51 protein-coding genes are annotated in these 57671 nt (G+C 62.5%); 37 read left to right on the forward strand and 14 right to left on the reverse strand.

All coding sequences use genetic code 11. The features are described 5' to 3' along the window. Positions 1–322: 322 nt before the first annotated feature. Positions 323–562: a CrpP-related protein gene (locus AF337_RS04765; protein WP_049731343.1), complete on the forward strand. Its 240-nt coding sequence runs from the start codon at positions 323–325 to the stop codon at positions 560–562. On the opposite strand, the gene pncB is transcribed toward AF337_RS04765, so the two are convergent. The 7 genes from pncB to AF337_RS04800 form a co-directional block, all read right to left on the reverse strand. Continuing rightward, entirely contained in the window at positions 544–1848 is a 1305-nt protein-coding gene (gene pncB, locus AF337_RS04770; protein ID WP_049731206.1) for a nicotinate phosphoribosyltransferase, read from the reverse strand. The two genes, AF337_RS04765 and pncB, sit on opposite strands and share 19 nt — an antisense overlap. Positions 1849–2036: 188 nt before the next feature. Beyond that, positions 2037–2402, reverse strand: coding sequence for a hypothetical protein (locus AF337_RS04775; protein ID WP_193393572.1), 366 nt, complete (start codon positions 2400–2402; stop codon positions 2037–2039). Between the two features lie 130 nt (positions 2403–2532). Further along, positions 2533–3492 (reverse strand): 2-hydroxyacid dehydrogenase, encoded by a 960-nt coding sequence (locus tag AF337_RS04780; RefSeq protein ID WP_049731207.1) that lies wholly within the window; start codon positions 3490–3492, stop codon positions 2533–2535. Positions 3493–3500: 8 nt separating this feature from the next. Then, positions 3501–5138, reverse strand: coding sequence for an ABC transporter ATP-binding protein (locus AF337_RS04785; RefSeq protein WP_049731208.1), 1638 nt, complete (start codon positions 5136–5138; stop codon positions 3501–3503). Further along, positions 5135–6283: an ABC transporter permease gene (locus AF337_RS04790; RefSeq protein WP_049731209.1), complete on the reverse strand. Its 1149-nt coding sequence runs from the start codon at positions 6281–6283 to the stop codon at positions 5135–5137. Before AF337_RS04790 ends, AF337_RS04785 begins: the two co-directional genes overlap by 4 nt. Further along, positions 6283–7365 (reverse strand): microcin C ABC transporter permease YejB, encoded by a 1083-nt coding sequence (locus AF337_RS04795; RefSeq protein ID WP_049731210.1) that lies wholly within the window; start codon positions 7363–7365, stop codon positions 6283–6285. Before AF337_RS04795 ends, AF337_RS04790 begins: the two co-directional genes overlap by 1 nt. A 150-nt stretch (positions 7366–7515) precedes the next feature. Then, positions 7516–9348: an extracellular solute-binding protein gene (locus AF337_RS04800; protein ID WP_049731211.1), complete on the reverse strand. Its 1833-nt coding sequence runs from the start codon at positions 9346–9348 to the stop codon at positions 7516–7518. A 212-nt stretch (positions 9349–9560) separates the two neighbouring features. Between AF337_RS04800 and mepA the strand changes: the two genes are divergently transcribed. From mepA to AF337_RS04830, 6 genes are all read left to right on the forward strand, one after another. Beyond that, complete coding sequence (gene mepA, locus AF337_RS04805; protein WP_049731212.1) at positions 9561–10637, forward strand: penicillin-insensitive murein endopeptidase; 1077 nt, start codon at positions 9561–9563, stop codon at positions 10635–10637. A gap of 88 nt (positions 10638–10725) precedes the next feature. Then, positions 10726–11106 (forward strand): methylglyoxal synthase, encoded by a 381-nt coding sequence (locus tag AF337_RS04810; RefSeq protein WP_049731213.1) that lies wholly within the window; start codon positions 10726–10728, stop codon positions 11104–11106. A gap of 17 nt (positions 11107–11123) precedes the next feature. After that, the gene (locus tag AF337_RS04815) at positions 11124–12149 is read left to right on the forward strand and encodes a glucokinase (protein WP_049731214.1); all 1026 of its coding nucleotides are present in this window, start codon (positions 11124–11126) and stop codon (positions 12147–12149) included. 122 nt (positions 12150–12271) lie between these two features. After that, positions 12272–14059, forward strand: coding sequence for an ABC transporter ATP-binding protein (locus AF337_RS04820; RefSeq protein WP_049731215.1), 1788 nt, complete (start codon positions 12272–12274; stop codon positions 14057–14059). A gap of 15 nt (positions 14060–14074) precedes the next feature. Next, a complete protein-coding gene (dapB, locus tag AF337_RS04825; RefSeq protein ID WP_049731216.1) occupies positions 14075–14899 on the forward strand; it encodes a 4-hydroxy-tetrahydrodipicolinate reductase in 825 nt (274 codons plus the stop codon). A 21-nt stretch (positions 14900–14920) separates the two neighbouring features. Continuing rightward, a complete protein-coding gene (locus AF337_RS04830; RefSeq protein ID WP_049731217.1) occupies positions 14921–15556 on the forward strand; it encodes a 2,3-bisphosphoglycerate-dependent phosphoglycerate mutase in 636 nt (211 codons plus the stop codon). A gap of 44 nt (positions 15557–15600) precedes the next feature. Here the strand turns inward: AF337_RS04830 and phnF are convergent, their stop codons facing one another. After that, positions 15601–16338, reverse strand: a complete 738-nt coding sequence (phnF, locus tag AF337_RS04835) for a phosphonate metabolism transcriptional regulator PhnF (RefSeq protein WP_049731218.1) — start codon at positions 16336–16338, stop codon at positions 15601–15603. A 110-nt stretch (positions 16339–16448) separates the two neighbouring features. Between phnF and phnG the strand changes: the two genes are divergently transcribed. The 15 genes from phnG to AF337_RS04910 all read left to right on the forward strand — a co-directional run bounded on the left by phnG (position 16449) and on the right by AF337_RS04910 (position 29137). Then, entirely contained in the window at positions 16449–16925 is a 477-nt protein-coding gene (gene phnG, locus AF337_RS04840; RefSeq protein ID WP_049731219.1) for a phosphonate C-P lyase system protein PhnG, read from the forward strand. Continuing rightward, positions 16925–17533, forward strand: coding sequence for a phosphonate C-P lyase system protein PhnH (gene phnH / locus AF337_RS04845; RefSeq protein ID WP_049731220.1), 609 nt, complete (start codon positions 16925–16927; stop codon positions 17531–17533). Before phnG ends, phnH begins: the two co-directional genes overlap by 1 nt. A 4-nt stretch (positions 17534–17537) precedes the next feature. Beyond that, positions 17538–18644 (forward strand): carbon-phosphorus lyase complex subunit, encoded by a 1107-nt coding sequence (locus AF337_RS04850; RefSeq protein WP_049731221.1) that lies wholly within the window; start codon positions 17538–17540, stop codon positions 18642–18644. Next, positions 18641–19516 carry an alpha-D-ribose 1-methylphosphonate 5-phosphate C-P-lyase PhnJ gene (locus tag AF337_RS04855; protein WP_049731222.1) on the forward strand — a complete coding sequence of 292 codons (876 nt, stop codon included), beginning with the start codon at positions 18641–18643 and terminating at the stop codon, positions 19514–19516. The genes AF337_RS04850 and AF337_RS04855 overlap by 4 nt, the downstream gene beginning before the upstream one ends. Beyond that, the gene (gene phnK, locus AF337_RS04860; protein WP_049731223.1) at positions 19513–20289 is read left to right on the forward strand and encodes a phosphonate C-P lyase system protein PhnK; all 777 of its coding nucleotides are present in this window, start codon (positions 19513–19515) and stop codon (positions 20287–20289) included. Before AF337_RS04855 ends, phnK begins: the two co-directional genes overlap by 4 nt. A gap of 36 nt (positions 20290–20325) precedes the next feature. Continuing rightward, positions 20326–21033, forward strand: coding sequence for a phosphonate C-P lyase system protein PhnL (gene phnL / locus AF337_RS04865; RefSeq protein WP_049731224.1), 708 nt, complete (start codon positions 20326–20328; stop codon positions 21031–21033). Further along, a complete protein-coding gene (locus tag AF337_RS04870; protein WP_049731225.1) occupies positions 21030–21647 on the forward strand; it encodes a DapH/DapD/GlmU-related protein in 618 nt (205 codons plus the stop codon). The genes phnL and AF337_RS04870 overlap by 4 nt, the downstream gene beginning before the upstream one ends. Before the next feature lie 117 nt (positions 21648–21764). Then, positions 21765–22610, forward strand: coding sequence for a phosphonate ABC transporter ATP-binding protein (gene phnC / locus AF337_RS04875; RefSeq protein ID WP_049731226.1), 846 nt, complete (start codon positions 21765–21767; stop codon positions 22608–22610). A gap of 86 nt (positions 22611–22696) precedes the next feature. After that, positions 22697–23602, forward strand: a complete 906-nt coding sequence (gene phnD, locus AF337_RS04880) for a phosphonate ABC transporter substrate-binding protein (RefSeq protein ID WP_049731227.1) — start codon at positions 22697–22699, stop codon at positions 23600–23602. Between the two features lie 64 nt (positions 23603–23666). Beyond that, complete coding sequence (gene phnE / locus AF337_RS04885; RefSeq protein WP_049731228.1) at positions 23667–24626, forward strand: phosphonate ABC transporter, permease protein PhnE; 960 nt, start codon at positions 23667–23669, stop codon at positions 24624–24626. Positions 24627–24633: 7 nt separating this feature from the next. Next, on the forward strand, positions 24634–25977 hold the full coding sequence (gene phnE / locus AF337_RS04890; RefSeq protein WP_049731229.1) for a phosphonate ABC transporter, permease protein PhnE: 1344 nt from the start codon (positions 24634–24636) through the stop codon (positions 25975–25977). A 143-nt stretch (positions 25978–26120) separates the two neighbouring features. Continuing rightward, positions 26121–26816, forward strand: a complete 696-nt coding sequence (locus AF337_RS04895) for a DUF1045 domain-containing protein (protein ID WP_049731230.1) — start codon at positions 26121–26123, stop codon at positions 26814–26816. Positions 26817–26829: 13 nt separating this feature from the next. Then, positions 26830–27969: an alpha-D-ribose 1-methylphosphonate 5-triphosphate diphosphatase gene (locus tag AF337_RS04900; protein ID WP_049731231.1), complete on the forward strand. Its 1140-nt coding sequence runs from the start codon at positions 26830–26832 to the stop codon at positions 27967–27969. Then, positions 27966–28562, forward strand: a complete 597-nt coding sequence (phnN, locus tag AF337_RS04905; protein ID WP_049731232.1) for a phosphonate metabolism protein/1,5-bisphosphokinase (PRPP-forming) PhnN — start codon at positions 27966–27968, stop codon at positions 28560–28562. The genes AF337_RS04900 and phnN overlap by 4 nt, the downstream gene beginning before the upstream one ends. Before the next feature lie 20 nt (positions 28563–28582). Beyond that, positions 28583–29137 carry a GrpB family protein gene (locus tag AF337_RS04910; protein WP_049731233.1) on the forward strand — a complete coding sequence of 185 codons (555 nt, stop codon included), beginning with the start codon at positions 28583–28585 and terminating at the stop codon, positions 29135–29137. Here AF337_RS04910 and AF337_RS04915 read toward each other — a convergent pair. Beyond that, positions 29082–30053, reverse strand: coding sequence for a LysR substrate-binding domain-containing protein (locus tag AF337_RS04915; protein WP_244471185.1), 972 nt, complete (start codon positions 30051–30053; stop codon positions 29082–29084). The two genes, AF337_RS04910 and AF337_RS04915, sit on opposite strands and share 56 nt — an antisense overlap. Positions 30054–30511: 458 nt before the next feature. Between AF337_RS04915 and AF337_RS04920 the strand changes: the two genes are divergently transcribed. The 4 genes from AF337_RS04920 (at position 30512) to AF337_RS04935 (ending at position 34703) form a co-directional block, all read left to right on the forward strand. Further along, positions 30512–31561 carry an ABC transporter substrate-binding protein gene (locus AF337_RS04920; protein ID WP_049731235.1) on the forward strand — a complete coding sequence of 350 codons (1050 nt, stop codon included), beginning with the start codon at positions 30512–30514 and terminating at the stop codon, positions 31559–31561. Between the two features lie 112 nt (positions 31562–31673). Next, positions 31674–32747 (forward strand): ABC transporter ATP-binding protein, encoded by a 1074-nt coding sequence (locus AF337_RS04925; RefSeq protein ID WP_049731236.1) that lies wholly within the window; start codon positions 31674–31676, stop codon positions 32745–32747. Beyond that, a complete protein-coding gene (locus tag AF337_RS04930) occupies positions 32744–33913 on the forward strand; it encodes an ABC transporter permease (RefSeq protein ID WP_049731237.1) in 1170 nt (389 codons plus the stop codon). The genes AF337_RS04925 and AF337_RS04930 overlap by 4 nt, the downstream gene beginning before the upstream one ends. Before the next feature lies 1 nt (position 33914). Further along, positions 33915–34703, forward strand: coding sequence for an ABC transporter permease (locus AF337_RS04935; protein ID WP_049731238.1), 789 nt, complete (start codon positions 33915–33917; stop codon positions 34701–34703). Positions 34704–34743: 40 nt separating this feature from the next. Here the strand turns inward: AF337_RS04935 and AF337_RS04940 are convergent, their stop codons facing one another. Then, the gene (locus AF337_RS04940) at positions 34744–37107 is read right to left on the reverse strand and encodes a DNA translocase FtsK (RefSeq protein ID WP_049731239.1); all 2364 of its coding nucleotides are present in this window, start codon (positions 37105–37107) and stop codon (positions 34744–34746) included. A 173-nt stretch (positions 37108–37280) separates the two neighbouring features. Then, entirely contained in the window at positions 37281–40280 is a 3000-nt protein-coding gene (gene polA, locus AF337_RS04945; protein ID WP_049731240.1) for a DNA polymerase I, read from the reverse strand. Between the two features lie 406 nt (positions 40281–40686). Between polA and AF337_RS04950 the strand changes: the two genes are divergently transcribed. Continuing rightward, entirely contained in the window at positions 40687–41103 is a 417-nt protein-coding gene (locus tag AF337_RS04950; protein WP_003583451.1) for a MarR family winged helix-turn-helix transcriptional regulator, read from the forward strand. Between the two features lie 20 nt (positions 41104–41123). Here AF337_RS04950 and AF337_RS04955 read toward each other — a convergent pair whose 3' ends face one another. Beyond that, positions 41124–43508: a bifunctional diguanylate cyclase/phosphodiesterase gene (locus tag AF337_RS04955; RefSeq protein ID WP_049731241.1), complete on the reverse strand. Its 2385-nt coding sequence runs from the start codon at positions 43506–43508 to the stop codon at positions 41124–41126. Between the two features lie 224 nt (positions 43509–43732). Here AF337_RS04955 and AF337_RS04960 point away from each other — a divergent pair, with 224 nt between their 5' ends. From AF337_RS04960 to AF337_RS04990, 7 genes are all read left to right on the forward strand, one after another. Beyond that, on the forward strand, positions 43733–45121 hold the full coding sequence (locus tag AF337_RS04960) for a dipeptidase (protein WP_049731345.1): 1389 nt from the start codon (positions 43733–43735) through the stop codon (positions 45119–45121). A 382-nt stretch (positions 45122–45503) separates the two neighbouring features. Next, a complete protein-coding gene (locus tag AF337_RS04965; RefSeq protein WP_049731242.1) occupies positions 45504–46202 on the forward strand; it encodes an SH3 domain-containing protein in 699 nt (232 codons plus the stop codon). 410 nt (positions 46203–46612) lie between these two features. Beyond that, the gene (locus AF337_RS39735) at positions 46613–46834 is read left to right on the forward strand and encodes a hypothetical protein (protein ID WP_082336749.1); all 222 of its coding nucleotides are present in this window, start codon (positions 46613–46615) and stop codon (positions 46832–46834) included. Positions 46835–47080: 246 nt separating this feature from the next. Beyond that, entirely contained in the window at positions 47081–49414 is a 2334-nt protein-coding gene (locus tag AF337_RS04975) for a transglycosylase domain-containing protein (protein ID WP_049731244.1), read from the forward strand. A 281-nt stretch (positions 49415–49695) separates the two neighbouring features. Beyond that, the gene (gene dnaK / locus AF337_RS04980) at positions 49696–51612 is read left to right on the forward strand and encodes a molecular chaperone DnaK (protein WP_049731245.1); all 1917 of its coding nucleotides are present in this window, start codon (positions 49696–49698) and stop codon (positions 51610–51612) included. Positions 51613–51697: 85 nt separating this feature from the next. Next, complete coding sequence (gene dnaJ / locus AF337_RS04985; RefSeq protein WP_012559503.1) at positions 51698–52828, forward strand: molecular chaperone DnaJ; 1131 nt, start codon at positions 51698–51700, stop codon at positions 52826–52828. A gap of 317 nt (positions 52829–53145) precedes the next feature. Then, positions 53146–53346 carry a hypothetical protein gene (locus tag AF337_RS04990; RefSeq protein WP_049731246.1) on the forward strand — a complete coding sequence of 67 codons (201 nt, stop codon included), beginning with the start codon at positions 53146–53148 and terminating at the stop codon, positions 53344–53346. 44 nt (positions 53347–53390) lie between these two features. Here AF337_RS04990 and AF337_RS04995 read toward each other — a convergent pair whose 3' ends face one another. Then, positions 53391–53756: a helix-turn-helix domain-containing protein gene (locus AF337_RS04995; protein ID WP_049731247.1), complete on the reverse strand. Its 366-nt coding sequence runs from the start codon at positions 53754–53756 to the stop codon at positions 53391–53393. A gap of 376 nt (positions 53757–54132) precedes the next feature. Here AF337_RS04995 and recF point away from each other — a divergent pair, with 376 nt between their 5' ends. From recF to AF337_RS05010, 3 genes are read left to right on the forward strand one after another with little or no spacing between them, the layout of a single operon-like run. Continuing rightward, the gene (gene recF / locus AF337_RS05000; RefSeq protein ID WP_049731248.1) at positions 54133–55257 is read left to right on the forward strand and encodes a DNA replication/repair protein RecF; all 1125 of its coding nucleotides are present in this window, start codon (positions 54133–54135) and stop codon (positions 55255–55257) included. Next, positions 55254–56078, forward strand: coding sequence for a molybdopterin-synthase adenylyltransferase MoeB (locus AF337_RS05005; protein WP_049731249.1), 825 nt, complete (start codon positions 55254–55256; stop codon positions 56076–56078). The genes recF and AF337_RS05005 overlap by 4 nt, the downstream gene beginning before the upstream one ends. Next, positions 56075–56563, forward strand: a complete 489-nt coding sequence (locus AF337_RS05010) for a GNAT family N-acetyltransferase (protein ID WP_049731250.1) — start codon at positions 56075–56077, stop codon at positions 56561–56563. Before AF337_RS05005 ends, AF337_RS05010 begins: the two co-directional genes overlap by 4 nt. Positions 56564–56576: 13 nt before the next feature. On the opposite strand, the gene AF337_RS05015 is transcribed toward AF337_RS05010, so the two are convergent. After that, positions 56577–57578 carry a 2-hydroxyacid dehydrogenase gene (locus AF337_RS05015; protein ID WP_049731251.1) on the reverse strand — a complete coding sequence of 334 codons (1002 nt, stop codon included), beginning with the start codon at positions 57576–57578 and terminating at the stop codon, positions 56577–56579. Between the last annotated feature and the right edge of the window lie 93 nt (positions 57579–57671).

Here is a 57671-nt window from a genome sequence, read left to right on the forward strand (position 1 = left end):
GTTACAATTGGCATCGGCCGCATGGCAGCCTACAATCCAAACCGCCTATCAGCAGGCTCGGCCTGATCGAGGACAACCTGTTGAGGCTCCACAGCTAGCCGGGAGGCTCGGCGGCGGACCCCAGCCAGGAAGCCGGGTCTCCCCGTTACGCTATTTCCGTGAAGGAGATCGCATCATCGCGATGCCTCTCCGGTCTTCACTTTGCCCTGAACTAGCGATTTGGGGCTAATCCTGTGAAAAACCCCAATTATCGAATTCGGACTCGACAATGCTTTATTAGGATGATTGCATAAACCTATCGGATAAAAACCGGGGGATGACGATGTTCGAGACTCTGCTTGAGATGCAGGAGCGTGGCGTACGGGACCGTGCGCGTGGCCGCAGCCTCGCCGACAATCCGATGTCGAAGCCGGATATCCTGCCGATCACCGATTTCCAAGAATGGTACTCGATGTTCGACGCCTGGCGCTTCGGCTGGTCGATCGAGGATGCGATGGCCGGGCATGGCAATATGCCGCGGGATGGCGGCACTATGCCCCTCGCCTACACCAGGACGGTCTGATCGATCCTGTCCTCGGCGCCGAAGAATTTCAGGTAGCGCTCCACCTCTGCCGGGTCGCCCGTCGCCTTCTGCGGATTGTCGGAGAGTTTTACCGCCGGACGGCCGTTGGCATCGCTGACCTTGCAGACGACCGAGATCGGGTTGAGGCCGGATATTTCGGTCGGCGCGCAGCCGGAAAAATCATTCGTCAGGTTGGTGCCCCAGCCAAAGCTCATGCGCACACGGCCTTCGAAATGCCGGTAGGTATCGATGATGGCGTCGACATCGAGACCGTCGGAGAAGATCAGCAGCTTCTGGCGCGGATCGCGGCCCATCTTCTTCCACCAGTCGATGATCTTTTCACCGCCTTCGATCGGCGGGGCGCTGTCCGGGCGGAAGCCGGTCCAATCGGCGACCCATTCCGGCGCGTCGCGCAGGAAGGCTGCAGTCCCGAAAGCATCCGGCAGGACGATCAGGAGGTTGCCGCCATAGAGCTTGTTCCAGTCGCGCAGGATCTTATAGGGCGCGTTGCGCAACTGCTCATCGGTTTGCGCCAGGGCGGCAGCCACCATCGGCAGTTCGTGGGCATTGGTGCCGACGGCTTCGAGATCGGAATCCATCGCCAGCAAGACGTTGCTGGTGCCGGTAAAGGCCGGGCCGATGCCTTCCTTCAGCGCCTCGACGCACCAGCGCTGCCAGAGGAAACTGTGACGGCGGCGGGTGCCGAAATCGGAGATACGCAAGCCCGGCAATTCCTTCAGCCGTTCGACCTTCGACCACATCTTCGCCTTGGCGCGGGCATAGAGCACATCGAGGGTGAAGGGGCCGAGCGCCTTCATCGCCGAGCGCGACCGCAGCTCGTTGACGATGGCCAGCGCCGGGATCTCCCACATCGTGGTTTCCTTCCATGCCCCATGAAAATCCAGCACATATTGCCCGTCCTTCTTCGACAGCTCGTATTCGGGGAGCTGGAAGTTGGAAAGCCAGGCGAGGAATTCCGGCTCGAAGATCTGGGCGCGGCCATAGAAGCTGTTACCCGCCAGCCAGATCATCTCCTTCTTGGAGAGTTTCAGCGTGCGGGCATGGTCGAGCTGCTCGCGCAATTCGCCTTCGTCGATCTCATCGGCGAGCCGCACACGCTTGGTGCGGTTGATGAGCGTGAAGGACGCGTTCACGTCTGGGTAAAGCTTCCAGATCATCTGCAGCATCAGGAGCTTATAGAAGTCGGTATCGATCAGGCTGCGGACAATCGGATCGAGTTTCCAAGCGTGATTGTAGACGCGTCTTGCAATATCGGTCCTGGCCATAAAATTCCTGCCCCTGTCCACTCCGGTCAGGTGCTGCCAAAATCCCCAGTGCTGCCAAGTGCGGGGCCGGCGCACGAAACCGGCTCGTGCGCCTTCTTATCGAAAAATCGGCAGAGAAAGTCCAGAAAAATCAATAAACATCTTGCCGCGGTACGGCGGCGGGATGCGGAAGATCATCTGCCGGAGGCTTATTGCGCTGGCGCGGCAGGCTGGGCCGGCGTTGCGGGCGTGACGCCAGGGGCGGCCGGTGTCGCGTTTTGCGTCTCTGTGGGAATCGCAGTGCCGTTTTGCAGCGTTGGCGCAGGTGCCGTGTCAGGCTGCTGCGACTGCAACTGCTGGCCGGGCTGCTGCGGTGCCACCTCGTTTGCTTCGCGCTTACCCCAGATCTCCACCGGGATCCAGACCACGAAGGCCAGCACCAGCGCGGCGAGCAGCACGAGCAGAATGCGATAACCCATGCGCCCCTGCCTTGCCTTCACTGGCGGGATCTGCTCTTCCCTATGAAGCTTGCCGTCAGACTTTTCCCAGCGTGTTTCCGTCTGATGCGCCATCATCGTTTCCTTCCGCTGTCTTGACGGGCCGATCCGGCCCGAGAATTCCACAGGGAAACGGGTGGCTGTCTGGAAGGTTCCGGGGGCTTAGATCCGGATGATATTAGGCGCTGACAGGTTTCGGCATGATGCTCTAATAGCCGACGGCGCGGTCAACGACGAATTGCAGCGGCTCGCCGCGCTCGAACCGGGCGATCTGCGTCTCGACGTGACGGAACAACGCGTTTTCTTCCGAAACCGCCGCGTCGTGCGGCGTGATGAAGACGTTTTCCAGCTCCCATAGCGGGTTGTCCGAGCCAAGCGGCTCCACCGCGAAGACATCGAGGGAAGCGCCGCCGAGGGTGCCGCCGCGGATTGAAGAAACGATATCGGCTTCGACCTGGCTCCTGCCGCGGCCGGCATTGATGAAGACCGGGCGTCCGAGCGCGCCGTTGCGGCGCAGCTTTTTAAATAGCCCGCTATCATAGAACCCTGTCGTCTCAGGGGTCAGCGGCAACAGGCCGACGAGGATGTCGGTCTTTCCGAGGAAGCTGTCCAAGGCGCCGGCATCGAAGGTTTCGACGCCGTCGATCTCCTTGCGGCTACGCGACCAGCCGATGACGTTAAAACCCATTGTCTTCAGCTTGGCGACCGCATCCAGCCCGAGAATGCCAAGACCCATGACGCCGACGGTGACCTCCGCCGCTTCGGGCGCGATCAGCTTGGCCCATTGGCGCTGCCGCTGATGGCTATCATGAGCGTATTGGGCACGCAGATGCATCAAACATTGCATGACCACCCATTCGCTCATGCGGGTCGTCAGGCTGCGATCGACGAAACGCACGATCGGGATCTCGGGAAGGCCGTCCATGCCGATGATATGGTCGACGCCGGCGCCGCCAGAAAAGATCACCTTGAGCTTCGGCGCCCGAGCGAAAAGGTCGGCATCCGGCTTCCAGAGCAGCGCATATTCGGCTTCGCGGAGATCACGCACCCGATCAGCGGGGTCGGCGAGATTGATGCTGCCGCGATCGGAAAAGGCCGTCTGCAGCACGCGGGCGACGCCTTCGGGATTGAACTTGATATCGACGAGAACGGGAGGAGGTGTCGGCATGATGATCTTTACTGCTGGACGGCTGATGTCGGCACCGCCTCGATGTTGAAGGCGGCGGCCATCAGCGCCCTGGTGTAATCGTCCTTCGGAGCGCGGAAGATTTCCGATGACGGGCCCTGCTCGACCACCTTGCCGAAACGCATGACGATGACGTCGTTGGCGAGCGCCTTCACCACCTTAAGGTCGTGGCTTATGAAGAGATAGGCGAGATCGTGCTTCTTCTGCAGATCGCGCAGGAGATCGACCACCTGGGCCTGCACGCTCATGTCGAGTGCAGAGGTCGGCTCGTCGAGCATGACGAAGCGCGGCTTCAGCACCATGGCGCGGGCAATGGCGATGCGCTGGCGCTGGCCGCCGGAGAATTCGTGCGGGTAACGCCAGCGGGTCAGGGGATCGAGACCGACTTCCTCCAGCGCCCAGCAGACGCGCTGGTCGCGCTCTTCCGATGTCAACGAGCGCTCATGCACCTTCAGCCCTTCGGCGACGATATCGCCGACCGACATGCGGGGGCTGAGCGACCCGTAGGGATCCTGGAAGACCACCTGCAGCTGGTTGCGCAACGGCCGCATCTCGCTGAACGAATAGCCGGCTATATCCTTGCCGACGAAAGCGATCCGCCCTTGCGAGGAAATCAGCCGGGTGAGCGCCAGCCCGAGAGTGGTCTTGCCGGAGCCGGACTCGCCGACGACGCCGAGCGTCTGCCCGGCACGCAGCGAAAGATCGATGCCGTCGACCGCCTTCACGTGATCGACGACGCGGCGCATCAGCCCCGCCTTGATCGGGAACCAGACGCGAATATCGGAACCTTCCATCACCATCGGTTTTGCGGGGTCGGCAAGCGGCGGCTCGCCGCGCGGCTCGGAGGCGAGGAGGTGGCGGGTATATTCGTGTTTGGGATTGGCAAAGACCTCTTCGACCGTTCCGGTTTCGACGATCCTGCCCTTGGTCATGACGCAGACGCGGTCGGCGAATTTGCGCACGATGCCGAGGTCGTGGGTGATGAACAGCATCGACATGCCGTGCACGGCCTTGAGCTGCCGCAACAGCTCGAGGATCTGCGCCTGCACGGTGACGTCGAGCGCGGTGGTCGGCTCGTCGGCGATCAGCAGCTCCGGGCGGTTGGCGAGCGCCATGGCGATCATGACGCGCTGGCGCTGGCCGCCGGACAGTTCGTGCGGATAGGCCTTCAATCGCTTTTCCGGCTCGCGGATACCGACCTGGTTCAACAATTCCAGTATGCGCTGGCGCGCCGGCTGACCGGTGAGACCCTGGTGCAGCGCCAGGATCTCGGCAATCTGCTTCTCGATCGTATGAAGCGGATTGAGCGAGGTCATCGGCTCCTGGAAGATCATGGTGATGTCGTTGCCACGCACCTCGCGCAACGCTCTTTCGGACGCCTTCAAGAGATCCTTGCCCTTGAACAGGATTTCGCCGGAGGGATGGCTTGCCGAGGGATAAGGCAGAAGCCGCAGGATCGAGTTGGCCGAGACCGACTTGCCGGAGCCGGATTCGCCGACGAGCGCCACGACCTCGCCCTTGGCGATATCGAAGGAGATGTGGTCGACGGCAAGCGAGGTCTGGCCGCCCTGGTGAAAGGCAACCGAGAGATCGCGGACGGAAAGGAGCGGTTCTGTCATCTCACTCATTGAAACGTCTTCCTCGGATCGAAGGCATCGCGCACGGCTTCGCCGATGAAGATCAGCAGCGACAGCATGATCGACATGGCGAAGAAGGCCGTCAGCCCGAGCCACGGCGCCTGCAGGTTGCTCTTGCCCTGGGCGATCATCTCGCCGAGCGAAGGGGAACCAGGCGGCATGCCGAAGCCGAGGAAATCGAGCGAGGTAAGCGTTGTGATCGAGCCGGAGAGGATGAAGGGCAGGAAGGTCAGCGTCGCCACCATGGCGTTCGGCAGCAGGTGACGCCACATGATGGTGCGGTTGTTGACGCCGAGCGCTCGGGCGGCGCGGACATATTCGAAATTGCGGGCGCGCAGGAATTCAGCGCGCACGATGCCGACGAAGCCGACCCAGGAAAAGAGCAGCATGATGCCGAGAAGCACGAAGAAGCCGGGCGGCAGAATGGCGGCGATGATGAGCAGGATGTAAAGCACCGGCATCGATGACCAGATCTCGATGAAGCGCTGCAGCAGGAGATCGGTCCAGCCGCCGAAATAGCCCTGCACCGCGCCTGCTGTCACGCCTATAACAGCCGAGCAGATGGTCAGGGCCAGGCCGAAGAGCACGGATATGCGGAAACCGTAAATGACGCGCGCCAGCACGTCGCGGGCCTGGTCGTCGGTGCCGAGCCAGTTGAGATTGCCGAGCGTGCAGGCAGGATCGTTCGCCCCTTGCGGATAGCCGGCGCAACGCTCCTCCTTGGTCATCAGCCAGAAGGGGGCGGTCGGGGCCGAATGCGGAATGTTCGAATTGACCGAACGGTAGGAATAGCGGATTGGCGGCCAGATCATCCAGCCATTGGCATTGATCTCGTCCGATATCACAGAGGAACGGTAGTCGGTCTCGGCGAGGAAGCCGCCGAACTTGTCCTCGGGATAGTCGACGAGAACCGGAAACAGGATCTCGCCCTTGTAGGAGGCGATGATCGGCCGGTCGTTGGCGAGGAATTCGGCAAACAGGCTGAGGATGAACAGCAGCAGGAACAGCCACAGTGACCAATAACCGCGGCCGTTCGCCCGGAAATTCTGCCAGCGGCGAATGTTGGTCGGTGACAGCAGGCCCTTGCGCGGCGGCTTGACGGGTGTGGCGACAGCAGGATTTGCGGCGGCGTCCATCAGACATCCCTCCGCTCGAAATCGATGCGTGGATCGATCCAGGTGTAGATCAGGTCGGAAACCAGGCTGACGACGAGGCCGAGCAGCGAGAAGATGTAGAGCGTGGCGAAGACGATCGGATAGTCCCGATTGACCACCGAGAGATAACCGAGGCGGCCGAGACCATCCAGCGAGAAGATGTTTTCGATCAGCAGCGAGCCGGTAAAAAAGGCGGAGATGAAAGCGCCGGGAAAACCGGCGATGATGATCAACATGGCGTTGCGGAACACGTGGCCATAAAGCACCTGCCGCTCATTCAGGCCTTTGGCGCGGGCGGTGACCACATACTGCTTCTTGATCTCCTCGATGAAGGAGTTCTTGGTCAAGAGCGTCGTCGTGGCGAAGGCGGCCAGCGACAGCGAGATCAGCGGCAGGGTGAGGTGCCAGAAATAGTCGAGCGGCTTCTGCCACCAGGCAAGCTGGTCGAAATTGTCGGAGACCAGGCCGCGCAGCGGGAACCAGTCGTAGAAGGAGCCGCCGGCGAAAAGCACGATCAGGAGAATGCCGAAGAGGAAGCTCGGCACGGCGTAACCGACGACGATGACGCCCGACGTCCAGACGTCGAAGGTCGATCCATCCCTGATCGCCTTGCGGATGCCGAGCGGGATGGAGATGGCATAGGAGAAGATCAGGATCCAGATGCCGAGCGAGATCGACACCGGCAGCTTCTCCTTGATGAGATCGAGCACGGAGGTGTTGCGGAAGAAGCTCTCGCCGAAATCGAAGCGGATGTAATTCCACATCATCTCGCCGAATCGCGTCAGCGGCGGCTTGTCGAATCCGAACTGTTTTTCCAGCTTGGCGATCAACTCCGGATCGAGGCCCTGAGCGCCGCGATATTTGGAGCCTTCGTCGCCGCCGCCGGGAAGATCGCCGCCTCCAGACAGGCGCTGGTCGGCACTATCGGCCTGACCGGTCAATTGGGCGATCACCTGCTCAACCGGGCCGCCGGGAGCGAACTGAATGACAATGAAGGAAATCGCCATGATGCCGACAATGGTCGGGATCATCAAAAGCAGGCGGCGAATGACATAGGCGCCCATCAGCCTTCAGCCTCCGGGAATGTTTTTCTTGTCTGCCCGCCGTCCAGTCCAATGCCGCTCAATCCGCCAGCCTTCCTTTGCCGGCCCTGCCGGCGTGTGGTGATTCGTTCGTGCCATTTGGAGCCGAGGCCCCCTGCATTGCAAGCCCGCTCATTTTGCCGAGGTGGACCACCAGGCATCGGGGAAGCCAAGGCTGTAGGCCGGAAACTCGGCCGGGTGCGTGACAGTGTTCCAATAGGCGACGTTATAGGTATCGCGGTAAAACAGCGGAATGACGTAGTGATTTGCCAGCAATACTCGGTCCATCGCCTTGATCGCCGCAACCTGCTCATCGCGGTTGGGGGCGAAGATAATCATACGTATGAGTTCATCCACCGCCGGGTTGGCAATGCCGGCATAATTGTGAGAGCCCTGCTGGTTGACCGAGCCGGATCCCCAATAGTCTGCTTGCTCGTTGCCCGGGTTCATCGTCTCTGCCCAGACATTCCAGATCATATCGTAATCAAAGCTGCGTTCGCGGTTGACGGCTTGCGAGGCGTCGACCGTGCGCACCCGCGCATCGATGCCGATTTTCTTGAGATTGTTGGCATAGGGCACCGCCCAGCGTTCCAATATGGGGCTCGACAACAGGATCTCGAAACTCATCGGCTGGCCGGTCTTGCTATTGACCATGCGATTGTTCTTGATCTCCCATCCAGCTTCTTTCAGCAGTCCAATCGCCTTGCGGAGGTTGTCGCGGCTTTTCTGCGGATCGCCGCCGACCGGATTGGTGTAGGGCGTCGTGAAGACCTCAGGCGGAACCTTGTCCTTCATGGCCTGCAGTATTTCCAGTTCACGCCCCTGCGGCAGGCCGGAGGAGGCGAGTTCGGTGTTCCAGAAATAGCTGTCGATGCGCTTGTAACTATTAAAGGCAACGGTCCGGTTCAGCTCCTCGAAATCGAGGCCGTAATTCAGCGCCTCGCGGACCCGCTGATCCTTGAAAAGGTCACGCCGCATATTGGGCACGAGCGCCTGCAGGATGCCGGTGGAGCGCAGCGGATTTGCAACCTCTTCCTTCTTGATGCGTCCTTCCTTCACTGCGGGAAAATCATATCCCGTCGCCCAGCGGGAAGCCGTCGTCTCCTGCCAGTAGTCGCTATTACCGGCGCGAAAGGCTTCGAACTCGACATCCCGGTCACCGAAATAGGTGTAGATGACATTGCGGAAATTGTTCTGGCCGACATTTACGTTGAGGTCCTTGCCCCAATAGTCGTCGCGCAGCTCATAACGGATTGTTGCGCCGGGCGAGAAGGAAGCGATCTTATAAGGACCGGAACCCATCACCGGCTCCAACGTCGTCTTGGTAATGTCGCGCGGCTTGCCATCCGGCCCGGGCGCTTCCCACCAATGTTTCGGCACGATCATCAGCTGGCCGAGAATGTTGGGCAGTTCGCGATTGTTCTTCTCGTCGAAAGTGAAGGTAACGTCCCGCTCGCCGGTCTTTTCCGCCTTGATAACATGATGGTAATAGTTCCCGGCAAGGGGATTCAGTTCCTTGGTCTTATCAAGGCTGAAGATGACGTCTTCGGGGGTTACAGGCTGACCATCTGCCCATTTCGCCTCTTTGCGCAGGCGAAAGGTCGCGCTCGAGACGTCCGCGGGATAGGATAATCCCTCGGCAAGCAGACCGTAGGAGACGAGGAGTTCATCATCCGCCGGCTTCATCAACGTGTCGTAGGCAAGCGACAGGCCTATCGCTATCTGGCCCTTTGCCAGCAGCGGGTTGAAGGTGTCGAAGGCGCCGCTGGCGGAAAGACGCAAGTCTCCGCCCTTCGGGGCATCGCGATTGACGTAATCGAAATGCGCAAAGCCCGGCTTGTACTTCATCTCGCTGATGACGGAGCTGCCGATCTGAAAGGGCTGGTCCTGACCCGTTGCCGTCATGGGCGCCAAGACACCCGTCAGCGATACAAACAAACCGATCTTCGACCACAAAGCCGCCATTCACGCTTTCCCCTCATTATTGGTGGGTTCGACAATACGAAAAATACGGGCGAAAAACAGGTGAGAGTTTGGTTTTTGCCGGACTCGCGAAAATTTGAGCCGTTGGCGTCACCACCCTCGCGCTCCTTCTATCCCCGCCCGCCAAAACATCGATTCACCAAAATCACTTTTCACGATAGATTCGAACGCAAATCACTTCTCAAGGAAACAGCATGGCTTTCGGCTTCGCTCAGGCTTTCAGGACATTCGGCAAACTGGCGCTTGCCGGCGCAATCGGCGCAAGCCTTGCCGCCGGCGATGTCGGGGCTGAGCAGAAGGCGCCAAGCCCGGGCAGTGCTAAGGGCCAGTTCGGCGCCGCCAGCCTGCCGACGCAGGGCCCGGCGCAGCCGATCGGCTTTTACGCCAAGGGCTGCATGACGGGTGCGGTGGCGCTTCCCACAGACGGGCCGACCTGGCAGGCGATGCGGCTTTCGCGCAACCGCCGCTGGGGCAACCCGGCGATGATCGCGCTTCTGGAACGGTTTTCGCAGGACGCGGTTGGATATGCCGGCTGGTCGGGCATCCTCGTCGGCGACATTGCGCAGCCGCGCGGCGGGCCAATGCTCAACGGCCATTCCTCGCACCAGATCGGCCTCGATGCCGATATCTGGTTTACGCCGATGCCGGCACGCCACATGACGGCCAAGGAGCGTGAGGACCTGCCGTTCACGACGATGCTGCAGAAGGACAAGTTCCTCACCGTCGACCCCAAGGTCTGGACGCAATCGCGGGCGCGGCTCTTGATGCTGGCGGCAAGCTATCCCGAGGTGGAGCGCATCTTCGTCAACCCGGCGATCAAGAAGAAGATGTGCGACACCTGGACGGGCGACCGCACCAACCTCGGCAAGCTTCGGCCGATATACGGCCACGACTCGCATTTCCACATCCGCATCAAGTGCCCGCCGGGTGCTGCGGGATGCACGCCGCAGGCACCTGTTGCCGCCGGCGACGGCTGCGACAAGTCGCTCGCCTATTGGTTCACGCCGGCCCCCTGGGCGCCGCCGAAACCGCCGAAGCCCGGCGCCAAGCCGCCGAAGCCACCGCGCGAAATGATGGTTTCCGACCTGCCGAAGGCCTGTGCCGCCGTGCTCGATGCCGCCTCCGTCGCCTCGATGCAGGCCGCCACCTACGGCGGATCTTCCGCTGCGAGCGCGCTCACCGCCGCTCCGGCAGCAGAGCCGGCCGCCGATGACGAGGGAGACTTGCCCGATGTCGGCCCGGTTCCGAACGACAAGCCGGCAATCCAATGAGGAGCGCCGGCGCCTTGTCTTTCAAATCGCAAATTCTTGGTATAGAAGCGGTCAAATCGATTGAATTGCTTGGGCGGAGATTGGGTTCATGGCCGGCGGCAAATGCCTTGCATTGATTGCGCATGACCAGAAGAAAGACGATATGGCGGCGTTCGCCCGCGCCAACAGGGATATTCTCTCCGGCTGGAAGATCGTCGCCACCGGCACGACCGGCGGGCGGGTGCTCGACGCCGCCCCGGATCTCGACGTCACCAGATTGAAAAGCGGACCGCTCGGCGGCGACCAGCAGATCGGCGCGCTGATTTCGACCGGCGAGGTCGACGCCCTGATCTTCTTCGTCGACCCCTTGACGCCGATGCCGCACGATGTCGACGTCAAGGCGCTGATGCGGCTCGCCATCGTTTACGATATTCCGATGGCGCTCAACCACGCGACCGCTATAAAACTTCTTCCCACACTCGAAGCCTGATCAGCACGGAACCGGCCATGCCCAAACCGAACCACAGCACCGCTCCGCTGCCTTTCCCGATCCTGATCGGCGATATCGGCGGAACCAATGCCCGCTTCTCCATCCTGACCGACGCCTATGCCGAGCCAAAGCAGTTTCCGAACGTGCGCACGGCGGATTTCGCCACGATCGACGAAGCGATCCAGAAGGGCGTGCTCGACAAGACCGCCGTGCAGCCGCGTTCGGCGATCCTTGCCGTCGCCGGCCCGATCAACGACGACGAGATCCCGCTGACCAATTGCGACTGGGTGGTGCGGCCAAAGACGATGATCGAGGGCCTCGGCATCGAGGACGTGCTCGTCGTCAACGATTTCGAGGCGCAGGCTCTGGCCGTCGCCGCCCTTTCGGATGAGAACCGCGAACGCATCGGCGACGCCACCGGCGACATGATCGCCTCGCGCGTCGTGCTCGGACCCGGCACCGGGCTCGGCGTCGGCGGGCTGGTGCATGCGCAGCACAGCTGGATCCCGGTCCCCGGCGAAGGCGGCCACATCGATCTCGGGCCGCGCAGCAAGCGCGACTATCAACTCTTCCCGCATATCGAGACGATCGAAGGCCGTGTTTCGGCCGAGCAGATCCTCTGCGGACGCGGCCTCGTCAATCTCTACCATGCCATCTGCGTGGTCGACGGCATCCAGCCGACGATGAGGGATCCGGCCGACATCACCTCGCACGCGCTTGCCGGCAGTGACAAGGCGGCGATCGAGACCGTCTCGCTGTTTGCCACCTATCTCGGCCGCGTGGCGGGCGACATGGCGATGGTGTTCATGGCGCGCGGCGGCGTCTATCTGTCCGGTGGCATCTCGCAGAAGATCCTCCCGGCGCTGAAGAGACCGGAATTCCGATTGGCCTTCGAGGACAAGGCGCCGCATTCGGCGCTGCTTCGCACCATCCCGACCTATGTGGTGACGCATCCGCTGGCAGCGCTTGCCGGGCTTTCCTCCTATGCGCGCATGCCGGCGAATTTCGGCGTCTCGACGGAAGGCCGTCGCTGGCGGCGCTGACCCTGGCGCGCGCCACCCCGGACGCGACGCTCTAGCCAAACCAATCCCAACTCTTTATAGAGCCGGCAAAAGTACGCGTCGCGCCCTGCGCCGCGTTCGGTACGAGACAGGAAACCCGATTTTTGGAAGCGGCGGAAACGAGAACGCAGAGCGTCAGCAGCGATACCGTAACCGGCATCCTGAAGCGCATCATCGCTGAAAACGGCCGCGACCATCTCTGGGGCTACGTCTTTGCGATTGCCTGCCTGATCGTGGTGGCGCTTTCGACGGCGTTTACCGCCTGGATCATGCGGGCGATCATCGACGAAGCCTTCGCCAATCGGCGCGCCGACGTCGTCTGGATCATCTGTCTTTCGATCTTCATCGCCTTCGTGCTGCGCGGCTTTGCGAGCTACGGCCAGGCGGTGGCGCTGTCCAAGGTCGGCAACGATATCGTCGCCCGTTACCAGCGCCGGCTCTATTCGCATCTGATGACGCTTTCGGTCGGCTTCTTCAGCGAAGCCCGCTCCGCCCATATCGCCGCGCAGGTGAGCCAGAACGTCAGCGGCATCCGCGACGTGCTCAACCTGACGATCACTTCGACGGTGCGCGACCTGCTGACCTTCGTTTCGCTGCTCGCGGTGATGATCCTCCAGGATCCATTGCTCAGCCTGGCCGTATTCATCATGGCGCCGCCGCTGCTTTATGCGCTGCGCTATGTTTCCAAGCGGCTGCGCTCGGCGACGCGCGAGGCCGTGCATTTGAACAGCCACGTTCTCGGCGCCATGCAGGAGACGATCCAGGGCATCGCCATCGTGAAAGCCTTCACGATGGAAGACGAGCTGGAACGCAAGGTCACCAAGCTCATCAAGGGCGCCGAAAACAGGGCGAACCGGATTGCCCGGCTTTCCGAGCGCACGTCTCCGCTGACCGAGAGTTTCGCGGGCTTTGCCGTCGCCAGCGTGCTGGCCTATGCCGCCTACCGCTCGATTTACTACAATGTGCCGCCGGGTGCCTTCTTCTCCTTCGTCACGGCGCTGCTGCTTGCCTATGACCCGGCCCGCCGGCTTGCCCGCCTGCAGGTGCAGATGGAGCGTGCCGTCGTCAATGCGCGGATGATCTACGAACTGCTCGACATGGAGCCGCGCCAGCGCGACCTGCCGGACGCCCAGCCGCTGACCGTGACGCAAGCCAGGATCGAATTCCGCAACGTTTCCTTCGGCTACGGCAATGAGAGCGTGTTGAGCGGCGTGAGCTTCGTCGCCGAGGGCGGCGCGACCACTGCGCTGGTCGGGCCTTCGGGGGCCGGCAAATCCACGGTCATCAACCTCATTCCACGCTTTTACGATCCGCGCGAGGGCGAGATCCTGATCGACGGACAGGACATCGCCCACATCACCAAGAAGTCGCTGCGCCATCAGCTCGCCTATGTCTCGCAGCAGCCTTACCTGTTCGAGGGGACGATCCGCGACAATATCCGCTATGGCCGGCCGGAAGCGACCGATGCCGAGGTGGAAGAGGCAGCCCGGCTTGCCTATGCGCATGACTTCATCACGGCGCAGCCGCAAGGATACGACACGCCGGTCGGCGAAAACGGCGTGACGCTTTCGGGCGGCCAGCGCCAGCGGCTGTCGATCGCGCGTGCGCTGGTGCGCAATGCGCCGATCCTGCTGCTCGACGAGGCGACCTCTGCCCTCGACACGGAGTCCGAAGCCGCCGTGCAGAAGGCGCTCGACGAGGCGATGACCGGACGCACTGTCGTCGTCATCGCTCACCGGCTTTCGACCGTGGTGCGCGCCGACAAGATCGTCGTCATGCAGCAAGGCCGGGTCGTCGAGGAAGGCAATCACCAGACGCTTGCGAAGGTCAGCGACGGTCTTTACGCTCGCCTCAACAATCTGCAGAGGCCTTCGGCCTCCGATTCAAACTGACCTGGTGAGACTGACATGAGCGATGCTGCGATGAAACTGGTGGTGGTTGGCGCGGCAGGGCGCATGGGGCAGACGCTGATCCGGCTCATTCATACCATCGAGGGCGCCACGCTGCATGCGGCGGTGGAACGCAGCGGTTCGCCCTTTATCGGCAAGGATGCCGGCGAGATCGCCGGTCTCGGCCCGACCGGCATCATCATCGGCGACGATCCGCTCCAGGCCTTCCTCAACGCCGAGGGCGTGCTCGACTTCACCTCGCCGGCCGCGACAGTGGAATTTTCGGGGCTCGCCGCGCAGGCCCGCATCGTCCATGTCGTCGGCACCACAGGCTGCTCGGACGACGACAATGCCAGGATCGCTGCTGCGGCCCGCCATGCCCGCATCGTCAAATCAGGCAATATGAGCCTCGGGGTCAATCTGCTCAGCGTGCTCGCCGAACAGGCTGCGCGGGCGCTCGAGCCTGATGACTGGGATATCGAAATCCTGGAAATGCACCACAAGCACAAGGTGGATGCGCCGTCCGGCACCGCCCTTTTGCTCGGCGAGGCCGCGGCCAAGGGGCGCAATATCGATCTCGCCTCGAAATCAGTCCGCGTACGCGACGGTCATACGGGCGCCCGGCAAGCCGGCACGATCGGCTTTGCGACGCTGCGCGGCGGCTCCGTCATCGGCGAGCATTCGGTGCTTTTCGCCGGCGAAGGCGAGATCGTCACCCTGTCGCACAGCGCTGCCGACCGCTCGATCTTTGCGCGCGGCGCTATCAAGGCGGCGCTGTGGGCGCGCGACAAGAAGCCGGGTCTCTATTCCATGCTCGACGTGCTCGGGCTTTCTTCCCAATAACGACATATCGGAGGCATATTCATGAGCGGAACCCTCGTCCTCGTTCGCCACGGCCAGAGTGACTGGAACCTGAAGAATCTCTTCACCGGCTGGAAGGATCCCGATCTGACGGCGCTCGGCATCGAGGAAGCCAATGCCGGCGGCAAGGCGCTAGCCGAATACGGCATCAAATTCGACGTCGCCTATACCTCGGTGCTGGTGCGCGCGCAGCACACGCTGAAGCTCATCCTCGACAATGTCGGTCAGCCCGATCTCCCGACGATCCGCGACCAGGCGCTGAACGAGCGCGATTACGGCGACCTTTCCGGGCTCAACAAGGACGATGCGCGTGCCAAATGGGGTGAGGAACAGGTGCACATCTGGCGCCGTTCTTATGACGTACCGCCGCCCGGCGGCGAGAGCCTGCGCGATACCGGCGCCCGCGTCTGGCCCTATTACCTCACCGAAATCCTGCCCCGCGTGCTAAACGGCGAGAAGGTACTGGTTGCCGCACACGGCAATTCACTGCGCTCGTTGGTCATGGTGCTCGACAAGCTGACCAAGGAAGGCGTGCTTGCCCTCAACCTCGCGACCGGCGTTCCCATGGTCTACAAGCTGAAGGCGGATTCCACCGTCGCGTCGAAGGAAGTGCTCGGCGACATGTCCGGCGCGCACTGAATTCTGTCGTCCGTGCCAGCCGGAATCGGCTGGCACCTCATGTCTCAATTCTCGATGGTGAACTGTACCCGGTCGGCCGCAAACCGGCTGATCGAATATTGCACCGGCACCCCCTCGAGATCGGTGTTCATCGCCTTGGCGATCAGCAGGATCGCGCCGGGCGTCAGCTCCAGCTCGGCCAGATCGGCCGTGTTCGCATGGGCGGCCGTCACTTCGGTGGTCGCGCGGACATAATCCGGCAGGCCAAGTTCGGCGAAAGCCTTGGTGATCGATTCGTGCTTGCGGTAGGCCTCGCCGATCCCGGCGAAACGTTCGGCGGGAAACCAGCTCGTCGCCTTTGACACCGGCCGCCTGTCGGCATGGCGCAATGTTTCCAGGCGGATCACCCGTTCTCCCTGCTTCAGGCCCAGCCAGCGAGCGACTTCGGCGCTCGCCTCCTCCTGCGCCTCATCGAGCAGAAGGCTGCGCATCTCGCGCGCCTGGTCGCCGATGCCTGACGTGAAGCGGGTGCGCCGGGTGATCGGGAAATTCAGCCGTTCCTTGCGCTCGATCAGCGTGCCGCGACCTTGCACCGCGCGAACGATGCCTTCCTGCGCCAAGGCCGCCAAGGCGCTGCGCACCGTGTGGCGGTTGACGCCGAATTGCAGCGCCAGCACCGTTTCGGGCGGCACCATTCCGGTTTCGTCATAGGCTCCGTTGCCGATCGCCTCACGGATCCGGTCGGCGATCTGGCGCCAGAGCGCCACGCCGGTCTGTCTTTGCACCTGCTTCAATCCCGCCATTCCGGCCCCATTTCCCGCGCCCGATGTCACACGCTTGTCACGACATCGATTTAAGCGTAGGTATATCTTGTATAGTTGTCTATATCAATAGACATTTTAAGGAAGCGGCGATGATATCAGCGGACAGGACAGACGCTGCGTCACAGACGGCATCCGGGCGCAAACGCGCCGCCGATCTGCTGGCGCGAGCGGAACGAAGCGAACTCTGGGCGGTTTGGGATGCCTTGCCGGAAAAACCCGCGGCGCATCCGGTGCGCGGGCCAGAGACCGGGCTGGTGATGGTGCGCGGCCGCATTGGCGGGGGCGGCGCGCCCTTCAACCTCGGCGAAGTGACGGTGACGCGGGCAACAGTTCGGCTCGACTCCGGCTCGGTCGGTCATGCGCAGGCGCTCGGCACCGACCGGGAAAAGGCCCGGCTTGCAGCGATCTTCGACGCACTCTGGCAGGATGAGGCGACCAAGGATTTCGTCGAACGGGCGCTGCTTTTGCCGATCGCCGGACGGATCGCCGCTACTGAGCGCCGCAAGGCGGAGGAGACGGCGGCGACCCGCGTCGATTTCTTCACCATGGTCAGGGGAGACAACTGATGGGCCTGAAGACGGAAGCCCTGACCGGCGGCTTTGCCGAGCCGGTCTTCCATGCCCAGAGCGTCTTCAAGATGCTGATGGACGGCATCGCCCGCCCCGGCACGATCCAGACCGTTCAGCCCGATATCGCACCGCCTGTGCCGCTCGGCAGCGCCGCCGGCGCGATCGCGCTCACGCTTTGTGACCACGACACGCCCGTCTGGCTGTCCCAGGGGCTGGCGAAATCCGCCGTGCCGGAGTGGCTCGGCTTCCACACCGGCGCGCCGCTCACCACTGAGAAGGCCGAGGCGCGCTTCGCTTTCACCGAGGCCGGCACCGCGCTTTGCCCCTTCAGCCTCTTCGCCTCAGGCACGCAGGAATATCCCGACCGCTCGACGACGCTCATTATCCAGCTCCCCGAACTCGAGGGTGGGCGCCGGCTGGCGCTGATTGGCCCCGGCATCCAGACTGTGACGGAGATCGCGCCTGTCGGCCTGCCGGAGACCTTTCTGCGGCTCTGGACGGAGAACCGCGCGCTCTTTCCGCGCGGAATCGACATCGTGCTGACATCGGTGACACGTTTTCTCTGCCTGCCGCGCACCACCAAGATCACAGCAACGGAGATCTGAGCTCATGTATGTTGCCGTCAAGGGTGGCGAGGCCGCCATCGCCAATGCCCACCGCCTGCTTGCCGACCGCCGCCGCGGCGACCGTTCGCTGCCGGCGATCGGTATCGACCAGATCGTCGCGCAGCTGGCGCTCGCCGTCGACCGGGTGATGGCCGAGGCCTCGCTTTTCGACCGGAGGCTCGCGGCCCTTGCCGTGCGCCAGTCGCGCGGCGATATGATCGAGGCGATCTTCCTGCTGCGCGCCTACCGCACGACGCTGCCGCGCTTCGGCTATTCCAGGCCGCTCGACACGGCTGATATGACGATCGAACGGCGGATTTCGGCGACCTACAAGGATCTGCCGGGCGGCCAGCTTCTTGGGCCGACCTTCGATTATACGCACCGGCTGCTCGATCCGTCGCTGCTTGCCGACGAGGCGGTCGCGGCGCCTGTCCAGCGCGCCGCCGAGACCGGCCGCGTCATGCGCGTCTCCGAAATTCTCGGCGAGGAAGGCCTGATCGAGGCCGATGGCGACATGCCTGAGGATCACGAGATCGGCGATCTGACCCGCGAGCCGATGGAATTCCCGATGACCCGCGATCTGCGCCTGCAGGCGCTCGCCCGCGGCGACGAAGGCTTCCTGCTGGCGCTCGGTTATTCCACCCAGCGCGGCTATGGCCGCAACCACCCCTTCACCGGGGAAATCCGCATCGGCGAGGTCGAGGTGGAATTCGACGTGCCGGAACTCGGTTTTGCCGTCTCGCTCGGCGTCATCCAGGTCACCGAATGCCAGATGGTCAATCAGTTCAAGGGCTCAGCCAAGGCGCCGCCGCAATTCACCCGCGGCTACGGCCTGGTTTTCGGCCAGAGCGAGCGCAAGGCGATGGCGATGTCGCTGGTCGATCGCGCGCTTCGCGCCGAAGAGCTCGGCGAGGATATCACCGCGCCAGCGCAGGACGAGGAATTCGTCATCTCGCACTCCGACAACGTGCAGGCGACCGGCTTCGTCGAGCACTTGAAGCTGCCGCATTATGTGGACTTCCAGGCCGAACTCGATCTCGTCCGCCGCATGCGCCGCGAATTCGAAGCCGCCCGCAATGCCGGCGAAGACATGAAGGAAGCCGCCGAATGAGCGATCTCGCCAGCTACAACTTCGCCTATCTCGACGAACAGACCAAGCGGATGATCCGCCGCGCCATCCTGAAGGCGATCGCCATCCCCGGCTATCAGGTGCCCTTCGCCAGCAGAGAAATGCCGATGCCCTATGGCTGGGGCACCGGCGGCGTGCAGGTGACGGCCTCGATCATCGGACCGGACGACGTGCTGAAGGTCATCGACCAGGGTGCCGACGACACGACCAATGCCGTTTCCATCCGCGCTTTCTTCCAGAAGGTCGCCAATGTCGCGGTGACGACGCATACAGGCGAGGCAACAATCATCCAGACGCGCCACCGCATTCCCGAGGAAAAGCTCAAGGCCGGCCAGGTGCTCGTCTACCAGGTGCCTATCCCCGAGCCGCTGCGCTTCCTCGAGCCGCGCGAGACCGAGACGCGCAAAATGCATGCGCTTGAGGAATACGGCCTCATGCACGTGAAACTCTATGAAGATATCGCCCATAACGGCCGGATCTCCAGGACCTACGCCTATCCGGTGAAGGTGCACGGCCGCTACGTGATGGACCCGTCGCCGACGCCGAAATTCGACAATCCGAAGATGCACATGTCGGAGGCGCTGCAGCTCTTCGGCGCCGGACGCGAGAAGCGCATCTATGCGGTTCCGCCCTATGCCGACGTCGTCAGCCTGGATTTCGAGGACTATCCCTTCGACATCCAGCGCTTCGACAAGCCCTGCGCCCTCTGCGGCGCTGAGGATGTCTATCTCGACGAAGTGGTTCTCGACGACAAGGGCGGGCGCATGTTCGTCTGCTCCGACACCGATCATTGCGAAGACCGTCGCGCGCACGGGCATGCCGGCGAAATGCTGGCCCGGGAGGCTGCAGAATGAGCGATATCCCGCTTCTCAAAGTCCATGACGTTTCGAAATTCTACGGCAACCGCATCGGCTGCCGCGACGTCTCCTTCGAGCTCTGGCCGGGCGAAGTGCTTGCCATCGTCGGCGAGTCCGGCTCCGGCAAGACGACGCTGCTGAACTGCCTCTCCACCCGACTGCTGCCGAGCACCGGCAGCGTCGAATATCACATGCGCGACGGCAGCTACCGCGATCTCTACCGCATGAACGAGGCCGAGCGGCGCTTCCTGATGCGCACCGACTGGGGCTTCGTGCACCAGAATCCGGCCGACGGTCTGCGCATGGCGGTGTCGGCCGGCGCCAATGTCGGCGAACGGCTGATGGCGATCGGCGACCGGCATTACGGCAGGATTCGCGCCTCGGCGATCGACTGGCTGGAACGGGTCGAGATCGACGCCGACCGCATCGACGACCAGCCGCGCGCCTTTTCCGGCGGCATGCGCCAGCGCCTGCAGATCGCCCGCAACCTCGTCACCGGGCCGCGCCTCGTCTTCATGGACGAACCCACAGGCGGCCTCGATGTCTCGGTGCAGGCGCGCCTGCTCGATCTGGTGCGCGGTCTCGTCAACGATCTCGGTCTCTCGGCGATCATCGTCACCCACGATCTCGCCGTCGCCCGGCTTCTGTCGCACCGGATGATGGTGATGAAGGACGGCTACGTCATCGAACACGGGCTCACCGACCGGGTGCTCGACGATCCGCGCGAACCCTACACGCAGCTGCTGGTCTCCTCGATCCTGCAGGTCTGAGCACTACTGCAGGTCCAAAACCAGGAAGAAGACATCATGCCAACGCCCCTCGTCGTTTCCGAAGTCTCGAAAAGCTTCACCATGCACCTGCGCGACGGCATCAGGCTGCCCGTCGTTTCCAATGTCGCCTTCTCGGTCGCCTCAGGCGAATGCGTCGTGCTCGGCGGCCCCTCGGGCGTCGGCAAGAGCTCGCTGCTGAAGATGATCTACGGCAATTACGCCATAGATACCGGCCAGATCCTCATCCGCCACGATGAGCGCATCGTCGATCTCGCCGCCGCCGATCCGCGCACCATGCTCCACGTGCGGCGCCATACGCTCGGTTACGTCAGCCAGTTCCTGCGCACCGTGCCGCGCGTGGCGGCAATCGACGTGGTCGCCGAACCGCTCGTGGCGCGCGGCGAAGACGCCGTCGCGGCTCGGGAAAAGGCCGGCGCTCTGCTTGCCAGGCTCAACCTGCCGGAGGCGCTCTGGCAGCTTCCGCCCGCCACCTTCTCCGGCGGCGAGCAACAGCGTGTCAACATCGCCCGCGGCTTCATCACCGGGCACACGATCCTGCTTCTCGACGAACCCACAGCTTCGCTCGACGCGAGGAACCGCGCCGTCGTCGTCGGCATGATCGAGGAGAAAAAGCAGGCGGGCGTCGCGCTTCTCGGCATTTTCCACGACGAGGAAGTGCGCGAAGCCGTCGCCGACCGCATCCTCGACGTCCAGCTTTTCTCCCCCGGAAAGATCGCCGCATGAGCCGCAAGCTGGGTATCGAGCCCTATATCCATGAGACGGCCTCCGTCAGCGATTCCAGCTTCGGGCGCTTTACGGAGGTCTCCGAGCGCTGCCGCATCAGCGAGGCGACCTTCGGCGACTATTCCTACATCATGCAGGATGGCTCCGTCTGGTGCGCGACGATCGGCAAGTTCGTCAATATCGCCGCCGCCGTGCGCATCAACGCCACCAACCATCCGACCTGGCGCGCGACGCTGCATCATTTCACCTATCGCGCCGCCGACTACTGGCCGGACGGCGACATGGAGGAGGACTTCTTCGCCTGGCGGCGCGCAAACCGCGTTACGATCGGCAATGACGTCTGGATCGGCCATGGAGCGACCATTCTGCCGGGCGTCAGTGTCGGCAACGGCGCGGTGATCGGCGCCGGCGCCGTCGTCTCGAAGGACGTCGCGGCCTACTCGATCGTCGGCGGCGTGCCGGCCAAACCAATCCGAGAGCGGTTTTCGAAAGCGGTCGGCGAACGCCTGGACAGGCTTTCCTGGTGGGACTGGGAGCACGACCGGCTGCGCCTGGCGCTGCAGGATTTCCGCAACCTGAGCGCAGAAGATTTCCTGGTCCGCTACGGCGGCTAAACTTGCGATTTAGGCACGGAGAATTGTGACACGAACTACACAAATATGACATTTGAGGTTCATCAAGCGGGACTAATGCGATGCTGACCGAGGCCTGGAGCGCAAGGGAAGAGCATGATGTTCGAGCTGAAGGATGTCACCCGTCGTTTCGGAAACAAGCTCGCCGTTGATACCGTCACGCTCGCCATTCCCCAGGGTCAGATGGTCGGCATCATCGGCCGCTCCGGTGCCGGCAAGTCGACGCTCTTGCGCATGATCAACCGGCTTCAGGAGCCGAGTTCCGGCTCCATCCATTTCGCCGGCGTCGAGGTTTCCGGGCTTCGCGGCGGGGCGCTGCGCAACTGGCAGCGCGACTGCGCGATGATCTTCCAGCAGTTCAACCTGGTGCCGCGCCTCGATGTTCTCACCAATGTCATGCTCGGCCGCCTCAATCACCGCCCGACACTTCTCAGCCTGCTCAACATCTTCACCCGCGAGGAACGTGTGCACGCGATTGCGGCGCTCGAACGCCTCGGCATCGAGCAGACGGCGCTGCAGGCCGCCGGTACGCTTTCCGGCGGCCAGCAGCAGCGCGTGGCGATTGCGCGGGCGCTGATGCAGAACCCGAAGATGGTGCTTGCCGACGAGCCGATCGCCTCGCTCGATCCGCTCAACGCCAAGATCGTCATGGATGCGCTGCGCGATATCAACGAGCGCGAGGGCATCACCGTCATCACCAACCTTCATACGCTCGATACCGCCCGCAACTATTGTGAGCGCATCGTCGGCATGGCCGGCGGTCGCGTCGTCTTCGACGGCAAGCCATCGGAGCTGACCGCTGAGGCGGTGAGGGCAATCTACGGGACGGGAAAGGATGGCACCGGCATCGACGAAACGATGACCTCGACATCGATCAATCCAGCGCCCGAGCGGGCAGACAATCAATCCGCCGGCACCCAGCCGCTGGCGCTGGCCGGCCTCTGAGCGAGGCGGCCGCGATCGACCGCCCGCGTCAAGGGCACACTTCTTCGTAACGGAAGGCCGGGGACACCGGTCAATAGGAGAGACATATGTTGAAGAAAGCACTCTTTGCAGCAACGGCGCTCTTCGCGCTCGCCGGCGGCGCCCATGCAGCTGATCTCAAGGAATTCCGCATCGGCATCCTCGGCGGCGAGAACGAAACCGACCGCCTGCGCAACTACGCCTGCCTTGCCGACCATCTGAAGCAGGAATTCGGCTTCGAGAAGGTATCGCTGTTCCCGGCCGCCGATTATGACGGCGTTATCCAGGGCCTGCTCGGCGGCACGCTCGACTTTGCCGAACTCGGCGCTTCCGGCTATGCGGCCGTCTACATCAAGGATCCGAAGGCGGTGACGCCGATCCTGACGACGCAGCAGAAAGACGGTTCGACCGGCTACCACTCGATCGGCCTGGCGCTGAAATCATCAGGCATCAAGACCATCAAGGACGCCAAGGGCAAGAAACTCGGCTACGCCGATCCGGATTCCACCTCCGGCTATCTCGTGCCGCTGACGCAGATCCCGAAGGACACGGGCATGCCGAACGACAAGTTCTTCGCCTCGACGCAGTTCAATGGCGGCCATGAGAACAACCTTCTCGCCGCCTATGACGGCAAGGTCGACGTCGCCGTCGACGACTCGTCCGGCATCGGCGATTTCAAGGACGGCTACACCTCCGGCACCTTCCGCAAGGAAGTCGACAAGGGCGCCGTCGATCCGAACAAGCTGGTCGAAGTCTGGCGCTCGCCGCTGATCCCGAACGGCCCGCTCGTCGTTCGCAACGCTCTCGGTGAGGACTGGCAGACGAAGCTCGCAGCCTTCTTCACGGCGCTGCCGGAGAAGGATCACAAGTGCTTCGCCGCTATCGAAGGCGGCGACTACAAGGGTTACGCCCCTGTGAAGCACGAGTTCTACAACACCGTCGTCGAAGTCCGTAAGGCTGCCATTGGCGGCTGATCGGTCTTCTGAATGCAGGGCGGCCGGAAACGGCCGCCCTTTCTTCGTAACGGGCGAGGCGTCCATGACTGTTGCCGAGATACAGCCACACATGCAGAGCACCAGGGAGATCCGCACCGCCTGGGAACGGATGGTCGCCAGGCGCCGTTTCTACACCGTGCTCGGCCTGGTGATCCTCATCGCGGCTTTCGCAAGTTCCGTCCGCTTCGCCGACGAGAGCAATGCCGGCCATTTCTTCGACCGCCTGCCGCATCTTTTCGACTTCCTGAGCTGGCTCATTCCCAAGGACTGGAACGACGTCTGGTGCGCGCTGTTCGACATAGCGAGCGTCAACGACAAGGGCGGCGAGGAATTCAACTTCGACAAGGGCCGTGTCTATATCTCGGGCGCCTTCTACATTCCCGAATATTTCGAGCTGATGATCGTCACCATCAACGTGGCGCTGCTTTCGACGCTCATCGCCTTCGTCTTTGCCGTTCCGTTGAGCTTCTTTGCCGCGCGCAACCTGACGCGTTCCTGGCCGCTGCGCATCTTCACCAAGCGCCTGATGGAATTTCTGCGCGCCTTCCCCGAGATCGTCATTGCCGGCCTGTTTTCGGCAATCCTGTCGATCGGGCCGGTCGCCGCCATCATCGCCATCACCCTGCACACAACAGGCGCGCTCGGCAAACTCTTCTACGAGGTGGCCGAGAATATCGACATGAAGCCGCATGAGGGCATGAAAGCGGTCGGTGCCAACTGGTGGGAGCGCGTTCGCTTCGCGGCGCTGCCGCAAGTGCTGCCGAATTTCACCTCCTATGCGCTGCTGCGGCTCGAGATCAACGTGCGCGCCTCGACCATCATCGGCGCCGTCGGCGGCGGCGGCATCGGCGAGGAGCTGAAGCTGTCGATCTCGCGCGGCTTCGGCGCCAAGACGATGGCGCTCGTTCTGCTGCTGTTCGTGACGATCGTCGCCGTCGACCAGTTCTCCGCATGGCTGCGCCGCCGCCTCGTCGGCGAGCACGCCTTCCTCCTGCAACATTGAGGCTGCCATGACGGTGATCGACGCAAACCGCATGAACGAAATCGAAGCGCGCTATCCGGAATATTTCCACCGGTCGTTCCGCCAGCGTTTCGGCGGGCTGATGATCCTGATCGCGACGCTGCTCTACAGCCTCTATGCCGTCTGGTTCTTCGACCTGCCCAAGCTTTTCGCCGAAGCCCATTGGGAGCGCGTCGGCATCTATCTCAGCCAATGGGTGAGCTATGACGTTCAGCCGGAATTCCGCATCCAGGACAACGGCTCGATCGAGGTGCGTTATCCGCGTTTCTCGCCGCTCGGCGACAATCCGCATCCGGACTGGCTGGTCGACAATCCCGATGGCAGCATCACCGTTTCGATCAGCGGCGTCAGCCGCACCGTCACCGTGTCGAAGAGCCAGACGATCGTCACCGCGCATGGCATCAGCGTCCCCGTCAAGGTCACGAGCGGTGCGCTTGAGGTGGTCGGACCGGTGCCCGGCTGGATGACCGTCTATGACGACAATGTGCTTGCCGATCTCGGCTTTGCCGGCAATGTCAGCATCTCCGTCGCCCGGGTGAAAATCCGCAAGCGTTTCATCGGCTGGGCGAATTTCATCTTCGACACGCAATCCTTCTTCTTCGACAAGCCGGCTGGCGAGGTCGTCAGCCTCATCGTCTCCGGACCGCGCATCAAGCCCGACCAGTCCAACCTGTCGCTCGCCTTCGACGACATCTGGAACAACAGCGAATGGCAGCATGGCGACGTCTGGACCAAGCTTTTCCAGACGATCGTCATGGCATTCCTCGGAACGCTGCTGGGGTCGCTTGCCGCTTTCCCGCTCGCCTTCCTGGCGGCGCGCAACATCACGCCGAACCGGCTGCTCAATCAGATCCTCAAGCGCTTCTTCGATTTCCTGCGTTCGGTCGACATGCTGATCTGGGCGCTGTTCCTGACCCGCGCTTTCGGCCCCGGCCCGCTGGCGGGCAGCGGCGCAATCTTCCTCACCGAGACCGGCACGCTCGGCAAGCTCTATTCCGAAGGGCTGGAGAATATCGACAACAAGCCACGGGAAGGCATCCAATCGACCGGCGCTCAGACCGTGCTCGTCCATCGTTACGGCATTATGCCGCAGATCGTTCCCGTCATCGTCAGCCAGACGCTCTACCAGTGGGAATCGAATGTGCGTGGTGCCACCATCATCGGCGCCGTCGGCGCGGGCGGCATCGGCCTCAAACTCTGGGAGGCGATGCGCACCAACGCCAACTGGGAAAACGTCGCCTATATGGTCATCCTCATCCTGATCGTCGTCTTCATTTTCGACGCCGCCTCGAACGCGCTGCGCCACCGGCTGATGGGCACGAAAGCCCACTGATCCATCCGCTGGAAAGGCCGTGGCGGCGCTGCCGCCATCATCATTCTGTCACGGAAATCTTTTAGCCGGGAACCTGCTTGCGGTTCGCCGCCAAATCACTGCACATTGCGCTCCCCGTTTCGACGATCCCCAGGATAAAAGCCTTGCGCTACGCTCTCTATTTCTCGCCGCCGAAGGATGATCCCCTGACCGGCGCGGCCTCGCTCTGGCTCGGCCGCGATGCCTTTGCCGGCAAGACCTATGCTGCGCCTGATGATGCGCAGCTCGGTGCCGCAGAGCAGTTCGAGCTGACCGCCGACCCGCGCCGCTACGGCTTTCACGCGACGATCAAGGCGCCGTTTTCGCTCGCCGCCACCGTCACCGAGAAGGATCTCATGGCTGTCGTCGAGGAGTTTGCCGCGCGCACTGAAGCCTTCGAGATTCCCGAGCTCGTGCTCGGTCAGCTCGGCCGTTTTTTTGCCCTCGTTCCCGGTTCTCTTCATCAACCTCTTCAGGATTTCGCCTCGAAGGTGGTAAAGTCCTTCGAACCGTTCCGCGCAGCGCTTACCGAGGCCGATATGGCGCGGCGCAACCCGGAGAAGCTCAGCGACAGCCAGCGCGCCAATCTGCAGCGCTGGGGTTATCCTTATGTCATGGAGGATTTCGGCTTCCACATGACGCTCACCGGCCAGGTGCCCGAGACACGCGCCGCGGTGATGAAAGCCATTCTGACCGAGCGTTTTGCCGATTTCACCGGCCGGCCGCTTTCGATTTCCGGCCTTGCCGTCTTCACCGAGGAGACTCGCGGCGCCCCGTTCAAAGTTCATTCCTGGTTGCCGCTTTCCGGCGCCAAAAGCTGAAAGACCCGACGAGATGAGCAGAGAGACCGTGTTTTCCAACGCCCGCATCGTTCTCGAGGATGACATCCTCGCGGGCTCGATTGTCATTCGCGACGGCAAGATCGCCGATATTTCCGAAGGCAACTCGGTAGCCGGCGAAGATTTCGAAGGCGATTACATCATTCCCGGCCTCGTCGAGCTGCATACCGACCACCTCGAAGGCCATTATCAGCCGCGTCCCGGCATCCGCTGGAACAAGACGGCCGCAGTCCAGGCGCATGACGCCCAGATCGTCACCTCCGGCATCACCACGGTGTTCGACTGCCTGCGCATGGGGGCTGACGAGGACGGCGGCTTCGAACACGGCGAGATGCGCGAGATGGCCGACGCCATCCAGTCGGCGGAGAAGGAAGGCCGGCTGCGCGCCGAACATCTCCTCCACCTGCGCTGCGAGGTTTCGGCCGACAATGTGCTCGAACATTTCGCCGATTTCGAAAAGGACCGGCATGTGCGGCTGGTCTCGCTGATGGATCATGCGCCCGGCCAGCGGCAGTTCCAGACGATGGATCAATATATCTTCTACTATCAGAAGAAGCGGGGCCTGAGCGACGAGGCCTTCGCCCGTTTCGTCGCCAAGCGTCAGGCAGAATCGGCGCGCAACTCGACGCCGCATCGCAACGCCATCGCCAAGGTCTGCGCCGAGCGCGGCATCACCGTCGCAAGCCATGACGATGCGACGCTCTCACATGTCGACGAGGCGATCGACAACGGCGTGCGGCTTGCCGAATTCCCGACCAGCTTCGATGCCGCCCGCGCCTCGCACGAACATGGCATGAGCGTGCTGATGGGCGCGCCGAACATCGTGCGCGGCAAGTCCCATTCCGGCAATATCGCCGCCCGCGACCTCGCCGAGATGGGCGTGCTCGACGTGCTGTCCTCCGATTACGTGCCGCTCAGCCTGCTGCATGCGCCCTTCATCCTCGCCGACGAGGTCGAGAGCATCACCCTGCCGAAGGCGATCGCCATGGTGACGTCGACGCCGGCGCGCACCGTCAGCCTCGATGATCGCGGCCGGATCGCCACCGGGCTGCGCGCCGATCTCGTCCGCGTCCACCGTTCGCATGGCGTGCCGGTGACACGCTCCGTCTGGCGCCAAGGACGCCGTGTCGCATGAGCCCGTACGAACCCCATCCTGGAGCCGGAGCCGAGCGCGGCATCATGGTCGTCGTCGTCGGGCCGAGCGGCGCCGGCAAGGACACGCTGATGAACCTTGCAGCGCGGCATTTCGCCGGCCGCGCCGACGTTCATTTCACCCGCCGCGTCATCACCCGCCACCGCGACGCCGGCGGCGAGGACCATCTTTCCGTCTCCCTCCAAGGGTTTGCCGCCATGGAGCAGTCGGGCTCCTTCGCCGTCTGGTGGGAGGCGCATGGCTTGAAATACGGTATTCCGGCCGAGGTCTCGGTGGCGTTGTCGCGCGGCCATGTCGTCGTCGCCAATGGTTCACGCTCGGCGCTTCACCGTTTCCAGGCGGCTTTCCCGCGGCTCAAGGTGATCAACGTCACCGCTCGTCCGGAAGTGCTCGCCAGCCGGCTGGAGGCGCGCGGGCGCGAGACGCACGAGGATATCATGGCCAGACTTGCCCGCGGGCCGCTGACGGTGCGCGGCGACTACGACGTGGCGGAGCTCGACAATAGCGGCTCGCTCGAAGAGGCCAAGCAGAAGATGGTCACGATCCTCGACGGGCTGCTCGCCGAGGTACATTGACCGCAATTGAGAGGAAGGGCATGCGCGCCGTCAAAGTGGTCGACTATGATCCCTCATGGCCGCAGCTCTTTGCTGAAATCAGCGCCGAAATCTCCATCCTGCTCGGCAATCTCGTGCTGTCCATCGACCATATCGGCAGCACGTCGGTGCCCGGCCTCGCCGCCAAGCCGAAGATCGACCTCGATGTCGTGACGATTTCCGATGACATTCTGCCGATGGCGATTGAAGCGGTGCGCGCTGCCGATTTTGTCTTCCACGGCGATCGGGGAGAGAAACGCTGGGCCTTCACCCGGGATCACGAAGCTTATGGTTTCAAGCTCTATCTTTGCAGCCGCGGTAATCGCGCCCATCAGGAGCGCATCTTGTTTCGCGACTATCTTCGGGATCACCCCGATAGGGCCGCGGCCTATGCCGATCTCAAACGCCGCCTTGCTGTTGAAGCAGACGGTGATTGGGAGTTCTACACCGGCGGAAAGACCGAGTTCGTCGGCGAGACGCTGCGATTGGCAAACCTATCACCTATTGGCGTGGATGACCGCTTTCATGGGCGGCGTGCCCCCCGGTGGTTTCAGTGATCGACTGTTGCAGCCATGCCCGGAAACGCGCCGATGTCACCTCATTCCAACGCTCCCGGGGTCCGACCAAATAATAGCCGCCGAGCCGGACATCGGTTTCGAGCAATTCGACGAGCCGCCCGGCACGCAAGTCGTCGGCGGCGATCAGGCGGGTGGCCAGCGCTATTCCTTGGCCTGCCACCGCCGCGTCGACCGTCAGATTGGCTGACCACAGCCGAGGACCGTTCAAGGTCACTTCATGCTCGAAGCCAGCCTTGCGAAACCATTGCCGCCACTGATCGCGGCTTTCCTCGTGAATCAGCGGCTGTCGCACCAGATCGTCAAGGGTCCGTATCGGCGCGTTTCGGCTGATCCATTCGGGGCTGGTGACCGGAAACATGCGCGGCCTTTCCAGCAGGATCCAGCGGACATTCCCCCTTGGTTCCTCGGAATAGCGGATGTCGACATCGGCCTCATAACGGCTGAAATCCGGCTCGAGATCGGTCGCACGCATCACGAAATCGATGCCGGGCAAGGCAAGCTGGAGCTGGTTGAAACGCGGCGTCAGCCACCGTGTCGCAAAACCGGGCACGCACCAGATGCGCAAGACCGTGCGGTTGACTGCCGGACGCAGTTCCGCCGTCGACTGGGCAATGAGGTCGAAAGCCGCCCCCACCGTCTCGGCAAAAACTCTGCCTTCCGCCGTCAGCCTGATGCCGCGCGGGCCGGCATCGACAAGCCGCGTGCCAAACCAGGCTTCGAGATTGCGGACGTGACGGGATATGACGGTGTGACTGAGATTGAGATCGTCGGCAGCTCTCCGCATCGATCCCAGGCGACTGACCGCCTCGAAGGCACGCACCATGGAAAGCGGCGGCAAACGTCCGCGTTTCGGAACACCTTCCTGTTCATCCGCCGATGATTTCCCTCTGCGCAATCCTGTCTCCCAGAACGGATATTGGTTCTGCCAAACCAAAATCGGAATGCCGTCTACATCTTCATATGCCATGGAATGGGCAATTTTGGCGTAACGAAGAGTGGTGCACGGTGGTGCATAGAATGCACCACACATCTGGTGACTGGCAATCGCGTTTTCCGCCCTTCGCAAGCGAAAACATCAAATTTGCCGGCGGCGCGACCACTTGCCGGAGGAGACTGATCGGGAGCGGTGCATCCATGTGTCCTCCGCGGTCAACAAAAAGCGCCTTTCCGCCCCGCAGGACATTCGCCAGCATTGCCCGCAACACGCCGCTCCACCTCGGAGATGACACCACGGCAAAGTCCGCAGACGCCGGCTTTGCCCATCCCTTGCGAGCGGCCGCGATTGCCAACGATCCCCACAGATCATGGCTGTCAACCGGCGTCAGACGGACGCTCAACAAACAGGGGAAGCGAATGACATTCAAAAACACTTCGACGATTGCGGCTCTCGGCCTGCTGTCGCTGGCGCTCGCCGCGGGACCGGGCGTGGCCCGGGATCTGACCATAGCGTCCTGGGGCGGGAACTTTCAGGATGCGCAGCGAGAGATCTATTTCAAGCCGTTCTCCAAGGTGACCGGCAAGCCTCTGCTCGACGAAGGCTGGGACGGCGGCATCGGCGTCCTTCAGTCAAAGGTCAAGGCAGGCAATCCGTCCTGGGATGCCGTGGAGGTCGAAGCCGATGAGCTCTCGCTCGGCTGCGCCGACGGGCTTTTTGAGAAAGTGGACTGGAACAAGCTTGGGGGCAAGGATGCGTTTCTGCCTTCCGCGGTGAGTGATTGCGGCGTCGGCGCCATCGTCTGGTCGACCGCCATCGCCTATGACGGTGCCAAGATTGCCGATGGCCCCAAATCCTGGGCCGATTTCTGGGACGTGAAGAAATTTCCCGGCAAGCGCGCCCTGCGCAAGGGACCGAAATACACGCTCGAATTCGCGCTGATGGCCGACGGCGTGCCGGCGGACAAGGTTTACGACGTCCTGGCGACGCCTGAGGGCATCGACCGCGCCTTCGCCAAGCTTGACGCGTTGAAACCGCACCTTGTCTGGTGGACCTCGGGCGCGCAGCCGCTGCAACTGCTTGCTTCCGGCGAAGTGGCCATGACCAGTGCCTATAATGGCCGCATCACCGGCATCAACCGTTCCGAGGGCCGGCAGTTCAAAGTTGTCTGGCCGGGCAGCATCTATGCCGTGGATAGCTGGGTCGTTCTGAAGGGCGCCGAAAACAAGGATGCTGCCTTTGACTTCATCGCCTTCGCCAGCAAACCGGAAAACCAGGCAAAACTGCCGCAATATATTGCCTACGGTCTCCCGAACAAGGAAGCCGGCAAGAGCTTGCCGGCGGAACAACTGGCCGACCTGCCCACCACCCAAGCCAACATGCAGGAGGCAGTCAGCCTTGATACGGATTTCTGGATCGACAATTCGGAAGCGCTGACCAAAAGATTCGACGCCTGGCTGGCACAATAACCGACGGAATATCGCCCCCGTGGGATCGCTTCTGCCGATCGACCCGTGGGGGCTTCCGCACGTCTTCGTCACTTCGCTCCCCGGGAGCCGACAATCCGAACGGAGGGCCATCATGGCTGCGCCGCGCATACGCTTTGAAAGAATCTCAAAATCCTTTGGCCTGCACCAGGTCGTCAAAGACCTGTCGCTCGACATCGAGAGGGGCGAGTTCGTCAGCCTTCTGGGACCGTCGGGTTCGGGTAAGACGACTTTGCTGATGATGCTGGCGGGTTTCGAAAACCCGACCGCCGGCGGCATTTTTCTCGACGGCCGCCGCATCGACCACCTGCCTCCGCATCGGCGCGAGATGGGCGTCGTTTTCCAGAATTATGCGCTCTTTCCGCATATGTCGATCGCCGACAACATCGCCTTTCCTCTGAGGATGCGCGGTGTCGGGCGCAGCGAGATCGACGAGCGCGTGAAACGCGCCCTCGATATGGTGCAACTGTCGGCCATGAGCAGCCGGAAGCCTGCCCAGCTTTCCGGCGGTCAGCAGCAGCGGGTGGCGCTTGCCCGCTCCCTGGTATTCGAGCCAGCGGTCGTGCTGATGGACGAGCCGCTTGGGGCACTGGACAAACAGTTGCGCGAACAGATGCAACTCGATATCCGCGCCCTTCACAAGCGGCTGGAACTGACCGTGGTGTTCGTGACTCATGATCAATCCGAGGCACTGACCATGTCGGACCGGATTGCGGTCTTCAACCACGGCAACATCGAGCAGATCGGTTCGCCGCGTGATATTTACGACCGACCGCAGACACGTGTCGTCGCCGAATTCATCGGCGAAACCAATCTGATAGAAGGAACGGTCAGGGTGGCGGGCACGGCCGGCACTTCGGTCGAGATCGCCGACGGACGGCATGTGATCGTGCCTGGCAGTAATTCCCTCACCGTCGGAAGCCGCGTCCACATTTCCGTTCGCCCCGAGCGCATTTCACTGGCGGCCGGCGGCATCGGCGTGGCGGCGAACGCCCTGCCGGCGAAAATACTCGACAGCGTCTATCAGGGCGACCACCTGCGGGTGCAGCTCGATGAGGATGCCTTCCGCTTCGTCGTGCGGACGGACATGCGATCGGCGGAGTGGCCGGTCGGAGCCGAGGTGGTGGCGCATTTCACGCCTGATGACTGCTGGGTGATCGCAGCATGAGTGCTTTCCGTCGACACAGCGGCACCTTTGCCCTCATTCTTCCCCTGACCCTGTTCCTGGGTGTCTTCTTCATCTGGCCGCTTCTGACCGTGCTGGAGCAGGCGGTGTCCGATCCGGTCGTCAGTCAAAACCTGCCGCGGACGACAGCGGCGATTTCGGCCTGGGCTCTTCCCTCCGAACCCTCCGACGAAATGCGGACTGCCCTTGTCGACGATCTGAAATCGCTCGATGACGACCAGAAGCTGGGAGAGGTGGTTCGAAGACTGAACAGCGCCCAGCCGGGCTTCCGCACGCTGATGCGAAAGACCGTCGCAGCCGTGAGAGACAGCACCGGGCCGATAAGCCTCGCAGAGATCGACGCCCGATGGAACGATGTTGCCTTCTGGCGGGCAATCGCCGAAGCGACCTATCCATATACCGATCGCAACCTGCTTGCCGCAGTCGATCTTCAGCATGACGCATCAGGGGCGATCGTGGCGATGCCGGCCGGAGAGTCCGCCAATCAGGCGATTCTTCTGAGAACATTCGCCGTGGCCGCCGTCGTGACCCTGACGACCTGTCTCATCGGCCTGCCCTACGCGATGCTGGCCGCCGCCTTGAGCGGCTGGCGGCGACAGCTCCTGCTTGCCGCGGTGCTGCTGCCGCTGTGGACATCGCTGCTGGTGCGCACCGCGGCCTGGTACATCCTCCTTCAGGATAAGGGGCTCATCAACTCCCTCCTCGTGTCGCTCGGCCTTCTCGACAGTCCCTTGCCGCTTCTTTTCAACCGGACGGGTGTCGTCATCGCCATGACGCATGTGTTGCTGCCCTTCATGGTTCTGCCAATCTACAGCGTCCTCATCGCAATCCCGCGAAATCTGATGCCGGCGGCAGCCTCTCTTGGCGCGCAGCCGATCCGGGCCTTTCTGCATATCCTGCTGCCTCTGGCCCTGCGCGGCATAGCCTCCGGCGGACTGCTCGTCTTCATGGCAGCGCTCGGTTACTACATCACACCGGCGCTCATCGGCGGACCAAAGGACCAGATGATCAGTTCGGTGATTGCCTTCTACGCCACCGGCTCGGCCAATTGGGGCATGGCCGGTGCGCTCGGTATGGTGCTGCTCGCCGTGACGATCGTGCTCTACGGCGTTTATGGCCGGCTATCCATGAAGACGACGGGGGCGTGACATGACAATTCGATTGCTAAAATTTCTGTTCGGCGCGGCAACGGTCATTTTTCTGCTGGCTCCGCTTTTGGCGATCCTTCCGATCGCATTTACCTCCAGCAGCTTCCTGGCCTATCCCATTCCGTCTTTTTCGGATCGCTGGTTTGCGGAACTGGCAACCGAGGACGCCTGGCGACGGTCGATCGTCAACAGCTTGCTGATCGGTGCGGGGACCACCTTGCTTTCCACCATGCTCGGCATTCTGGCCGCACTGGCATTGCGCAGGCGCGTTGTTTTTGCCGCGGCGCTGAGGACGATATTCCTCCTGCCGATGGTCGTTCCCGCCGTGGTGCTCGGCGTGGGGCTGCAGATCCTGTTTGCCGGCCTCGGATTTCCAAACACTTTTGCAGCCGTCATCGTGGCGCATACGGTTGTCGCCGTGCCTTTTGTGCTGGTCAGCATCACCGCCTCGCTTGAGGGCATCGACTATCGGACCGAGCGCGCGGCCGCGAGTCTCGGGGCTTCTCCGGCAAAAGTCTTCTGGAAAGTGACGCTGCCGCTTGCCATGCCCGGCGTCCTTTCCGGCGCGGTGCTTGCCTTTGCGACATCGCTTGATGAAGTCGTGCTGACGCTGTTTGTCGCTGGACCAAACCAGTTGACGCTTGCGCGCCAGATGTTCTCGTCAATTCGCGAAAACATCAGCCCCGCCATCGTGGCCGCAGCATTTCTGTTTATCGTCGGGACGATCTTTCTCGGAGGCCTGCTCGCGGTGGTGCACAAACGCGCCGCCCGATCTGCGGCCCCAGCCTGAGGCCAGGGCCGTACGTCCTTCGAGGCGCCGACGGCTCCCGTTACTCGCCGTCACCCCGACCGGACACGATCTCGCGCTTGCCGACATGGTTGGCCGGCCCGACCAGGCCTTCCTTTTCCATGCGCTCGACCAAGGAGGCGGCTCTGTTGTAACCGATGCCGAGGCGGCGCTGGATGTAGGAGGTCGAGCACTTCTTGTCGCGCATGACGACCTTCACTGCCTGCTCGTAGAGCTCGTTTCCATCCTCGGAGGCCATGGCGCTCTTGTCGAAGACGGCGCCGGCCTCTTCCTCTTCGGGCTCGTCCTCTTCGTCGGCGGTGACGGTGTCGAGATATTCGGGGCGGCCCTGGGTCTTCAGATGGGCAACGACCTTTTCGACCTCGGTATCCGAGACGAAAGGACCGTGGACGCGGGAAATCCGCCCGCCCCCTTGCATATGCAGCATATCGCCCTGGCCGAGCAGTTGCTCGGCGCCCTGCTCGCCGAGGATGGTGCGGCTGTCGATCTTCGAGGTCACCTGGAAGGAAATGCGGGTCGGGAAATTCGCCTTGATCGTGCCGGTGATGACGTCGACCGAGGGACGCTGTGTCGCCATGATCAGATGAATGCCGGCGGCACGCGCCATCTGCGCCAGACGCTGGATCGCGCCTTCAATCTCCTTGCCGGCGACCATCATCAGATCGGCCATTTCGTCGACGATGACGACGATATAGGGCATCGGCGTCAGGTCCAGCGCCTGGTTTTCCTCGATCGGGGCGCCGGTGCCCTTGTCGAAGCCGACCTGGACCATGACATGAATGGTCTCGCCCTTGTCGCGGGCCTGCGCCACGCGGTCGTTGTAACCGTCGATATTGCGCACGCCGAGGCGCGACATCTTGCGGTAACGCTCCTCCATCTCGCGCACCGCCCATTTCAGCGCCATCACCGCCTTCTTCGGATCGGTGACGACGGGCGTCAGGAGATGCGGGATACCGTCATAGACGGAGAGTTCGAGCATCTTCGGATCGACCATGATCAGCCGGCACTGTTCCGGCGTCATGCGGTAGAGCAGCGACAGGATCATCGTGTTGATGGCGACCGACTTGCCGGAGCCGGTGGTGCCGGCGACCAGCAGATGCGGCATCTTGGCGAGCTCGGCAATGACAGGCTCGCCGCCGATGGTCTTGCCGAGGCCGAGCGCCAGCTTATAGCCGCTCTTCTCGAAATCCTGGCTCTCGATCATTTCGCGGAAATAGACCGTTTCGCGGGTGACATTCGGCAATTCGATGCCGATGACGTTGCGGCCGGGCACGACGGCGACACGGGCCGAAAGCGCCGACATCGAGCGGGCGATGTCGTCGGCAAGCCCGATGACCCGCGACGATTTCACGCCCGGCGCCGGCTCGAATTCATAAAGGGTGACGACCGGGCCGGGGCGGACATGGATGATCTCGCCCTTGATGCCGAAATCTTCAAGCACACTTTCCAGAAGCCCGGCATTCTGCTCCAGCGTCTCCTGCGACATGATCTCGCCGAGCCGTTCCGGCGGCTCCTGCAGCAGGGCGCGCGGCGGGAATTCATAGCCGGAGGCGTCGATCCTTTCGGGTCTTGCCGCCAGACGCGGCGACGGGAGAACCGCGGCGACAGGCGGCGTGCGCTGGGGCGCCGGTGCGGTCTGAGGGGCTGACACCGCGTGAAGGGCGGGCGCCGCCTGAGGCGCGGGAGCAATCGGAGAGTTCAGCGCAGGCGGAGGGGCCGGCACAACAGGGATCTCGACGGGGATGCGCCTCGGCCGTTCAAGGGATATGGCGGCCGGAGGGCGCGGGGCGGGCTTCGCGGAGACTGCAGCGGAAGGCGGAACCGGGCGGGAGGCGACGGGAGCGGGGGCCGGCCGGCCGGGGCGCCATTCCATGATGCGGAACAGCGATGTGATCGATTCGGGCGCCGTCTCGGCCTTGGGGAACGAGATCACGGCAGGCGCGCGAACCGGCTCGGCCTCTTCGAAGGCCATGACTTCCCAGAAGGCGAAATCGGAAATGGAGGAAAGCTCGGCGGAGGCGCGGAAAGCAGGCGCGACCGGCTCGTCGGGAACGGCTGGCGGCTGCAGTTCGATCATGTCAGGTGCTGCGGGAAGTTCATCCGGCTCCGGCAGATAGATATCGAAGGGCACGTCGACGGCGACCGGCTCGATCCGTATCGCCTGCTGTCCAATCTGCGAATCATCGCGAACGGGCTCATCCGGCGCCCGCCGCTTGCTGATCAGCGTTTCCGGCGTGCGGGTAAAACGGACGTTCGGCGCGAGGGAAAAATTGCTCTGCCAGATCGGCGCCGCCGGTTTTTCTCCCGGATCTACCGCCGGAAGTTCCGTTTCAATCCCGCTGGAAAAGTCCCCGGCGTCCGTCAAATTGGTTCTGGGAAAACGCATGCGTCCGCTACTCACTCATGCCTAACAAATTACGACCGTACCGGGATAGAAAAGGAAGGTTAATAAGTTCCTTCCCGCCGTATCGTTCCGATACGGCTCCCGTCGCTAAATCGCTGCGATTTCAGTGAGTTGAATTAAGCGGAAAAATCTTTGCCAATTTTGTGGAAACGAGGCTAATGGGCCTCGTCCCAATTGCTGGCGGCACGCGCGTCGACCCTCAGCGGCACGCGCATTTCGAGCGCCGGCATGGTGGCGTTTTCCATCACAGAGACGATGATGGGCATCGCCTTTTCGACATCCTCGTCCTCGACTTCGAAAATGAGTTCGTCATGGACCTGGAGCAGCATGCGGACGCGCTCGCCAAGACCGACTTCAACAAGCGCCGGCTCCATCCTGATCATCGCCCGGCGGATGACGTCGGCGGCCGAGCCCTGGATCGGCGCGTTGATCGCGGCGCGCTCGTTGAAGGCGCGCACCGACGGGTTGGAAGAGCGGATTTCGGGGTAGTTGATTCGCCGGCCGAAAATCGTTTCGACATAACCCTTGTCGCGCGCCATCGCCTTGCGGCTTTCCATATAGTCGCGGATTCCGGGGAAACGCTCGAAATACTTCTTAATGTAGTCGCCGGCTTCCGAACGCTCGATCGATAGCTGGTTGGCAAGGCCGAAGGCCGAGATGCCGTAGATGATGCCGAAATTGATCGCCTTGGCGCGGCGGCGCACCTCGCCAGGCATGCCTTCGACGGGCACGCCGAACATTTCCGAGGCGGTCATGGCGTGGATGTCGACGCCATCCTCGAACGCCTTGGTCAGCTGCGGGATCTCGGCCACATGGGCAAGCACGCGCAATTCGATCTGGCTGTAGTCGGCGGAGATCAGCTTGTGGCCCGGCGTCGAGATAAAGGCGGTGCGGATCTTGCGGCCTTCGGCGGTACGCACCGGAATGTTCTGCAGGTTCGGCTCGGAGGAGGACAGGCGCCCCGTGGTCGTCGATGCCAGCGAATAGGAAGTGTGGACCCGCTTGGTCTGCGCGTGGACATAGCCGGGGAGCGCGTCGGTATAGGTGGATTTCAGCTTGGTGAGCTGGCGCCAGTCGACGATCTTGCGCGGCAGCTCGAAACCGGCGGCGGCCAGATCCTCGAGCACCTGCGCGGAGGTGGACCATTGCCCGGTCTTCGTCTTGCTGCCGCCGGCAAGGCCCATCTTGCCGAACAGGATATCGCCGAGCTGCTTCGGCGAGCCGATATTGAACCGCTCGCCGGCGAGCACATAGATCTCGTCTTCCAGGCGCGCGGCACCCTGGGCCAGCTCGCCGGACAGGCGCGACAGGATCTGCCGGTCGACGGTGATCCCCCGCGCTTCCATGCGCGCCAGAACCGGCAGCAGCGGCCGCTCCAGCCGTTCATAGACACTGGTCAATCCGGCCGCCGCCAGCCGCGGCTTCAGCACCAGCCAGAGCCGCAGCGTCACGTCGGCATCTTCGGCGGCATAATGGGTGGCGCGGTCGATATCGACGAGATCGAAGGTGACGTTCGCCTTGCCGCTGCCCGCCACATCCTTGTAGGGGATCGGCGTATGGCCGAGGAATTTTTCCGAGAGCGGGTCCATGCCATGGGCGCCGGTGCCGGCGTCGAGCACGTAGGAGATCAGCATCGTGTCGTCGAAACTCCTGGTCTCGATGCCGTAGCGCTGCATCAGCAGGTAGTCGTATTTGAGGTTCTGCGCGACCTTGAGAACCGCGCCGTCCTCCAGCAATGCCTTCAGCCGCGGCAGCGCATCGCGCATGGGGATCTGGTTGTCGGCAAGGCCGCCGCCGAGCAGATCGCCGACGCCGTTCTTGTGGGCGAGCGGTATATAGGCGGCGCGGATCTTCGTGCCGGTGGGATCGGCCGTATTGTCGGCGATCGCCAGCGAGAAGCCGACAAGCTCGGCCTGCATCGCATCCAGCGACGTCGTCTCGGTGTCGAAAGCAACGAGGCCGGTATCGCGCGCATCGGCGATCCACCGGTCGAGCGTGGCGAGATCGCGGATCGTCACATAGGCCGAATGATCGAAGGGCAGCGTCGCAAAGGCTTCGGCCCGCGCCTTGGCCAGATCGGCGGGCGAAAAGGCGCCTTCGACGGAAGCCTTGGCCTTCGCACGCGGCGGCACCGGTACCGATTCGCCCGAGACCTCGGGGATGCCGCCGGCAACCGGGGCCGGTTCGGCCGCATCGAGATCGGGGCCATGGGCAGCCTTGCCCCATTCGATGTTGACGATCGCCGGTTCGATGGCGTTGGCATCGCAATCGCAGACTTCGGCGACGCGGCGCGTCAGCGTCGTGAATTCCATCGTCTTGAGGAAGCCGATCAGCTTCGGGCCGTTCTGCGGTTCCAGCACCAGCGCATCGAGATCGAGGTCGAGCGGTACATCGGTGCGCAGCCGCACGAGGTCGCGCGAGAGTCTGGCCATATCGATATTGGCAAGGATCGTCTCGCGGCGCTTGACCTGCTTGATCTCGGTGGCGCGGTCGAGCAACGTATCGAGATCGCCGTATTCCTCGAGCAGCTGCGCGGCGGTTTTCGGGCCGATGCCGGGAATGCCGGGAACATTGTCGACGGAATCGCCGGTCATCGCCTGCAGGTCGATCATCTTTTCCGGCGGCACGCCCCATTTCTCGATGACATCGGGAATGCCGATCTGCTTGTCCTTCATGCTGTCATACATATGGACATTCGGGCTGACGAGCTGCATCAGGTCCTTGTCTGATGAGACGATAGTGACATCGGCGCCCGATGCCTCGGCCAGGCGCGCATAGGTGGCGATGATATCGTCGGCCTCGAAACCTTCGGTCTCGATGCAGGGCAGGTTGAAGGCACGGGTCGCCTCGCGGATCAGGCCGAACTGGGGAACGAGTTCTTCCGGCGGGGCTGAGCGGTTCGCCTTGTAAGCGTCGTAGAGATCCTTGCGGAACGTCTTGGCGGAATAATCGAAGATGACGGCAAGATGTGTCGGGGTGACGCCGACATCGGTATTGCGCGCATCCCTCAACAGCTTCCACAGCATGTTGCAGAAACCGGAAACGGCGCCGATCGGCAGGCCGTCGGTCTTGCGGGTCAGCGGTGGCAGTGCATGAAACGCCCGGAAGATGAATCCGGAACCGTCGACTAGGAAGAGGTGATCGCCTTTTTTCATGGGTGCATGGATAGCGCGGGCACGGGACGAGGTCCATATAAAGTTCGGCGGGCGAGGCGGAAGATTCCGCTCACCAAACTGTTACCGATTTGTAACGATCGCCCTCCCTTGAAAAACCACATTCGCAGGCACAAATCCATGTCACCGGCGCTTGATCGCGCCGCGGGTCTGATTACCGGCTTGTCCCCCGCCGCGTCAGGCTTGGACAAAGGCCTTATCCCCCTCTCCGGGCCTTTGTCCCCACTTTAAGGTCGCCATGGCCAACCTCCAGGCCATGGCGACTTTTGTTTTTCCAAGCCCTCGAAATTATCGTCGCCCCTCGCATATTTTGAAGTATCGCATGCGATTTGCTGCATTGTCTCCGGGATGGTTTTGAGCCTAACTTGCAATCATGGGATTTAACCGCATGGATTCGGGAGCTTACCTTGCCAGCCAGCTGGCGAAGGGTTTTGCCCGCTCGCTGCACCAGCGCGCGGTCGGGCTCGGTTTTTCTCCGGGCCAGTTTCCCATTCTGCTGGAACTCTGGGCCGAGGACGGGCTGACCCAGAAACAGCTTCTCGAACGGGTCGATATCGAGCAGGCGACCATGGCGAATACGCTGTCGCGCATGGTCCGCGACGGGCTGATCGAGCGCCGGCCGCATCCATCCGACAAACGCGCGCAACTGCTCTTCCTGACGCCGAAGGCCCGCGCCATGGAGGCCGAGGCGATCGAAACCGCGCGCGAGGCCGACCTTGCGCTGTTTAAAGGTTTTCGGGTTTTCGAGCGCGAGCTGACGCTCGAATATATCCGCCGGCTGCTGGAAAACGCCAAGGCGCTCTGAGCGGCATTATTCGCCCAAGATTATTCGCTGACGAGGCGTGTGCGCCGTCGCGGCGGCATGCCTGTTCCGGTCTGCTCCGGCAGGATGCTTTTGCGAACGGCTGGCTTCATGCTCGGCTCGATATCCGGCTTGCCGAGCAACAGGCCCTGCACCTGCGCGCAGCCTTCCTCGACGACGATCCGGCGCTGCATTTCCGTTTCCACGCCCTCAGTGACGACGGGCATGCCGAGGCTGTGGCCGAGACCGATAATGGCGCGCACGATCGATCGCGCCGCCGCATCATGCTCCAGCACGCCGGTGAAGCTGCGATCGACCTTGATTTTGTCGAAGGGAAACGAGCGCAGATTCGAGAGCGAGGAGTAGCCGGTGCCGAAATCGTCCATGACGATGTGCACCCCCAACTTACGCAGGCGCTGCAGCGTTGCCATCACCCGGTCGCGGTCGCGGATCAGGGCTGTCTCGGTGATCTCGAGTTCCAGCCGATCGGCTGCGAGCCCCGTCTCGGCGAGGACCGCCTCGACCCGCTCACACAGGTTGGGCAGCATGAACTGCACCGGCGAAACATTGACCGCAATCCTCAGCGGCTGCGGCCAGCGCGCGGCCTCCCTGCAGGCCTGCCGCAATATCCATTCGCCGAGCTGAACGATCGATCCGCTTTCCTCGGCGATCGGGATGAAAATGTCGGGCTCGGTCAGGCCGTGGCCCGGCCGGTGCCAGCGCATCAAGGCCTCGTAGCCGCTGATCTCGCCGCTCTGCGCGTTGAGGATCGGCTGATAGCTGACATGGAGTTGGTTGCGGATGATCGCGTGGCGCAGGTCGCTTTCGATCTGCCGGCGGTTGCGCGCCGCTTCGTCCATTTCCGCGTCGAAGAAGCAGGCCCTGCCGCGGCCATCATGCTTGACGCGGTAGAGCGCGGTATCGGCGTTGTTGCAGAGTTCTTCGGCCGTTCGCCCGTCCCTTGGATAGAGCGCGATGCCGAGGCTGACGCCAACGGCTGTGGGGTCACGGGCCGTGTCCATCTCGGCGGCGAATTCGTTGATGATATCAGCCGCAAGCTTTTGCGCCGATGCCGGCTGCTGCCCGGCGGATTGGAGGATGGCGAATTCGTCGCCGCCGAGCCGGGCGATCGTATCGCTCTCGCCGGCCACCCGGCGCAGGATAGCGGCAACCTTGCGGAGAATGCGGTCGCCTTCGGCGTGGCCGAAAATATCATTGACGGCCTTGAACCGGTCGAGGTCGAGACAAAACAGCGCAACTTCGGTGTGCTTGCGTTCCGCCACCTGCAGCGCCTGCCGGATGCGGGTGTCGAACAGCGACCTGTTCGGCAGATCGGTGAGCACGTCGTGGTGGGCGAGATGCTCGATCATCTCCTCGGCCTGCTTGCGCTCGGTGAGATCGCGCACCGCCAGCACCTCGCAATTGCGGCCGCGATAAACGATCCTGCTGGAGTTTGCTTCTACGGCAATCTCTCTGCCGGCGCGGGTGTTCAGCAGCGTCTCGCCGGGCCTGTTCTCCCGGGATCCCTGAACGGCCGTCAGCACATCCGAGGGCGCCTTGCCCGAGAGATCGGCAAGCTTCCAGCCCGATAGGGCCTGGAACCGCTCGTTGACATCGATGATCCGGCCTTCGCGCAGGATCAGCAGTCCTTCCTGCGAGGCGTTGGCCAGTCCGCGCAGATCCGTCAGGTGGCTTTGGACGAAAACCACGGCAAGCGCGACCAGGATAAGAGCCGTTGCCGCCACCACGACGATCGCGGCGAGTACCCGGGTGTCGAGCACCAATGTGGGAACCTGCATGCCAGGATCCGGCACGAGGGTAATGCTGCCCATCGAGATGAAGTGAAGGGTACAGATGGCGAGGACGAAGACCAGCGATGAGGTGAGGAGACGCCTCACGCCCTTCAGATTGAAAAAGATATGGAAGGCGACGCTCGACAGAAGCATTCCGGCGACGACCGCCGTCAGTGTCATCACGGGATCGTAGAGGATGACCGCCTGTGTCTCGATCGCCTGCATGCCGGTCAGGTGCATGGAGGCGATGCCGAGCGCCATCAGCACCCCGCCGCGGATACGGGAAAACCGTCCGGCACGTTGCGAAGCGGCGAGGATCGCCACCCATGAGCCGACCACCGACAGGAAAAAGGAAAGCAGCGTCAGGTCGAGCGCGTAGCTGATCGGCGTGCCGCCGTCATAAGCGAGCATCGCGATGAAATGCGTTGCCCATACGCCGGTGCCGAAGGCAAAGCCCGACGCGCCGATCCAGAGCTTGCGCTGCCCGGCGTCGCACTCCTGGGCACGGGAAAGCAGCAGCATCGCCGCCATGGCGCCAACCAGACAGACCGCGGCCGCCACGATGACCAGGCGCCAATCATGATTGTCGCGAATACAGGCAATGACCGAAAACATCTGCGCGCCCCCCGAACAGCTGATTTTCGGCTGATGCTATTTAGGTTGTGCTAATTAACTGTAAATTGAATTAGATCTTTCTTTATTATCGTGCGGCGCCCCTCCACGAGACTTCATCCATGTCGTTTCAGCCGCTTTGCACCCTGCCGATTTTTACCTTTTCCGCCTCGCCTGCTTTCCTGGTTTGGTCTATCGTCCCGCCAAATTTCGAAAGGGAGTCGAAAATGGCCGACATACAACCGGTTCTTTCGCGTGCGGACCAGAATCTTTCATCGAGCCTCGAAAAGCTTTTCGAGCTGCTGCGCATCCAGTCGATTTCCACCGATCCCGCCTATAAGGCCGAATGCCGCAAGGCTGCCGAATGGCTCGTCAGCTATCTCGAAACGCTCGGCTTCGAAGCCTCGGTTCGCGACACGCCCGGCCATCCGATGGTCGTCGCCCACCATGCCGGCGCGTCCACCGGCGCGCCGCACGTTCTGTTCTACGGCCATTACGACGTTCAGCCGGTCGACCCGATCGAGCTTTGGGAAAACGATCCCTTCGAGCCGACGATCAAGGATGTCGGCGACGGCCGCAAGATCCTGACCGGCCGCGGCACCTCCGACGACAAGGGCCAGTTGATGACTTTCCTCGAGGCCTGCCGCGCCTACAAGGAGATCAACGGCGCGCTTCCCTGCCGCGTCACCATTCTCTTCGAAGGCGAGGAAGAATCCGGCTCGCCGTCGCTGAAGCCCTTCCTCGAAGCCAATGCCGCCGAGCTCAAGGCCGATTATGCGCTGGTCTGCGATACCGGCATGTGGGACCGCGACACGCCGGCGATCGCCGCGGCATTGCGCGGTCTTGTCGGCGAGGAAGTCACCGTGACGGCTGCCGACCGCGACCTGCATTCCGGTCTCTTCGGGGGCGCTGCGGCCAATCCGATCCACATCCTCGTCGAGGCTCTCGCCGGTCTGCATGACGAGACGGGCCGCATCACGCTCGAAGGTTTCTACAACGGCGTCGAGGAAACCCCTGAGAACATCAAGGCGTCATGGGAGACGCTCGGGAAGACTGCCGAGAACTTCCTCGGCGAAGTCGGCCTTTCCATTCCCTCAGGCGAAAAGGGCCGGTCGGTACTGGAACTCACCTGGGCGCGGCCGACCGCCGAAATCAACGGCATCTGGGGCGGATATACCGGCGAGGGTTTCAAGACGGTGATCGCCGCCAAGGCTTCGGCGAAGATTTCGTTCCGCCTCGTCGGCACGCAGGATCCGGCCGCCATCCGCGAGGCTTTCCGCAGCTATATGCGTTCGAAGATTCCCGCCGACTGCTCGGTCGAGTTCCACCCACACGGCGGCTCGCCGGCGATCCACCTCTCCTATGATTCGCCGGTTCTGACCAAGGCGAAAGGTGCGCTCTCCGACGAGTGGCCGAAACCCGCCATCGTCATCGGCATGGGCGGGTCGATCCCGATCGTCGGCGATTTCCAGAAGATGCTCGGCATGGAATCGCTGCTCGTCGGCTTCGGCCTCAGCGATGACCGCATCCATTCGCCGAACGAGAAATACGAGCTTGTCTCCTACCACAAGGGTATCCGCTCCTGGGTGCGGATTCTTCAGGCGCTTGCTGCCTGAACGAAACGGCGTGCCAGATCGTAGTAACAAAAAGGCCGGTTGAAACCGGCCTTTCGTCATCCGCTCGCTCAGTGCCAGTTCATCCGTGGTCAAGGAGAAGCAGGTATTGCAATGAGACTGCCTCCGAAAGGTTAACGGATCGTTAACGGCGCGCGGGATCGCCGGGTTATCGGAAGCATCGCACGACCTAAAGGCATTGGCAGCAATTTCCGCGTTCAAGCTGCGTTCATCGCGGGCCGCATATAAGTCATTGAAAGACAAGGCGAATGATAACGCTCTCGCACGTGCGGACGATCGCTCGACCTTTTCGTTTTCAGACTGAAGATGCCAGGCAAGTGCAGCCAGGCGCTGCCCCAAATGCGCCTACAAGGAGTGAGAAAACGTGAAAAATCTGTTTGCTAAAATCGCCGTGGCCGGCCTGTTCATGCTGACGCCTGTGATCGCGCAGGCTGCCGAAGGCTATTCGACGGCGAACGTCAACATGCGCGCGGGTCCGAGCACCCGCTATCCCGCCGTCGCGGTCATACCCGCCGGCTCTTCCGTCGAGATCCGCGGCTGCCTTTCCGATCTCAACTGGTGCGACGTGGAGTTCTACGGCGGCCGCGGCTGGGTCTCCGGCCAATATGTGCAGGCCCTCTATCAGCAGCGCCGCATCTATGTCGGTCCGCAATATTATCGTCCGCTCGGCATTCCGGTCATCCGCTTCAGTGTCGACAATTACTGGGATCGTTACTACCGCAACCGCGATTTCTATCGGGAGCGCGACCGCTGGAGCCGCGGCCCGGACTACTATTATCGCGACCGCGACAATCGGGACCGTGACAGAGATCGCGATAATCGGGATCGGGATAATCGCGATCGGGATGGGCGAGATCGCGATCGGAACTGGCGCGACGGAGATCGCAACCGCGACGGCGACCGGGATTGGCGCGATCGGGATCGCGACAGAGACTGGCGCAACCGAAATGGCGACCAGGACGGACGCGACGGCAATCGACGGGACGACCGGAGAGATGGGGATCGCAGACCCGATCGCAGGAATTTCGATTGCCGGCCCGGCGATCCCTCCTGCGACCAATGAGATGGGTAGGGGCAGCGGCAGCGCCGTCCCTTTCGGCTTGCCCGGCCACCGGCGGGCAGTCAAGAAAAAGCCCGGCGCTCCCATGAGGGGAGGCACCGGGCCTGATGTCGATCGGCGCGTGTTGAGGGGAGACGGCCGATCCGGGCGCGGGACGTGAGGGGTTGTCCCGCTTCATCCTAAACCATCACGGAGCCTATTGGTTCCACCGACCAGACAGAAGATGTGCGGCGGGGTGCCAATAGCAGCTCGCGCATGTCCGCGTAACGCATCTTCAGCCAGCCTCCTCGCCCCTCCCGGAGATCCCCGACAATTTGATGTGAAGGCATCGCGATGCCCTTGTGCTGCGGGATTCTTTGTTGCACTTTCGCGATGTTGCGGATCGATTTTGATCCGTTCGAGGCTGGACCCTGATGACGCAAGACTACCTGGCTTTCCCAAGGCTTTTCGGCGCTCGGGCAGCCGTTATTGATGTTACCGTCTGGCATAAACACAACCCACTCCTTCCTGTGCGACTTATCGATGGGGCAAGCCTCAACCCTTCCGGCCAGATCTGGCGTCGCTTTCATCTGGGTGCGTGGGAATATAAGCAGGACCCGGAAACGCTCGAGGATTACGAGGCCCGTCAGTTCTGAGCGCCAATGAATGTTGTCCAAAAGTGCGCAGCGGTTTTGGGACAACGATAGTGATAAATCAAAGACTTAAAGCGCGTTGCATGCAACCGGATTGACGCGACGCGCTTTGTCGGCGTGTTCTGCTTTCCATCGTTAACACCCCGTTAAATCGCCGCATTTACAGTTCAGTCGGGTGGCGGCGCCTGCAAAAGTGCCGTTGTGCGAAGTCACGCTTCGCGATCGAACATGGGGTGTGACCGGTCGGCGATGGCAGGCAGAGGCAGATCAGGCGACAGAATAGAACCGTCCTTCAGCGGCCGCCCGGCGCGCGACGATGACGAGTTTTCGCTCGATGCCGATGACCGCATTGCCGGAAGCCGATCTGCGCGGCGCGGCGGCTCCAAGCCGCCGCAGCGTGCCGCCCCCCGGCGCCGGCGCGAGCCGCGGGAACGCGAAGGCGGCGGCTTTTTCGGCTTCCTGCGCCGGGTGATCTACTGGTGCGTCGTGCTGTTCATCTGGGCCGGCATCGGCGTGGCCGGGCTCGTGGTCTATTATGGCTCGCGCATGCCGAGCGCCAGCACATGGGCGATCCCGGAACGACCGCCGAACGTCAAGATCACCGCCGTCGACGGCAGCGTTATCGCCAATCGCGGCGCCACCGGCGGCGAGGCGCTGTCGCTCGAAAACATGTCGCCTTACATTCCGGAAGCCGTCATCGCCATCGAGGACCGGCGTTTCTATTCGCATTTCGGCGTCGACCCGCTCGGCCTCGGCCGGGCGATCGTGACCAATTTCACGGCCGGCCACATGGTGCAGGGCGGTTCGACGCTGACGCAGCAGCTCGCCAAGAACCTCTTCCTGTCGCCCGAAAGAACGCTGGAACGCAAGGTGCAGGAGGTGCTGCTCTCGCTCTGGCTGGAGCAGAAATACACCAAGGACCAGATCCTTGCCATGTATCTCAACCGGGTGTTCTTCGGATCGAACGCCTATGGCGTCGAGGCGGCGTCACGGCGCTATTTCAACAAATCGGCGCGTGACGTGAATCTCGGTGAGGCCGCGGTGCTCGCCGGCCTGCTCAAGGCGCCGTCGCGGCTTTCGCCGGCCCGCGACCCCGATGCCGCCAATGCGCGCGCCCAACTCGTGCTTGCGGCAATGCGCGAACAGGGCTTCATCACCGATTCCGAAGTCAAGACCGCGATGTCGCAGACCCCGGCTTCGGCCAAGAGCTATTGGTCGGGCGCCGGGCACTATGTCGCCGACATGGTGATGGACGAGCTGCCGGGCCTGATCGGCGACGTCAAGGAAGACGTCATCGTCGATACGACCATCGACAAGTCGCTGGAAAGGAAGGCCGAGCAATCGCTGGTCGACGTGCTCGACAAGGAGGGCGGAAAGCTCGACGCCTCGCAGGCGGCGCTCGTCTCGATCGACGGCACCGGGGCAATCCGGGCGCTCGTCGGCGGCAGGGATTATGCGACGAGCCAGTTCAACCGCGCCGTCAAGGCCAAACGCCAGCCGGGCTCCTCGTTCAAGCCCTTCGTCTATGCCGCCGCACTCGAAAAGGGACTGACGCCCTTTTCGGTGTTCAACGACGCGCCGATCCGCATCGGCGACTGGACGCCCGAGAATTACGAGAAGAAATACAATGGCGAGGTGACGCTGGCGACCGCACTCGCCAAGTCGCTGAACACGGTGGCCGCCCAGCTGGTGATGTATGACGGGCCGGATCAGGTGATCAAGCTTGCCCATCGGCTCGGAATCGAAAGCGAGCTGCAGCCGAACGCCTCGATCGCGCTCGGCACTTCGGAAGTGTCGCTGATGGAACTCACCGCCTCCTATGCCGCCTTCATGAATGGCGGCTACAAGGCGACCCCGCACGTCATCCGCCGGGTAACGACCGCCGAGGGCAAGGTTCTTTACGAAAATACCTATGACAGCCCGCCGCGCGTGCTGTCCGAGCAGATCGTCGCCGAGATGGATGCGATGATGATGGGCGTCATCGACAACGGCACCGGCAAGAGCGCCAAGATCCCCGGCTGGCAGGCGGCGGGAAAGACCGGCACGACGCAGAATTCGCGCGACGCGCTCTTCGTCGGCTTCACCAGCAACCTGACCACCGGCGTCTGGTTCGGCAATGACGACGGCAAACCGATGAAGAAGGTCACCGGCGGCGGTCTTCCGGCCAAAGCCTGGAAGGAATTCATGATCGCCGCCCATAAGGGACTTTCGCCGGCACCGCTGTTCGGCAACGGCCAGTTGATCGACGATCCCAATGGGCAGCCGATGGCGCAGGCAGCACCCGGCGATGGGCAGTTAGGCAACGGGCAACCGATGACGGCGGAGGCGCCGCCTTCGACGATCGGCGGCATTATTTCCGGCGTCTTCGGCGGCGGCGACAACGCAAACCGCTATCCGCAGGCGCCTGTCCGGCAACAAAGCGCGACATCAGGCAACGGGCCGGTTCCTCCAGGCGACATTGCCGAAGGCGGCGGTTCCGGCTACGACGGCATGGTGCCGCCTGGCGATGTCGGGGGGCCGCAGTCGACCTCTTCCGTCCAGCCGCGGCGCACGACCCTGCTCGATCTGATCATGGGCCAGTGAGATCTTTTGCTGCATGGCCTGCGCAAGCCGGATGCGCTAGAAATCTTCCGCTTTCCGGACGGCGGGCGAGCTCGTTCGCGGCGACTGTAAAAATTGAATGCAACACATTCGTTTTGCTGGATTCCGGGCCATTTCCCGCCTTGCAGTCCAGAAAACCGCTCCTTATATACGCCGCATCACCGCAATCACGATTGCGTAATCTTAAGTAGACCCATCCCGTAAGGGGCTGTCAGGGAATGCCTTCTCGGGGTTCAGACAGCTTGCTTCAAGGAGAGAATGACATGGCAAAAGTAATTGGTATCGACCTTGGAACGACGAATTCCTGCGTCGCAGTCATGGACGGCAAGGACGCGAAGGTTATCGAGAATGCGGAAGGTGCGCGTACGACCCCTTCCATGGTGGCCTTTTCCGAGGATGGCGAACGCCTCGTCGGCCAGCCGGCCAAGCGCCAGGCGGTCACCAACCCGACGAACACGCTCTTTGCGGTCAAGCGCCTGATCGGCCGCCGCTATGAAGATCCGACCGTCGAGAAGGACAAGCACCTCGTTCCCTTCACCATCGTCAAGGGCGACAATGGCGACGCCTGGGTCGAAGCCAATGGCAAGGGCTACTCGCCCGCACAGATTTCCGCGATGATCCTTCAGAAGATGAAGGAAACGGCCGAATCCTATCTCGGCGAAAAGGTCGAGAAGGCCGTCATCACCGTTCCCGCCTACTTCAACGACGCGCAGCGCCAGGCAACCAAGGATGCCGGCCGGATCGCCGGTCTTGAAGTGCTGCGCATCATCAACGAGCCGACCGCTGCCGCACTCGCCTACGGCCTCGACAAAAAAGAAGGCAAGACGATTGCCGTCTACGACCTTGGCGGCGGCACCTTCGATATTTCGATCCTCGAGATCGGCGACGGTGTGTTCGAAGTGAAGTCCACCAACGGCGATACGTTCCTCGGCGGTGAAGACTTCGACATGCGTCTCGTCGAATATCTCGTCGGCGAATTCAAGCGGGACAACGGCATCGACCTGAAGAACGACAAGCTGGCCCTGCAGCGCCTCAAGGAAGCTGCCGAAAAGGCCAAGATCGAGCTTTCGTCCTCGCAGCAAACCGAAATCAACCTGCCGTTCATCACGGCTGACGCCTCCGGCCCGAAGCACCTGACGCTGAAGCTGACCCGCGCCAAGCTCGAAAGCCTGGTCGACGACCTCGTCCAGCGCACGATCGCGCCGTGCAAGGCAGCCCTCAAGGATGCTGGCGTCACCGCGGCCGAAATCGACGAAGTGGTTCTCGTCGGCGGCATGAGCCGCATGCCGAAGGTCCAGGAAGTCGTCAAGCAGCTGTTCGGCAAGGAGCCGCACAAGGGCGTCAACCCGGATGAAGTGGTCGCACTCGGCGCCGCCATCCAGGCCGGCGTTCTGCAGGGCGACGTCAAGGACGTGCTGCTGCTCGACGTAACCCCGCTGTCGCTCGGCATCGAGACGCTCGGTGGTGTCTTCACCCGCCTGATCGAACGCAACACGACGATCCCGACGAAGAAGAGCCAGACCTTCTCGACCGCCGAAGACAACCAGCAGGCCGTGACCATTCGCGTTTCGCAGGGCGAGCGTGAAATGGCTGCCGACAACAAGCTGCTCGGCCAGTTCGATCTTGTCGGTCTGCCGCCTTCGCCGCGCGGCATGCCGCAGATCGAAGTCACCTTCGACATCGACGCCAACGGCATCGTGCAGGTTTCGGCCAAGGACAAGGGCACCGGCAAGGAACAGCAGATCCGCATCCAGGCTTCCGGCGGTCTTTCCGACGCCGACATCGAGAAGATGGTGAAGGACGCCGAAGCCCATGCCACCGAGGACAAGAAGCGCCGTGAGGCCGTCGAAGCCCGGAACCAGGCCGAAAGCCTGATCCACTCCACGGAGAAGTCGCTGAAGGATTACGGCGACAAGGTTTCCGAGGCTGACCGCACCGCGATCTCGGATGCGATCGCCGCGCTGAAGACGGCTTCGGAAGCAACCGAGCCGGAGGCCGACGACATCAAGGCCAAGACCCAGACGCTCATGGAAGTGTCGATGAAGCTCGGCCAGGCGATCTATGAAGCGCAGCAGGCCGAAGGCGGCGCTGCCGGCGATGCCTCTGCGGAAGGCGGCGACAATGTCGTCGATGCCGACTACGAGGAAATCAAGGACGACGACCGTAAAAAGTCCGCGTAATCCGCGACGGCGTGGTTATGCTTCAACACCTGATCCGGCTGCTCACCATGGCAGCCGGAAATCCATTTCCGGGGTTTAATCCTTAATGGCAAAAGCGGACTTTTACGAAACTCTGGGTGTAGCCAAGACGGCGGATGAGAAAGAGCTGAAGAGCGCCTTCCGCAAGCTGGCGATGAAATTTCATCCGGACAAGAACCCGGATGACAAGGACGCCGAACGCAAGTTCAAGGAAATCAACGAAGCCTACGAGATGCTCAAGGACCCGCAAAAGCGGGCGGCCTATGATCGTTATGGCCATGCGGCTTTCGAGCATGGCGGCATGGGCGGCGGTGGCGGCGGCGGATTTGCCGGCGGCGGCTTCTCCGACATCTTCGAGGATATCTTCGGCGAGATGATGGGCGGCGGACGGGCGCGCCAACGCTCGTCGGGCGGCCGCGAACGCGGCGCCGACCTTCGCTACAATATGGAAATCACGCTGGAAGAGGCTTTCTCCGGCAAGACGGCGCAGATCCGTGTTCCCACCTCGATCACCTGCGACGTCTGTTCGGGTTCGGGCGCCAAGCCCGGCACACAGCCGAAGAATTGCGGCACCTGCCAGGGAAGCGGGCGCGTGCGCGCCGCGCAGGGCTTCTTCTCGATCGAGCGGACCTGCCCGACCTGCCACGGCCGCGGCCAGATCATTCCCGATCCCTGCCCGAAATGCCACGGCCAGGGCCGGGTGACGGAAGAGCGTTCGCTCTCGGTCAATATTCCTGCCGGCATCGAGGACGGCACGCGCATCCGCCTGCAGGGCGAAGGCGAAGCCGGCGCCCGCGGCGGACCGGCAGGCGACCTCTATATCTTCCTGTCGGTGAAGCCGCATGAATTCTACCAGCGCGACGGCGCCGATCTGTATTGCGCCGTTCCGATCTCGATGACGACGGCAGCTCTCGGCGGCACCTTCGACGTGGCGACGCTCGACGGCACCAAATCGCGCGTCAGCGTGCCCGAGGGCACGCAGGCCGGAAAACAGTTCCGCCTGAAGAGCAAGGGCATGCCGGTGCTGCGTTCGGCGCAGACAGGCGATCTCTACATCCAGATCCAGATCGAGACACCGCAAAAGCTGACCAAGCGCCAGCGCGAGCTGCTCCAGGAATTCGAACAGCTTTCCTCCAAGGAGAACAATCCCGAATCGACGGGATTCTTCGCCCGGATGAAGGAATTCTTCGAAGGCTGAACCGCGATCGATAGATCCATCTCGAAAGCCGGGGACGGAAACGTCTCCGGCTTCTTCGGTTCCAACAGTCCCGTTTCGGCACAGCCACCATTCGCATCGAGGAATTTGTCCCGGATCGGCACGACGGCTGAGCGGAACATGACTTGCATTAACGCAGCCCAATGATGCCGCTTGCAAGTTTTCCAAATGAATTCAGTCTCTGCCGTCAGCGCATAACCCCGAAGATCGGAATCGATATCCGGAAAGGATTATGCGGGCAATCAAGGTGATAAAGCGTCCTGAGAGGCGCGGGAACAACCAAACCGAGGGTATCTGCCATGGCGCCAGCCTTTACCTCCCAGTCCGAAGACGTCGACGTTCTCGCCGGCGCCATCTATACATGGTGCGCCGAGCGCAACATCAAGCTTCGCAGCCAGCAGGGGCTTTCCATCGCCAGTATTGCGATCGACCTTTATCATGCCGGCCACCAGACGCAGGACGACCTGCTGATGGCACTGCACGAATGCGAGATTCACTAAAAGGCAGCGCCGACCTTGAAGGCGCCTATCCGGCTCCGGCGAGATCAGGCGGCGCTATCGGCCGTTTCGCCACTCATGATCGTCAGGATGGTCTTGACCGCTTCCTTGCCCGCCGTCGAGTTCAGTCTGTCGTAGGTCAGTGCAAGCGCATAGGCGTCAGGGCTGAGTTCGATACGGCTGCCGAATTGCGATATGCCGGTTCCTTCGAAAAGAGCGGCGATGTCGACATCGAGAAACATCGCGATCTGATGCAGCTTGCTGGCGGAAACGCGGTTCGTCCCTTTTTCGTATTTCTGGATCTGCTGGAAAGTCAGTCCGAGTGCTTCGCCAAGCTCGAGCTGGGACACACGGCGAAGGGCGCGAAACTGTCTTACGTTGCGACCAACGATAATATCAACCGGATCTGGCACTTCATCACTCTCTGATACATAAACACTTCGTTTACCATATCGTTTTTGCAGGATAACTCAACCCTACAGTTGCAAAATTCAACCGGGTTTTTTTGACTTTACGTAACGTCAGCCGCCCCGGGCGATTGTGGCAAAACCTCGAATATGCGGGGCTCGCAGACGCTGGAAAAGGCGGCCGGCCCCAGCGCCTCGGCAACATTGGAGCATCCGTCTCCAGGTTGTATTTTTAACGGGAATTCGGTCCCGCGCAGTATCATGCCTGAAGCTGATCCCTACCGAACCGGCGGCACCAGCGATCACGGCAGCAAAACTTGCCGAGCCTTGCCATCAACGCCGCTTAGGCTTAGCTGTCACGCTTCACGATTCCGGACATTCGATGCCGCACAAGGTTTCTCTTTCCCGTCTGAAGCTGACAGACTTCCGCAATTATGCGGCGGCGGCCCTTGCCCTTGACGGCCGGCACGCCGTGCTGACGGGAGACAACGGCGCCGGCAAGACCAATCTGATGGAGGCGGTCTCGCTGCTGTCGCCGGGCCGCGGCCTACGCCGGGCCGCCTATGGCGACATTACCCGCGTCGGCGCGGCCGGCGGTTTTTCGATCTTCGCCGCGCTTGACGGCATGGAAGGCGAAGTCGAAATCGGCACCGGTGTCGAAACGGGCGAGGAGACCACCGTCCGCAGGCTGCGAATCAACAGCACCCCGGCCAAGACCGCCGACGAATTGACCGACCATCTGCGGCTTCTCTGGCTGACACCGGCGATGGACGGCCTCTTTACCGGCGCCTCCTCCGACCGGCGCCGCTTTCTCGACCGGCTGGTGCTGTCGCTCGATCCCGCCCATGGCCGCCGCGCCAGCGATTTCGAGCGCGCCATGCGCAGCCGCAACAAATTGCTGGATGAAGGCCGCTTCGACCCCTCCTGGCTTGCCGGCATCGAGGAACAGATGGCGAGCCTCGGCATCGCCATGGCGCTTGCCCGGCAGGAAATGCTCGGTCTGCTGACCCGGCTGATCGAGGAGACGCGCGAAAGCTCGCCCTTCCCTTCGGCATCGCTGCAGCTCTCGGGCTTTATGGACGGCCAGTTTTCGCGCCCCTCGGTCGACCTCGAAGACGACTACGCGGCCATGCTTTCAGAGAGCCGCTACCGCGATGCCGGCGCAGGGCGGACGCTGGAGGGGCCGCACCGGGCCGATCTCATCGTGCATCACCGGGAAAAGGCGATGGAGGCGGAACGTTGCTCCACCGGCGAGCAGAAAGCGCTGCTTGTCGGCATGGTGCTTGCGCATGCGCGCCTCGTCGGCAATCTCACCGGCCATGCGCCGATTCTGCTGCTCGACGAGATCGCCGCCCATCTCGACGAGGGCCGCCGCGCCGCGCTGTTCGACCTCATCGACGGGCTCGGCGGCCAGGCCTTCATGACCGGAACGGATCGCGCGATGTTTTCGGCGCTCGGCGACAGGGCGCAGTTCTTCACGGTGGCCGAGGGAAGGGTGTTCGAATGAGCGAGGCGGCTTTTCCCAGCGCCTGGCGCCATGATAATATCGGCGCCATGGAACCGCTCAGCCCTGATGAAATCGCCCGATATCACCGACACATTCTGCTTCCCGAGATCGGTGGCGCCGGCCAGCAAAGGCTGAAGGCCGCCCGCGTGCTGGTGATCGGCGCAGGCGGTCTCGGCGCGCCAGTCCTGCAATATCTGGCCGCGGCCGGGATCGGCACGCTCGGTATCGTCGACGACGACCGGGTGTCGCTGTCGAACCTGCAGCGCCAGGTGATCCATGATTCCGGCACAATCGGCGAATTGAAGACGGAAAGTGCCGCCTTCGCCATCGCCAGGCTCAATCCGCATGTCCGGCTGATCCGCTTCGAGGAACGTTTTTCCGCGGAGACGGCCTGCCGGCAACTGTCCGGCTTCGATCTGCTGATCGACGGCTCCGACAATTTCGACACGCGTTATGCCGCCGCGGATGCGGCCGAGGAAGCACGCATGCCGCTCGTCAGCGGCGCCGTCGGGCGTTTCGATGGCTCGCTGACGGTTCTCAAGCCCTATGAGAACGCCGAGGACGGGACGCCCAACCCTTGTTATCGCGACCTGTTTCCGGAAGCGCCGCCGGCGGGGCTGATTCCAGCCTGCGCCGAGGCCGGCATCATCGGCGCGCTGACCGGCGTCATCGGCACGATGATGGCGATGGAGGCGATCAAGCTCGTCACCGGCAGCGGTGAACCGCTGATCGGACGGTTGCTGCTCTATGACGCGCTCAAGGCCCGGTTCGACACTGTCCGCTACAAAAGACGCCGCACGACACCAAGACAGGCCGGATGACGATTATTCCTCTTGATCAGAGTTTCACATGCTGGGACGAACTGCTCGCGCTCATCCTCGCCTCCTTCGCTTCGATGAACGGCAGGATCGATCCGCCATCCTCGGCGCTCGCGCTGACGGCGGCGTCGCTGGCCGAAAAGGCCAGGGCCGAGATCGGCCATGTCGCCGTCGACGGCGAAAAGCTGATCGGCTGTCTGTTCCTGCGGCCGGAGGCCGATTGCCTCTATGTCGGCAAGCTCGCCGTTTTGCCCGGGCTGCAGGGCAAGGGCCTCGGCAAGCAGCTATTGGCGATTGCCGAACAGACGGCCGAAAGGCTCGGCCTTCCCGCTTTGCGGCTGGAAACGCGCATCGAGCTCACCGACAATCACCCCGTCTTTGCCGCCTGGGGATTTTTGAGAACCGCCGAAAAAGCGCATCCCGGCTTTGCCAGAACGACGTTCGTCGAGATGCGCAAGAGCCTTGCGCCTCGCATCCAGGCCGCCTGACTCCAGCTCGGCTTCAGCGGCCGGGCAGCACCCGGTTCGGCGGCCTGTGGCCGTCGATGAAGGTGCGGATGTTGATAATCACCTTGTCGCCCATATCGATGCGGCCTTCTATCGTCGCCGAGCTCATATGCGGCAGCAGCACGACTTTGCCCTCATTGGCGAGCTTGACGAGCCTCGGATTGACGGCAGGCTCGTTTTCGAAGACGTCGAGACCGGCGCCGGCGATCCGGCCCTCCCTCAGAGATTTGATCAGCGCAGCTTCATCGACCACATCGCCGCGCGCGGTGTTGACGAGATAGGCGGTCGGCTGCAGCAGCGCCAACCGGCGCGCCGAGATCAGGTGGAAGGTCGCCGGCGTCGACGGACAATTGACCGAGACGATGTCGACGCGGGCGAGCATCTGGTCGAGGCTTTCCCAATAGGTCGCCTCCAGTTCGTCCTCGACGGCCGGATTGACGCGCTTGCGGTTGTGGTAGTGGATCGACAGGCCGAAAGCCTTGGCGCGGCGGGCGACCGCCGTGCCGATGCGGCCCATGCCGACGATGCCGATGCGCTTGCCGTGAATGCGCCGGCCGAGCATCCAGGTGGGGGACCAGCCGGCCCATTCGCCCGGCTTGTCCGTCAGCACGCGGGCGCCTTCGCCGAGCCTTCTCGGAACCGCGAGAATGAGCGCCATGGTCATATCGGCGGTATCCTCGGTCAGGACGTTCGGCGTGTTGGTGACGGTGATGCCCTTGCGCGCCGCCGCCTCGACGTCGATATGGTCGGTGCCGTTGGAGAAGCTCGCAATCAGCTTCATCTGCGGCCCGGCCTGATCGATCAGCGCCGCGTCGATGCGGTCGGTGACGGTTGGCACCAGCACGTCGGCGGTCTTGACCGCGGCGATGAGCTCGGGAACGGAACGCGGCGCGTCGTCGATATTCAGCTCGGCGTCGAAGAGCTCGCGCATGCGGGTTTCGACGGCATCGGGCAGCTTGCGGGTGATGTAGACCTTCGGTTTTTTCTTCGCTGTCATGGCTGGCTGTGGTGCCTTGTTCAGAGGTCTTTAACCAAGAGGGGTGATAATTTTCCCATCCGGGCATTTTCTACCAGACCCGCACGCGAAGAC

Origin of the sequence: Rhizobium ecuadorense, from assembly GCF_001187535.1 — a bacterium.
GTDB lineage: Bacteria > Pseudomonadota > Alphaproteobacteria > Rhizobiales > Rhizobiaceae > Rhizobium > Rhizobium ecuadorense.

Coding starts and splice junctions, on each gene's coding strand:
- phnG (WP_049731219.1), top strand. CDS start 16,449: ATGATATCAGCGGACAGGACAGACGCTGCGTCACAGACGGCATCCGGG.
- AF337_RS04940 (WP_049731239.1), bottom strand. CDS start 37,107: ATGCGTTTTCCCAGAACCAATTTGACGGACGCCGGGGACTTTTCCAGC.
- phnH (WP_049731220.1), top strand. CDS start 16,925: ATGGGCCTGAAGACGGAAGCCCTGACCGGCGGCTTTGCCGAGCCGGTC.
- phnL (WP_049731224.1), top strand. CDS start 20,326: ATGCCAACGCCCCTCGTCGTTTCCGAAGTCTCGAAAAGCTTCACCATG.
- AF337_RS04795 (WP_049731210.1), bottom strand. CDS start 7,365: ATGGGCGCCTATGTCATTCGCCGCCTGCTTTTGATGATCCCGACCATT.
- AF337_RS05010 (WP_049731250.1), top strand. CDS start 56,075: ATGACGATTATTCCTCTTGATCAGAGTTTCACATGCTGGGACGAACTG.
- AF337_RS04870 (WP_049731225.1), top strand. CDS start 21,030: ATGAGCCGCAAGCTGGGTATCGAGCCCTATATCCATGAGACGGCCTCC.
- AF337_RS04850 (WP_049731221.1), top strand. CDS start 17,538: ATGTATGTTGCCGTCAAGGGTGGCGAGGCCGCCATCGCCAATGCCCAC.
- AF337_RS05015 (WP_049731251.1), bottom strand. CDS start 57,578: ATGACAGCGAAGAAAAAACCGAAGGTCTACATCACCCGCAAGCTGCCC.
- AF337_RS04960 (WP_049731345.1), top strand. CDS start 43,733: ATGGCCGACATACAACCGGTTCTTTCGCGTGCGGACCAGAATCTTTCA.
- AF337_RS04855 (WP_049731222.1), top strand. CDS start 18,641: ATGAGCGATCTCGCCAGCTACAACTTCGCCTATCTCGACGAACAGACC.
- phnC (WP_049731226.1), top strand. CDS start 21,765: ATGTTCGAGCTGAAGGATGTCACCCGTCGTTTCGGAAACAAGCTCGCC.
- phnE (WP_049731229.1), top strand. CDS start 24,634: ATGACGGTGATCGACGCAAACCGCATGAACGAAATCGAAGCGCGCTAT.
- AF337_RS04955 (WP_049731241.1), bottom strand. CDS start 43,508: ATGTTTTCGGTCATTGCCTGTATTCGCGACAATCATGATTGGCGCCTG.
- AF337_RS04935 (WP_049731238.1), top strand. CDS start 33,915: ATGACAATTCGATTGCTAAAATTTCTGTTCGGCGCGGCAACGGTCATT.
- AF337_RS39735 (WP_082336749.1), top strand. CDS start 46,613: ATGACGCAAGACTACCTGGCTTTCCCAAGGCTTTTCGGCGCTCGGGCA.
- AF337_RS04800 (WP_049731211.1), bottom strand. CDS start 9,348: ATGGCGGCTTTGTGGTCGAAGATCGGTTTGTTTGTATCGCTGACGGGT.
- AF337_RS04815 (WP_049731214.1), top strand. CDS start 11,124: ATGCCCAAACCGAACCACAGCACCGCTCCGCTGCCTTTCCCGATCCTG.
- dnaK (WP_049731245.1), top strand. CDS start 49,696: ATGGCAAAAGTAATTGGTATCGACCTTGGAACGACGAATTCCTGCGTC.
- phnD (WP_049731227.1), top strand. CDS start 22,697: ATGTTGAAGAAAGCACTCTTTGCAGCAACGGCGCTCTTCGCGCTCGCC.
- AF337_RS04810 (WP_049731213.1), top strand. CDS start 10,726: ATGGCCGGCGGCAAATGCCTTGCATTGATTGCGCATGACCAGAAGAAA.
- AF337_RS04950 (WP_003583451.1), top strand. CDS start 40,687: ATGGATTCGGGAGCTTACCTTGCCAGCCAGCTGGCGAAGGGTTTTGCC.
- AF337_RS04790 (WP_049731209.1), bottom strand. CDS start 6,283: ATGGACGCCGCCGCAAATCCTGCTGTCGCCACACCCGTCAAGCCGCCG.
- pncB (WP_049731206.1), bottom strand. CDS start 1,848: ATGGCCAGGACCGATATTGCAAGACGCGTCTACAATCACGCTTGGAAA.
- AF337_RS04930 (WP_049731237.1), top strand. CDS start 32,744: ATGAGTGCTTTCCGTCGACACAGCGGCACCTTTGCCCTCATTCTTCCC.
- AF337_RS04975 (WP_049731244.1), top strand. CDS start 47,081: ATGGCAGGCAGAGGCAGATCAGGCGACAGAATAGAACCGTCCTTCAGC.
- AF337_RS04925 (WP_049731236.1), top strand. CDS start 31,674: ATGGCTGCGCCGCGCATACGCTTTGAAAGAATCTCAAAATCCTTTGGC.
- AF337_RS04910 (WP_049731233.1), top strand. CDS start 28,583: ATGCGCGCCGTCAAAGTGGTCGACTATGATCCCTCATGGCCGCAGCTC.
- AF337_RS04900 (WP_049731231.1), top strand. CDS start 26,830: ATGAGCAGAGAGACCGTGTTTTCCAACGCCCGCATCGTTCTCGAGGAT.
- AF337_RS04765 (WP_049731343.1), top strand. CDS start 323: ATGTTCGAGACTCTGCTTGAGATGCAGGAGCGTGGCGTACGGGACCGT.
- phnF (WP_049731218.1), bottom strand. CDS start 16,338: ATGGCGGGATTGAAGCAGGTGCAAAGACAGACCGGCGTGGCGCTCTGG.
- AF337_RS04785 (WP_049731208.1), bottom strand. CDS start 5,138: ATGAGTGAGATGACAGAACCGCTCCTTTCCGTCCGCGATCTCTCGGTT.
- AF337_RS04990 (WP_049731246.1), top strand. CDS start 53,146: ATGGCGCCAGCCTTTACCTCCCAGTCCGAAGACGTCGACGTTCTCGCC.
- AF337_RS05005 (WP_049731249.1), top strand. CDS start 55,254: ATGAGCGAGGCGGCTTTTCCCAGCGCCTGGCGCCATGATAATATCGGC.
- AF337_RS04775 (WP_193393572.1), bottom strand. CDS start 2,402: ATGATGGCGCATCAGACGGAAACACGCTGGGAAAAGTCTGACGGCAAG.
- phnK (WP_049731223.1), top strand. CDS start 19,513: ATGAGCGATATCCCGCTTCTCAAAGTCCATGACGTTTCGAAATTCTAC.
- dapB (WP_049731216.1), top strand. CDS start 14,075: ATGAGCGATGCTGCGATGAAACTGGTGGTGGTTGGCGCGGCAGGGCGC.
- recF (WP_049731248.1), top strand. CDS start 54,133: ATGCCGCACAAGGTTTCTCTTTCCCGTCTGAAGCTGACAGACTTCCGC.
- dnaJ (WP_012559503.1), top strand. CDS start 51,698: ATGGCAAAAGCGGACTTTTACGAAACTCTGGGTGTAGCCAAGACGGCG.
- AF337_RS04920 (WP_049731235.1), top strand. CDS start 30,512: ATGACATTCAAAAACACTTCGACGATTGCGGCTCTCGGCCTGCTGTCG.
- mepA (WP_049731212.1), top strand. CDS start 9,561: ATGGCTTTCGGCTTCGCTCAGGCTTTCAGGACATTCGGCAAACTGGCG.
- polA (WP_049731240.1), bottom strand. CDS start 40,280: ATGAAAAAAGGCGATCACCTCTTCCTAGTCGACGGTTCCGGATTCATC.
- AF337_RS04780 (WP_049731207.1), bottom strand. CDS start 3,492: ATGCCGACACCTCCTCCCGTTCTCGTCGATATCAAGTTCAATCCCGAA.
- AF337_RS04830 (WP_049731217.1), top strand. CDS start 14,921: ATGAGCGGAACCCTCGTCCTCGTTCGCCACGGCCAGAGTGACTGGAAC.
- phnE (WP_049731228.1), top strand. CDS start 23,667: ATGACTGTTGCCGAGATACAGCCACACATGCAGAGCACCAGGGAGATC.
- phnN (WP_049731232.1), top strand. CDS start 27,966: ATGAGCCCGTACGAACCCCATCCTGGAGCCGGAGCCGAGCGCGGCATC.